The 57,217-nt window shown below is 60.0% G+C and carries 51 protein-coding genes (1 of these 51 running past the window's edge); 23 read left to right on the top strand and 28 right to left on the bottom strand.

The annotated features are described in order from the left end of the window. A protein-coding gene (locus tag DYL61_RS02640) for a di-heme oxidoreductase family protein (protein ID WP_135307087.1) crosses the window boundary here: on the bottom strand, positions 1-396 show its start. It extends 1,032 nt beyond the left edge of the window; only the first 396 of its 1,428 coding nucleotides appear in the window; its start codon is at positions 394-396; its stop codon lies beyond the left edge, outside the window. Positions 397-535: 139 nt separating this feature from the next. Between DYL61_RS02640 and DYL61_RS02645 the strand changes: the two genes are divergently transcribed. Beyond that, positions 536-1,099 (top strand): NAD(P)H nitroreductase, encoded by a 564-nt coding sequence (locus DYL61_RS02645; RefSeq protein WP_135307088.1) that lies wholly within the window; start codon positions 536-538, stop codon positions 1,097-1,099. 74 nt (positions 1,100-1,173) lie between these two features. Here DYL61_RS02645 and DYL61_RS32055 read toward each other — a convergent pair whose 3' ends face one another. From DYL61_RS32055 to gap, 7 genes are all read right to left on the bottom strand, one after another. After that, complete coding sequence (locus DYL61_RS32055; RefSeq protein WP_135307089.1) at positions 1,174-3,312, bottom strand: methyl-accepting chemotaxis protein; 2,139 nt, start codon at positions 3,310-3,312, stop codon at positions 1,174-1,176. A 136-nt stretch (positions 3,313-3,448) separates the two neighbouring features. Then, a complete protein-coding gene (locus DYL61_RS02655; RefSeq protein WP_135307090.1) occupies positions 3,449-3,850 on the bottom strand; it encodes a YbaN family protein in 402 nt (133 codons plus the stop codon). Between the two features lie 158 nt (positions 3,851-4,008). Beyond that, the gene (locus tag DYL61_RS02660; protein ID WP_135307091.1) at positions 4,009-4,617 is read right to left on the bottom strand and encodes a biliverdin-producing heme oxygenase; all 609 of its coding nucleotides are present in this window, start codon (positions 4,615-4,617) and stop codon (positions 4,009-4,011) included. A 135-nt stretch (positions 4,618-4,752) separates the two neighbouring features. Then, on the bottom strand, positions 4,753-7,323 hold the full coding sequence (locus DYL61_RS02665; protein ID WP_135307092.1) for a TonB-dependent receptor: 2,571 nt from the start codon (positions 7,321-7,323) through the stop codon (positions 4,753-4,755). Between the two features lie 115 nt (positions 7,324-7,438). After that, on the bottom strand, positions 7,439-8,407 hold the full coding sequence (locus DYL61_RS02670; protein ID WP_135307093.1) for a FecR family protein: 969 nt from the start codon (positions 8,405-8,407) through the stop codon (positions 7,439-7,441). A 57-nt stretch (positions 8,408-8,464) separates the two neighbouring features. Then, a complete protein-coding gene (locus DYL61_RS02675; RefSeq protein ID WP_135307094.1) occupies positions 8,465-8,983 on the bottom strand; it encodes an RNA polymerase sigma factor in 519 nt (172 codons plus the stop codon). A gap of 220 nt (positions 8,984-9,203) precedes the next feature. After that, positions 9,204-10,205 carry a type I glyceraldehyde-3-phosphate dehydrogenase gene (gene gap, locus DYL61_RS02680; RefSeq protein ID WP_105695362.1) on the bottom strand — a complete coding sequence of 334 codons (1,002 nt, stop codon included), beginning with the start codon at positions 10,203-10,205 and terminating at the stop codon, positions 9,204-9,206. 221 nt (positions 10,206-10,426) lie between these two features. Here gap and edd point away from each other — a divergent pair, with 221 nt between their 5' ends. From edd to DYL61_RS02700, 4 genes are all read left to right on the top strand, one after another. After that, entirely contained in the window at positions 10,427-12,253 is a 1,827-nt protein-coding gene (edd, locus tag DYL61_RS02685; RefSeq protein ID WP_135307095.1) for a phosphogluconate dehydratase, read from the top strand. Further along, positions 12,250-13,206 (top strand): glucokinase, encoded by a 957-nt coding sequence (locus tag DYL61_RS02690; RefSeq protein ID WP_135307096.1) that lies wholly within the window; start codon positions 12,250-12,252, stop codon positions 13,204-13,206. Before edd ends, DYL61_RS02690 begins: the two co-directional genes overlap by 4 nt. Positions 13,207-13,333: 127 nt before the next feature. Continuing rightward, positions 13,334-14,068, top strand: coding sequence for a response regulator (locus tag DYL61_RS02695; protein WP_105695365.1), 735 nt, complete (start codon positions 13,334-13,336; stop codon positions 14,066-14,068). A gap of 13 nt (positions 14,069-14,081) precedes the next feature. After that, positions 14,082-15,509, top strand: coding sequence for an ATP-binding protein (locus tag DYL61_RS02700; RefSeq protein ID WP_420825060.1), 1,428 nt, complete (start codon positions 14,082-14,084; stop codon positions 15,507-15,509). Between the two features lie 127 nt (positions 15,510-15,636). On the opposite strand, the gene DYL61_RS02705 is transcribed toward DYL61_RS02700, so the two are convergent. Next, positions 15,637-16,566 carry an AraC family transcriptional regulator gene (locus DYL61_RS02705; protein ID WP_135307098.1) on the bottom strand — a complete coding sequence of 310 codons (930 nt, stop codon included), beginning with the start codon at positions 16,564-16,566 and terminating at the stop codon, positions 15,637-15,639. Positions 16,567-16,894: 328 nt separating this feature from the next. Between DYL61_RS02705 and DYL61_RS02710 the strand changes: the two genes are divergently transcribed. Together DYL61_RS02710 and DYL61_RS02715 are read left to right on the top strand one after the other, a co-directional pair. After that, entirely contained in the window at positions 16,895-17,236 is a 342-nt protein-coding gene (locus tag DYL61_RS02710; protein WP_060754227.1) for an antibiotic biosynthesis monooxygenase family protein, read from the top strand. A gap of 34 nt (positions 17,237-17,270) precedes the next feature. After that, positions 17,271-17,516 (top strand): hypothetical protein, encoded by a 246-nt coding sequence (locus DYL61_RS02715; protein WP_135307099.1) that lies wholly within the window; start codon positions 17,271-17,273, stop codon positions 17,514-17,516. A 123-nt stretch (positions 17,517-17,639) separates the two neighbouring features. Here the strand turns inward: DYL61_RS02715 and DYL61_RS02720 are convergent, their stop codons facing one another. Next, positions 17,640-18,272 (bottom strand): flavin reductase family protein, encoded by a 633-nt coding sequence (locus tag DYL61_RS02720; protein ID WP_105695369.1) that lies wholly within the window; start codon positions 18,270-18,272, stop codon positions 17,640-17,642. 166 nt (positions 18,273-18,438) lie between these two features. Here DYL61_RS02720 and DYL61_RS02725 point away from each other — a divergent pair, with 166 nt between their 5' ends. After that, entirely contained in the window at positions 18,439-19,194 is a 756-nt protein-coding gene (locus DYL61_RS02725; protein ID WP_135307100.1) for a COG4705 family protein, read from the top strand. A gap of 58 nt (positions 19,195-19,252) precedes the next feature. On the opposite strand, the gene DYL61_RS02730 is transcribed toward DYL61_RS02725, so the two are convergent. The 4 genes from DYL61_RS02730 to DYL61_RS02745 all read right to left on the bottom strand — a co-directional run bounded on the left by DYL61_RS02730 (position 19,253) and on the right by DYL61_RS02745 (position 25,678). Then, the gene (locus tag DYL61_RS02730; RefSeq protein ID WP_105695371.1) at positions 19,253-20,572 is read right to left on the bottom strand and encodes an MFS transporter; all 1,320 of its coding nucleotides are present in this window, start codon (positions 20,570-20,572) and stop codon (positions 19,253-19,255) included. A gap of 295 nt (positions 20,573-20,867) precedes the next feature. Next, entirely contained in the window at positions 20,868-22,193 is a 1,326-nt protein-coding gene (locus tag DYL61_RS02735; RefSeq protein WP_135307101.1) for a sigma-54-dependent transcriptional regulator, read from the bottom strand. After that, on the bottom strand, positions 22,187-23,953 hold the full coding sequence (locus DYL61_RS02740) for a sensor histidine kinase (RefSeq protein ID WP_135307102.1): 1,767 nt from the start codon (positions 23,951-23,953) through the stop codon (positions 22,187-22,189). The genes DYL61_RS02735 and DYL61_RS02740 overlap by 7 nt, the downstream gene beginning before the upstream one ends. 201 nt (positions 23,954-24,154) lie before the next feature. Further along, positions 24,155-25,678, bottom strand: a complete 1,524-nt coding sequence (locus tag DYL61_RS02745) for a fumarate hydratase (RefSeq protein WP_016971118.1) — start codon at positions 25,676-25,678, stop codon at positions 24,155-24,157. Positions 25,679-25,897: 219 nt separating this feature from the next. On the opposite strand from DYL61_RS02745, the gene DYL61_RS02750 reads away from it, so the two are divergent. Together DYL61_RS02750 and DYL61_RS02755 are read left to right on the top strand one after the other, a co-directional pair. Continuing rightward, positions 25,898-26,830, top strand: a complete 933-nt coding sequence (locus tag DYL61_RS02750) for an iron-sulfur-binding ferredoxin reductase (protein WP_135307103.1) — start codon at positions 25,898-25,900, stop codon at positions 26,828-26,830. Positions 26,831-26,860: 30 nt separating this feature from the next. Continuing rightward, complete coding sequence (locus tag DYL61_RS02755; RefSeq protein ID WP_135307104.1) at positions 26,861-27,610, top strand: enoyl-CoA hydratase-related protein; 750 nt, start codon at positions 26,861-26,863, stop codon at positions 27,608-27,610. Positions 27,611-27,733: 123 nt separating this feature from the next. On the opposite strand, the gene pyk is transcribed toward DYL61_RS02755, so the two are convergent. Further along, a complete protein-coding gene (gene pyk, locus DYL61_RS02760; RefSeq protein WP_135307105.1) occupies positions 27,734-29,185 on the bottom strand; it encodes a pyruvate kinase in 1,452 nt (483 codons plus the stop codon). Positions 29,186-29,358: 173 nt separating this feature from the next. Between pyk and DYL61_RS02765 the strand changes: the two genes are divergently transcribed. Both DYL61_RS02765 and DYL61_RS02770 read left to right on the top strand, forming a co-directional pair. Next, entirely contained in the window at positions 29,359-29,733 is a 375-nt protein-coding gene (locus DYL61_RS02765; protein WP_135307106.1) for a tetratricopeptide repeat protein, read from the top strand. A 226-nt stretch (positions 29,734-29,959) separates the two neighbouring features. Beyond that, entirely contained in the window at positions 29,960-30,319 is a 360-nt protein-coding gene (locus DYL61_RS02770; RefSeq protein ID WP_135307107.1) for a PilZ domain-containing protein, read from the top strand. Positions 30,320-30,382: 63 nt separating this feature from the next. Here DYL61_RS02770 and DYL61_RS02775 read toward each other — a convergent pair whose 3' ends face one another. Genes DYL61_RS02775 through DYL61_RS02800 form a run of 6 tightly spaced genes read right to left on the bottom strand, consistent with a single transcriptional unit; the run spans position 30,383 to position 37,044 of the window. Further along, positions 30,383-31,714: a DUF58 domain-containing protein gene (locus DYL61_RS02775; RefSeq protein WP_135307108.1), complete on the bottom strand. Its 1,332-nt coding sequence runs from the start codon at positions 31,712-31,714 to the stop codon at positions 30,383-30,385. Positions 31,715-31,721: 7 nt separating this feature from the next. Next, entirely contained in the window at positions 31,722-32,717 is a 996-nt protein-coding gene (locus DYL61_RS02780; protein ID WP_135307109.1) for an AAA family ATPase, read from the bottom strand. Beyond that, positions 32,714-33,871, bottom strand: coding sequence for a DUF4350 domain-containing protein (locus DYL61_RS02785; protein ID WP_135307110.1), 1,158 nt, complete (start codon positions 33,869-33,871; stop codon positions 32,714-32,716). Before DYL61_RS02785 ends, DYL61_RS02780 begins: the two co-directional genes overlap by 4 nt. Then, positions 33,868-35,388: a DUF4129 domain-containing protein gene (locus tag DYL61_RS02790; RefSeq protein ID WP_135307111.1), complete on the bottom strand. Its 1,521-nt coding sequence runs from the start codon at positions 35,386-35,388 to the stop codon at positions 33,868-33,870. Before DYL61_RS02790 ends, DYL61_RS02785 begins: the two co-directional genes overlap by 4 nt. Continuing rightward, positions 35,375-36,355 (bottom strand): stage II sporulation protein M, encoded by a 981-nt coding sequence (locus DYL61_RS02795; protein WP_135307112.1) that lies wholly within the window; start codon positions 36,353-36,355, stop codon positions 35,375-35,377. Before DYL61_RS02795 ends, DYL61_RS02790 begins: the two co-directional genes overlap by 14 nt. Beyond that, complete coding sequence (locus tag DYL61_RS02800; RefSeq protein ID WP_135307113.1) at positions 36,352-37,044, bottom strand: RDD family protein; 693 nt, start codon at positions 37,042-37,044, stop codon at positions 36,352-36,354. The genes DYL61_RS02795 and DYL61_RS02800 overlap by 4 nt, the downstream gene beginning before the upstream one ends. A 167-nt stretch (positions 37,045-37,211) precedes the next feature. Between DYL61_RS02800 and sbcB the strand changes: the two genes are divergently transcribed. Beyond that, positions 37,212-38,639, top strand: coding sequence for an exodeoxyribonuclease I (gene sbcB / locus DYL61_RS02805; protein ID WP_135307114.1), 1,428 nt, complete (start codon positions 37,212-37,214; stop codon positions 38,637-38,639). Between the two features lie 81 nt (positions 38,640-38,720). On the opposite strand, the gene mvaT is transcribed toward sbcB, so the two are convergent. Continuing rightward, positions 38,721-39,095 (bottom strand): histone-like nucleoid-structuring protein MvaT, encoded by a 375-nt coding sequence (gene mvaT, locus DYL61_RS02810; RefSeq protein WP_003175830.1) that lies wholly within the window; start codon positions 39,093-39,095, stop codon positions 38,721-38,723. A 350-nt stretch (positions 39,096-39,445) separates the two neighbouring features. On the opposite strand from mvaT, the gene purU reads away from it, so the two are divergent. From purU to DYL61_RS02820, 3 genes are all read left to right on the top strand, one after another. Next, positions 39,446-40,294 (top strand): formyltetrahydrofolate deformylase, encoded by an 849-nt coding sequence (purU, locus tag DYL61_RS02815; RefSeq protein ID WP_015885632.1) that lies wholly within the window; start codon positions 39,446-39,448, stop codon positions 40,292-40,294. Between the two features lie 75 nt (positions 40,295-40,369). After that, positions 40,370-40,540 (top strand): hypothetical protein, encoded by a 171-nt coding sequence (locus DYL61_RS31225; protein ID WP_167497927.1) that lies wholly within the window; start codon positions 40,370-40,372, stop codon positions 40,538-40,540. 74 nt (positions 40,541-40,614) lie between these two features. Next, complete coding sequence (locus DYL61_RS02820) at positions 40,615-42,093, top strand: helicase HerA-like domain-containing protein (protein ID WP_135307115.1); 1,479 nt, start codon at positions 40,615-40,617, stop codon at positions 42,091-42,093. Positions 42,094-42,097: 4 nt separating this feature from the next. On the opposite strand, the gene DYL61_RS02825 is transcribed toward DYL61_RS02820, so the two are convergent. Next, on the bottom strand, positions 42,098-42,553 hold the full coding sequence (locus DYL61_RS02825) for a DUF721 domain-containing protein (protein ID WP_135307116.1): 456 nt from the start codon (positions 42,551-42,553) through the stop codon (positions 42,098-42,100). A gap of 305 nt (positions 42,554-42,858) precedes the next feature. Between DYL61_RS02825 and secA the strand changes: the two genes are divergently transcribed. From secA to DYL61_RS02840, 3 genes are all read left to right on the top strand, one after another. Further along, positions 42,859-45,594, top strand: a complete 2,736-nt coding sequence (secA, locus tag DYL61_RS02830; protein ID WP_135307117.1) for a preprotein translocase subunit SecA — start codon at positions 42,859-42,861, stop codon at positions 45,592-45,594. Between the two features lie 124 nt (positions 45,595-45,718). After that, positions 45,719-46,936 (top strand): bifunctional glutamate N-acetyltransferase/amino-acid acetyltransferase ArgJ, encoded by a 1,218-nt coding sequence (gene argJ / locus DYL61_RS02835; RefSeq protein WP_135307118.1) that lies wholly within the window; start codon positions 45,719-45,721, stop codon positions 46,934-46,936. A gap of 13 nt (positions 46,937-46,949) precedes the next feature. After that, entirely contained in the window at positions 46,950-47,894 is a 945-nt protein-coding gene (locus tag DYL61_RS02840) for a Nudix family hydrolase (protein ID WP_135307119.1), read from the top strand. Positions 47,895-48,422: 528 nt separating this feature from the next. Here the strand turns inward: DYL61_RS02840 and DYL61_RS02845 are convergent. The 3 genes from DYL61_RS02845 to DYL61_RS02855 are packed head-to-tail and all read right to left on the bottom strand — an operon-like array spanning position 48,423 to position 52,004. Further along, positions 48,423-49,001: a cob(I)yrinic acid a,c-diamide adenosyltransferase gene (locus tag DYL61_RS02845; protein WP_135307120.1), complete on the bottom strand. Its 579-nt coding sequence runs from the start codon at positions 48,999-49,001 to the stop codon at positions 48,423-48,425. 2 nt (positions 49,002-49,003) lie between these two features. Continuing rightward, positions 49,004-51,040, bottom strand: coding sequence for a sensor histidine kinase (locus tag DYL61_RS02850; RefSeq protein WP_135307121.1), 2,037 nt, complete (start codon positions 51,038-51,040; stop codon positions 49,004-49,006). A 46-nt stretch (positions 51,041-51,086) separates the two neighbouring features. Then, positions 51,087-52,004: a putative 2-dehydropantoate 2-reductase gene (locus DYL61_RS02855; RefSeq protein ID WP_135307122.1), complete on the bottom strand. Its 918-nt coding sequence runs from the start codon at positions 52,002-52,004 to the stop codon at positions 51,087-51,089. Between the two features lie 123 nt (positions 52,005-52,127). Here DYL61_RS02855 and DYL61_RS02860 point away from each other — a divergent pair, with 123 nt between their 5' ends. Then, positions 52,128-52,613 carry a YajQ family cyclic di-GMP-binding protein gene (locus DYL61_RS02860; protein ID WP_003175814.1) on the top strand — a complete coding sequence of 162 codons (486 nt, stop codon included), beginning with the start codon at positions 52,128-52,130 and terminating at the stop codon, positions 52,611-52,613. Positions 52,614-52,749: 136 nt separating this feature from the next. Continuing rightward, on the top strand, positions 52,750-53,592 hold the full coding sequence (locus DYL61_RS02865) for a mechanosensitive ion channel family protein (RefSeq protein ID WP_135307123.1): 843 nt from the start codon (positions 52,750-52,752) through the stop codon (positions 53,590-53,592). Positions 53,593-53,783: 191 nt separating this feature from the next. Here DYL61_RS02865 and DYL61_RS02870 read toward each other — a convergent pair whose 3' ends face one another. Next, positions 53,784-55,082 carry an OprD family porin gene (locus DYL61_RS02870; RefSeq protein WP_135307124.1) on the bottom strand — a complete coding sequence of 433 codons (1,299 nt, stop codon included), beginning with the start codon at positions 55,080-55,082 and terminating at the stop codon, positions 53,784-53,786. Between the two features lie 742 nt (positions 55,083-55,824). On the opposite strand from DYL61_RS02870, the gene DYL61_RS02875 reads away from it, so the two are divergent. Then, complete coding sequence (locus DYL61_RS02875; RefSeq protein ID WP_135307125.1) at positions 55,825-56,250, top strand: HIT domain-containing protein; 426 nt, start codon at positions 55,825-55,827, stop codon at positions 56,248-56,250. Between the two features lie 3 nt (positions 56,251-56,253). After that, the gene (locus DYL61_RS02880) at positions 56,254-56,460 is read left to right on the top strand and encodes a SlyX family protein (RefSeq protein ID WP_135307126.1); all 207 of its coding nucleotides are present in this window, start codon (positions 56,254-56,256) and stop codon (positions 56,458-56,460) included. Positions 56,461-56,534: 74 nt separating this feature from the next. On the opposite strand, the gene DYL61_RS31700 is transcribed toward DYL61_RS02880, so the two are convergent. Then, positions 56,535-57,137, bottom strand: coding sequence for a cold-shock protein (locus DYL61_RS31700; RefSeq protein WP_135307127.1), 603 nt, complete (start codon positions 57,135-57,137; stop codon positions 56,535-56,537). Between the last annotated feature and the right edge of the window lie 80 nt (positions 57,138-57,217).

Below are 57,217 nucleotides of genomic sequence, written 5' to 3' on the forward strand. Positions count from 1 at the left end.
GGCGGGGGAGTCGGGAATCGAGAGCCGCACCAGCATCGACACCGCATTCGCCGCGTCCGGCAGCGGCGGGTGGCCGCGACCGTCCTTGATATGGCAGTTCTGGCAGGCATTGGTGTTGAACAGCGGGCCCAGGCCATCCCGCGCCGTGGTGGTGGACGGAGCAATCACCCAAGGGCTGCGAAAGAAGCTGTTACCCACGCTGAAATCCAGGCGACGGGTGGGCGACAAGTTGGCCGAGGGCAGGGAAAACGCGTTCTGGTCACGCTTGTTCACCGTCGTCGCGCCGCCGGCCCGTGATTCACCGGGCTCGGCCTTGGTGAAGCGCGGGGCGTCATCGCAGGCCGTCAGGCTCAAGGCCAGCACGGCAGCAGACAGGCGAAAAAGCGAACGGAACATCGAGTTTCCCGGACGAAGGCGAAAAATAAGGTCGCAAAGTCTAACAGGGCAGGGCCGAATGAATAAGAGCAATTATCGTTTGGTGGGGGGCGATGCATTCCCGCTAGAATGGCCGCACATTTTTTTCTGGAGGTGGCCAATGCAGGCTCTCGACGCTTTGCTCAACCGTGTTTCCGTGCCGCGTCTGCTGGAACCGGCGCCCACCCAGGAGCAGCGCGACGTGCTGTTCGCCGCCGCCATGCGTGCGCCGGACCACGGCCAATTGCGGCCTTGGCGGTTCCTCACCGTGGAAGGCGCGGCCCGCGAGCAGATGGGCACGTTGCTGGCAGAAGCCGCCCGCCTGCAGGACGCTGATGCGCCGCAAGCGGTGATCGACAAAGCCCAGAACGGTCCTCTCCGTGCGCCGCTGGTGGTGGTGGTGATTGCGCGTTTGCAGGACCACTACAAGGTGCCGAAGTCCGAGCAACTGCTGGCGGCAGGCTGTGCGGCCCACGGTATTTTGCTGGCGGCGTACGCCCAGGGGATTGGGGCGGTGTGGCGTACGGGTGAGTTGTCGTACTCGGCCCATGTCGCCAAGGGGCTGGGATTGACGGCGGATGAGGAAGTGATTGGCTTCCTGTACCTGGGCACGCCGCAGAACCCGCCGCGGACAGCGGCGAAGGAAGACCTGGCAGCGTTCGTTCAAGCCTGGCCCGGTCTCTAAGTTCACTGTGATCCAAATGTGGGAGGGGCCCCCTCCCACAAAGGCCCCATTCCACATTTGATTTGTGGTGTTGATTAAACCCTGAACTGATCCATCAATTTCATCTGCTGGCTGGCCAATGCATTGAGCTGGCTGCTGATGGCTGCCGACTCGGTGGCCTGCCCCGTGAGGGTTTCCGTCACGGTACGGATCGCCGAGACGTTGCGGTTAACCTCTTCAGCCACGGCGCTCTGTTGTTCGGCGGCGCTGGCGATTTGCAGGTTCATGTCGCTGATCACCGTCACGGCATCGCTGATCTTGCCCAACGCTTGCACGGCCTGATGGATCTGCCCGGCATTGTTCTGGGCCTGGCTCTGGCTCGAATGCATGGTTGCCACCACGCCACGGGTGCCGCTTTGGATGCGTTCGATCACGTGACGGATTTCTTCCACCGAATCCTGGGTGCGCTTGGCCAGGTTGCGCACTTCATCGGCGACCACCGCAAACCCACGCCCGCTTTCCCCGGCGCGCGCGGCTTCAATCGCGGCGTTGAGGGCCAGCAGGTTGGTCTGTTCGGCGATGCTGCGGATCACTTCCAGCACTGAACCAATCTGTTCGCTATTGACCGCCAGGGCCTCGACTTCGCCCACCGCCTTGCTGACTTCTTCGGCCAGGGTGGTGATGTCGCGAGTGCTCTGCTCGATGATCGACATGCCCTCGCGCGCTGACTGATCGGCGCCGCGTGCTGCGCTGGCGGCATTGGAGGCGCTGTTGGCGACGTCATGGGCGGTAGCGCTCATTTCATTGGAGGCGGTGGCCACCTGGTCGATTTCGCGGAACTGCACCTGCATGCCTTCGCTGGTCTGGCGCGCGATGGCCGAGGACTGATCGGCGGTGCCACGGGCTTCGGTGATGCTTTGCTTGATCTGGGCGATGGTCGGTTGCAGCTTGTCGAGGAAGCGGTTGAACCAGTTCACCAACTCGCCCAGCTCGTCCTTTTTGGCGTATGCCAGGCGTTGGGTGAGGTCACCGTCGCCGCTGGCGATGTCCTTGAGCATGGCGGCCACGCTATTGATCGGACGGGTCACGCCGGTGGCGGTCAACCAGATCAGCAGCAGGCCAAGCAGGGCTGCCAGCGCACCGACCAGCAGGGCCTTGAGGGTGCCGGCGGCCTGGGCCTCGTCGAGTACTTCTTGAAGCTTGACGTTATCGGCGAGCATCACCTGCTTGGGCAGTTTGATCACCACGCCCCAGGGCTTTGCATCGGCGATTGGCTTGACCGGGTACACGGCACGGATAGTGTCGTCTTGCTCGCGAATCGTGGGCGCGCCATTGGCCAGCAGTTGCACGATCTCCTTGCCCTCGACGCCCAGGGTATCGATCAGGTTTTTGCCGACGCGGCCGGGTTCACCGCTGTAGGCCGCAATCAAGCCGCTGCTGGATAGGATCTCCAGGTGCGCGGCGCTGTTGAACAGTTCTTTTTGCGCGACGTCCATGGTGGCTTGCAAAGTGTCGAGAGCGATGTCGATACCGACCACGCCAATGACGTTGCCGTCCACGATCAGCGGCAGGGAGATGGTGGTCATCAGCATCGACTTGCCCGCCACGTCGTCGGCATACGGGTCGAGCAGGCATACGCTGCGGGTATCCCGTGGGCAGGTGTACCAGATGTTGTAAGGCGTACCGCTGAGGTTGAGGGTGGTCTTGGTCAAATCTTCTTCGACCATGATGGTGTTCAGGCCTTCGCCGCCCGCCCGGCTCCAATAGGTGGAGAAGCGGCCCTTTTCATTGGAGACGCGGGCTTTGTCGTCGATGAATTCGCTGTCCTTGCCATCCAGGCCGTTGGGTTCGAACGACAGCCAGATACCCAGCGCCTTGCGGTTGCGCTCAAAGGCGGTCTTGACGCTCTGGTTGAGTGCTTCGCGCAAGGCGCCGGGTTCCAGGCCACGTTGCGTGGCGAGGTTGCGCAGGTCTTTGACTTGATCGGCGAGGGCGGTGGCCACAAACAGGTTTTCGCCAAAGATTTTTTGCAGTTGCACCGCTTGCTCGGCGGCTTTGGATTGCAGCAGGTTCTGCACGCTGCTGGTGAGCATCCGCGAGCTTGAGTCGCTGATCAACTGGTCATTCTGGTTGGTCTGATAGAGGTTGACGCTGATGATCAGCCCAATCACCCCCAGCAGGCACAACCCGGACAGCAGCACGATTTTCAAGCGTATGGAGAGGGTGTCGAACATAGGTTCACTCGCGAATGGACGTGTGGGTTTGCTAGGCGCAGCCAAGTCCATTCGGCGCTATGTCTTGAGCATCGGCGCGGGCGGTTGTTTCATGAGGGGAAGGCGATGAGCGGTAGGACATGTCCTACACGTGGCGTTATACGGGCTGTGCGAGCCGTTCAGGGCGAGACCAGATCCACAGGTTACCCAGGCCCATGCCGGCAATCGCCAGGTAGATCGGCCAGCCGTGATCGAGCATCACCAGCATCAGAATGGCGCACACCAACATGCTTACCGTGGCGCTGACTTTGGCCCTGCGCGCGATGATCTTGCCGTTGCGCCAGTTGAACAGGATCGGCCCGAACAGGCGGTGGTTTTCCAGCCAGGCGCTGAGGCGGGGTGAGCTTTTGGTGGCGGCCCAGGCGGCCAGCAGGATGAATTCGGTGGTGGGCAAACCCGGTATGACAATCGCCACCAGCCCGATGCCCAGGCTGACGTAGGCCAGCAGGCCGAAGAGGATCTGGGCGATTTTGGAGGTGGATTGGGTTTTGCCGGTCATGGGTAGGCGGATCACAGAAAATCAGCTTGAAATGATATCTAAGTGTGGGAGGGGGCTTGCCCCCGATGGCGGTGGGTCAGCCATAGATTAGTTGACTGACATATAGCTATCGGGGGCAAGCCCCCTCCCACATTTTGATTGCATTTCAATTTTGGAAGTCAGGCCAGTTCAGGGGCGCTAGCGTACGCCTGTTCCAGCAGTACGGTGAAGCGCACGAACGCATCGATCGCACCTTTTTCCACCGCTGCTTCTTCTTCGGCACTGAATTCCAGGCCATCGAGGGTGCGGGTAAAGCTTTTCCAGCCTTCGGCACGACCACCGGCCGGTTCACCCAGGTGACGGGCACCGAAGGTTTCGCTCAGGCCCAGGCCTACGGCGCGCTTGATCAGGAACGCGGCGCCCAGCTTGGAACCTTCGGACACGAACAGCCAGCCCAGGGCTTCGGCCTTGCTCGGGTTGCTCACCGCGCCAGCCACCGGTGCAGGCACTTCGGTGTCGAGGTCGCCCAAGTCCAGTTTGGCGGCTTCGGCGCGGCAACGCGCGGCCAGGTCCGGGACGATCTTGATCAGTTCGGCATCGTTGTACAGGGCGACGAGTTCGGATTGGAACAGGTATTGCGCCACCACGAAACGCGCGAAGTTGGCCTGGGTTTCGAATGGGGCGTGGGCTTTTACCAGGGCGTCGAGCTTGGTGTGCGGCTCGTTGGTGATCTGGTTCAGGCGCTGGGAGCGCAGGCTTGGGCGTTCTGCGGTAGGAGATGCGGTCATGAAAAAAGTCCTTGAGAAGGGGAGCGCCTTATTGCCCTAAAGAGAGCTGTTATCAACTAGACGAACAAGAAGACGCGGCACAGTAAAAAATCCTCACCCCGTCGCTAACATTTCGACGAGGTGAGGCGGGCGCTGTCAGATATCCCAGATCACGTTGATCGCAAAGTTGCGGCCAGGCTGGGTCAGGCGGTCGATATTGGCGGGCGCGGTCACGCCGGCTTCACCGATGCTGTCGAAGCTGCGCACGTCGTCCCAGTTCCAGTATTTCTTGTCGGTCACGTTGTACAGGCCACCATTGATGGTCACGTCTTGGGTGACTTTGTAGAAGCCGGTCAGGTCAACGATGCCAAAACCCGGGGTCTTGAACGGGGCCTTGGTCTTGTCGCCATCGGGCGAGAAGAAGGTCGCGCTGTCGACCCGGTTTTGTTTTTTGACCAGGGTCCAGCTGACCAGGGCGCCGTAGGTTTCTTGCTCGTAGCCCAGGCCGAACACGCCCTTGAGCGGGTTGACGCTGTTGATCGGCTCGCCGGTGTCTTCGTTACGGCCGTAGGCATAGGCCACCGAGCCTTGGGTGTACAGGCCCTGCGGTGCACCAAAGGCATCCAGGTTCAGGCGGCCTTTGGCTTCCACGCCCTTGATGGTGGCGCGCTTGATATTGCCAGCCTTGAACGCAACGCCTGTCGGGGTCAGCAGCGCGGCATCTTCGTTGATGAAGTCGCGGTACTTGTTATAGAACACCGCCACGTCGAAATTGCCCGACTCAAAGTTGCCGCGCAGGCCGGTTTCAAAGCTCTTGCTGGTTTCCGGCTTGAGGTCTGAGTTGGGTTCTACGGTGTAGCCTTGCTGGATATTTTCAAAGCGACCGTACAAGGCTTTGGCCGACGGCGTGCGGAAGCCTTCGGCGTATTGGCCGAACCAGGTGTAGTTGTCGGTCAGGGCGTAAGTCAGGCCGAATTTGGGCGACACGCGGTGCCAGGTTTTATCGCTGTCGTCGTGGGAGTAGACGCGGTTCGGGTCGGTGGAGTTGAGGAAGTCCTCGGTCAGCTTGGGCTTGAGCTGGGTGTAGTCATAACGCACGCTGGGCAGGAAGGTCCATTTTCCCCAACTGATCTGGTCCTGGGCGAACAGGGCGTAGGTGTTGATGGTCGGGTCCGGGAAGTCGCTGGCTGGCTTGACGATATCCAGTGCATTGGTGCTGGGGGCGCCGACGGCCACGCAACTGGCGCTGACGGTCAGGCAGGTTGCGCTGCCGGTACGCGAGCCGGTGACCTTCGCCTGTTTGAGGGTGGTGCCGTAGGTGACGACGTGATCGGTGTCGCCGATGGCAAATGCCTTGTCCAATTGGGCATCGAACACCCACTGCTTTTCCTTGTAGAGCGTCTCGCGCTCGCGCAGCAAATTACGTGCGCCGGATACGTAGTGCTCGGCGGTGGTCTGGTCGGTCTTGCCGACCTGGTAGTTGAGGCTGGTCTTGATGTGATCGGCGAACGGCGAGTCAACGGCGAAGCTGTTTTCCAGGCCAAAACGTTCGCGGCTGATGGTGTCGTTACCCGAGCGGGCACGGTAGAGGTTGCTGTTGAAACCGGTGTTGTACGGGCCGCCCACGGCGCTTTTCTGGTTGGTGTCGCGGTCATCCTTGTATTTCTCGTACGTCAGGACCAGGCGGTTCTCATCGCCATAGTTCCAGCCCAGCTTGGCCAGCACGTTGGTGGTGCGCACATCTTCCGGGTTGGCGCCGGTGCGGTTCAGGCCGGTGGCGTTGTTGCCATCGTAGGTTTCAGTCTCGTGGCCATTACGCTGGCTCAGGTGCAGCAAACCGTCGAAGTCCTGCACGCGGCCGGCGACGGTGCCGGAGGTCAGCCAACTGTCGTCGGCGGAGCTGTAGCCGGTTTTCAGGCGGGCGCCCACGTCTTTGCCGGGCTTGATGATGTCGTCCGGATCGAGGGTGAAGTAGCTCACCGCGCCGCCGATGGCGCTGCTGCCGTAGAGGGCCGATGCAGGACCACGCAGGATCTCGACGCGCTTGACGATTTCCGGGTCGACATAGTTGCGGCGGGTCTGCGCGTACGGGCCGTTGGAGAAGTGATCGGGCACTTCGACGCCGTCGACCTGGGTGAGAATGCGGTCACCGTCAATGCCACGGATATTGAAACCGGCATTGCCGGAGCGTGTACCGGCGCCACCGACAGAGACACCGGGCTCGTACCGCACCAGCTCACGGCTGTTGCCGACGTTGAGACGGTCCAGCTCCTGGCGGTCGTGCACGCTGACGGTGCTCGGAACGCTGTTCACATCCTGCTCATGGCGGGTAGCGCTGATGGTCACCTGTTGCAGGTTAAGGGTGCTGCCGGCGGCGCGCTTTTCCAGGACGATAGTGTTGCTGCCCAGTTTGCGGTAGCTCAGGTTGGTCCCCACCAACAGCTGATCCAGGGCTTTCTCCGGCGACAACGGGCCGCGCACGCCAGGGGACGACACACCCTGGCCCAGCTCTGCCGACAGGCCGACTTGCCAGCCGGTCACGGCCGTGAAGGCATTCAGCGCGGAAACCAACGACTGTTGCTCGATGCTGAAATTGTAATTGCCGTGGCTGCGTGAAGCGGGCTCAGCGGCGCTGGCGCTCATCAGCGGCGCGCCGGCCAGCAGGATGGCGGCAGTCAACAAGGACAGGACGGGCGAAGAAGACCGGCGGTTGAAACAAGAGGACATCGAGAGTGCTCCGGGGTACGAATCTTTTTAGTTGCGAACTGAACAAATAGGAATCAGTTGCATTGGCTAAGACGAGACGTACCACCCGAGGCTATCGAGTAAAAATAATTCTCATTTAGTTCAGGATCACCAGCGCCGGGTATTCCGAGAGCTTGGCCGAGGTGATGTGGGCCAGGGAGCGCACCACATCCAGAGGTTGGTCGAGGCGGTAATTACCCGTGACGGCGACGCTGGCGAGCTTATCGTTGGTGTTGACGATCCACCCGGGGTAATAGCGGCGCAGTTCGGCGAGTACTTCGCTCATCGGGCGGTTTTCGAAGATCAGTCGGCCCTGCACCCACGCCAGGTCCTTGTTGGCGTCCAGTTTGGCCGGCGAGCCGAAGCCCTTGGGGCCGATGCGGATGCTTTCACCGGCACTCAGGCGCACGCGGGCGTCGTCGACGGTGTTGCTCAAATCCACATTGCCGCGTTGCACCTGCACTTGCGCCTCGCCATTGAGGTAGCGCACGGCGAAGTCGGTATCGCGCACGCTGGCGCGTACGGGGCCGGCGTCGATTTCCAGGGGCAGGCCGTGGTTGGGGACAATTTCGAAAAACGCTTCGCCCTGGTAGAGGCGGGCAATGCGCTGCTGGTCCTTGATGCTGCTGGAAAACGCCGAGTTGGTGTTGAGTAGCACCTTTGAGCCTGCATCCAGTTGCAGGCGCTGGCGTTCGCCCACCACGGTGAGGTGGTCGGCTTGCAGGCGCACTGGCAGGTTGCTGAAGCTGAACAGGCCGATCAGCAACACAGCAGCGGTGGCCAGGGGTTTCCAGTGGGGTTTGATCCGGCGCCAGGCGCTCGGCTTGCGCGGCGCAGCCAGGGCCACGGCGGCGCTGTGTACCGGCGCGCCACCCCAGGCCGCCTGGGCCTTGGCAAAGGCGTGGGCGTGGGCGGAGTCGCTGGCGAGCCAGGCTTCAAATTCAGCTTGTTGCCCCGGCAGCGGGCACTGCAAGGCGATCAGCCAGTCGAGGGCTTGGTCCACAGCCGTGTCTTGCAACACCTCATGAGCCAGCTCATGGGGCCGCAGTTTATTCGGGTCCGTCACGGTGTTCCTCGGGTCTTCGCCACGTTTGTTCGGTTTTCCTACAGCAAGGGCTGAAGCTTAAGGCCGATCCAGCCTTTCGGCCACACCTATGCAGATGGCCATGATCAACTTGAGTTCCTTTTGCACGGTGCTCAAGGACACGTCCAACTGATCGGCAATCTCCTGGTAGCTGCAACCGTGCAGGCGGCTGAGGATAAAGATCTGTTGTTGGCGGGCGCTCAACTGGCCGAGGCTGACGCTCAAGGCTTCGAGCATTTGCTCGGCCTGGGTGGCGTCTTCGGGCGTGCTGATCGGGGCGGCGACGCTTTGCAGGACATCCAGCGGGACATCTTCCTGCAACGTACGGGCCTGGATCCTGCGCGAACGCAGGTGGTCCAGCGCGAGGTTGCGCGCCGTCTGGTAGACGAAAGGTTCGAGGTGATCGATAGGGCGCTCACTCAAGGCCCGAGTGACGCGCAGGTAGGTTTCCTGCAACAGGTCCTCGGCGGTGCTGTGGTTATTCACCATCCGCTGCAAGGTGCGAAGCAGAATCACCCGTTGGGTGAGAAAGACGTGGTTGAAGCGAGATTGGCTCACAGTGATACCAGACCGATTTGCAGTGAATGATAATGCTTATCATCAACTCAAATGGCAAGTGGCACTTTCTGTGGGCCAACACCACATCAATGAGATTGCACAAAACCCATGTGGGAGCGGGCTTGCCCGCGAATGCGGTCTATCAGAGCCAAATGTGCTGTCTGATCCACCGCTTTCGCGGGCAAGCCCACTCCCACACAAGCCCGGTTCTCACACAGGATTATTCTGCGTTACACAACGCCAGGCAGTTATCCAGCATCCGGTTCGAGAAACCCCACTCGTTGTCATACCAGGCCAACACTTTCAGCAATTTGCCGCTGACCTTGGTGTGATTGGCATCGAAAATCGACGACAACGGGTTGTGGTTGAAGTCACTGGAAACCAGCGGCAGGGTGTTGTAACCGAGGATCTTCGAGTGCTGGCTGGCGGCCTTGAGCAGTGCGTTGACCTCTTCAGCGGTGGCTTCTTTCTTGAGCTGCACGGTGAGGTCCACCAGCGACACGTTGATCACCGGCACCCGCACGGCCATGCCGGTCAGCTTGCCTGCCAGCTCCGGCAATACCAGGCCGACCGCTTCGGCAGCACCGGTCTTGCTCGGGATCATGTTCTGGGTAGCCGAGCGCGCACGGTACGGGTCGGTGTGGTAGACGTCGGTCAGGTTCTGGTCGTTGGTGTAGGCGTGGATGGTGGTCATCAAGCCGCTTTCGATGCCCAGTTCGCGATGCAGTACCTGGGCAACCGGCGCCAGGCAGTTGGTGGTGCACGACGCGTTGGAGATGATCTGGTGGGATTGGCGCAGAATGTCGTGGTTCACGCCGTAGACCACGGTGGCGTCCGCGCCTTTGGCCGGTGCAGAAATGATCACCTTGCGTGCGCCGGCGGTAATATGGGCGGCAGCCTTGTCACGGTCGGTAAACAGGCCGGTGCATTCGAACACCACGTCGATCTTCAACGCGGCCCATGGCAGGTCGGCCGGGTTGCGAATGGCACTGACAGCGATCCGGTCACCATTGACGGTCAGGCTTTCCTGATCGTGGGCAACCTCTGCTTCGAAAGTGCCATGCACGGTGTCGTATTTGAGCAGGTGGGCATTGATCGAACTGTCGCCAAGATCGTTGATGGCGACGATCTGCAAATCCTGGCGGTAGCCTTGGGTATACAGTGCGCGCAGGACATTACGGCCAATACGGCCAAAACCATTGATTGCGATACGAAGAGTCATTGGAAAGTGCCTGTCGTCGATTTGTTGTAAGAATTACAAGATTATTCGCATAAAAATAGAAAACAAGCCTTTTTAGTGGCAATATTTTGTTCAATCTACAACGAGTGACCTGAATCAACTGGTCCGATTGGTCAAGTAACAGCCTGCCAACCTCTTCGCGGCGGGCGTTTGACCAGCATAGACACTCAGGTCGCCACATCCGTTAGCCTGGAGTTCTACACATGCATCCCCGCGTCCTTGAGGTCACCGAACGGCTTATCGCCCGCAGCCGCGCCACCCGCGAGGCTTACCTTGCGCTCATTCGCGGCGCAGCCAGCGACGGTCCGATGCGCGGCAAGCTGCAATGCGCCAACTTCGCCCATGGCGTGGCCGGTTGCGGCACTGAAGATAAAAATAGTCTGCGCATGATGAATGCCGCCAACGTGGCAATTGTTTCGTCATATAACGACATGCTCTCGGCGCACCAGCCGTACGAACATTTCCCTGAACAAATCAAGAAAGCCCTGCGCGAAGTCGGCTCGGTCGGCCAGTTCGCTGGCGGCACCCCGGCCATGTGCGACGGCGTGACCCAGGGCGAGCCCGGCATGGAGTTGAGCCTGCTCAGCCGCGAAGTAATCGCCATGTCCACGGCGGTAGCGCTGTCCCACAACATGTTCGACGCCGCGCTGATGCTGGGCATCTGCGACAAGATCGTCCCCGGCCTGATGATGGGCGCGCTGCGCTACGGTCACCTGCCGATGATCTTCGTGCCGGGCGGCCCGATGCCTTCGGGTATCTCCAACAAGCAGAAGGCCGATGTGCGCCAGCGCTACGCCGAAGGCAAGGCCACCCGCGAAGAGCTGCTGGAGTCGGAGATGAAGTCCTACCACAGCCCCGGCACCTGCACTTTCTACGGCACCGCCAACACCAACCAACTGCTGATGGAAGTGATGGGCCTGCACTTGCCGGGCGCCTCGTTCGTCAACCCGTACACGCCGCTGCGCGATGCGTTGACCCGCGAGGCCGCGCACCAGGTCACGCGGTTGACCAAGGCCAACGGCAACTTCACGCCCATCGGCGAAATCGTCGACGAGAAATCCATCGTCAATTCCATCGTCGCACTGAATGCCACGGGCGGGTCTACCAACCACACGCTGCACATGCCGGCCATCGCCATGTCGGCGGGCATCATCCTTACCTGGCAGGACATGGCTGATCTCTCCGAGGTGGTGCCCACCCTGTCCCACGTGTATCCAAACGGCAAGGCGGATATCAACCACTTCCAGGCGGCGGGCGGCATGTCGTTCCTGATCCGCGAACTGCTCGAAGCGGGTCTGCTGCACGAAGACGTCAACACCGTGGCTGGCAAGGGCCTGAGCCGCTACACCCAGGAACCGTTCCTGGTGGACGGCGAGCTGATCTGGCGCGACGGTCCTATCGAAAGCCTCGACGAAACCATCCTGCGTCCCGTGGCCCGTGCATTCTCGCCGGAAGGTGGTTTACGTGTGATGGAAGGCAACCTTGGCCGTGGCGTGATGAAAGTCTCCGCCGTCGCCCTTGAACACCAGATCGTCGAAGCCCCGGCGGTGGTGTTCCAGGATCAACAGGACTTGGCGGACGCCTTTAAGGCCGGCCAACTGGAAAAAGACTTTGTCGCGGTGATGCGCTTCCAGGGCCCACGCTCCAACGGCATGCCGGAATTACACAAGATGACCCCGTTCCTCGGGGTGTTGCAGGACCGTGGTTTCAAGGTCGCGCTGGTGACAGACGGGCGCATGTCCGGCGCCTCGGGTAAGATTCCCGCCGCGATCCACGTCAACCCCGAAGCCCAGAGCGGCGGGCCGCTGGCGCGGGTGCGCGATGGCGATATCATTCGCGTCGATGGCGTTACAGGCACCTTGGAGCTTAAGGTGGACGCCGACGTATTTGCAGCGCGCACGCCTGCCACGGGCCTGTTGGGCAATAACGTGGGGGCCGGTCGCGAGCTGTTTGCATTTATGCGCTTGGCCGCAAGCTCCGCAGAGCAAGGCGCCAGCGCCTTTACCTCTGCCTTGGAGACGCTTAAGTGAAGCTTGCGCTGGTCGGTGACATCGGTGGAACCAACGCCCGTTTTGCGTTGTGGCGGGACCAGGCGCTGCATTCGATCCGCGTGCACGCCACGGCGGATCATGCCAGCCCCGAGGAGGCCATCCAGGTCTACCTCAAGGAAGAAGGCCTGCAAATCGGCGACATTGGTGCGGTGTGCCTGTCGGTGGCCGGGCCGGTGAGTGGCGACGAATTCAAATTCACCAACAACCACTGGCGCCTGAGCAAGACTGAGTTTTGCAAAACCTTGCAGGTCGATGAGCTGCTGTTGGTCAATGACTTCTCGGCCATGGCGCTGGGCATGACCCGCCTCAAGCCCGACGAATTCCGTGTGGTCTGTGAAGGCACGCCGGAGCCGTTGCGCCCGGCAGTGGTGATCGGCCCAGGCACCGGCCTGGGTGTTGGCACCTTGCTGGATTTGGGTGGCGGCCGTTTTGCCGCGTTGCCGGGGGAGGGCGGCCATGTCGACCTGCCCCTGAACAGTCCACGGGAAACCCAGCTATGGCAGCATATCTACACCGAGATCGGCCATGTCAGCGCCGAAACCGCCTTGAGCGGTGGCGGCTTGCCGCGTTTGTATCGCGCGATTTGTGCGGTGGACGGGCATACGTCGGTGCTGGACACGCCTGAAGCCATCACGGCCGCAGGCCTTGCCGGCGACCCGGTGGCGATGGAAGTGTTGGATCAGTTCAGCATCTGGCTGGGCCGGGTGGCCGGCAACAATGTGCTGACCACCGGTGGACGCGGTGGCGTGTATATCGTGGGCGGAGTGATACCGAGGTTTGCCGACTTCTTTATCCACAGCGGTTTCGCCAAGAGCTTTGCGGACAAAGGCTGCATGAGTGATTACTTCAAAGGTATTCCGGTGTGGTTGGTGACGGCGCCGTATTCCGGGTTGACTGGGGCTGGAGTTGCGCTCGAGCAGGCTTTTGCGTAGGTGCTGATGGCCCTATCGGGGGCAAGCCCCCTCCCACACTTTGAATGTATTCACACATCAAAATGTGGGAGGGGGCTTGCCCCCGATGAGGCCCTAGAGAACACCCCATAACAACAAGGAGGACCCCGTGAGCGTAATCAGTAAATCCATTCTCCTCGTCGACGACGACCAGGAAATCCGCGAATTGCTGCAAACCTACCTCAGTCGCGCCGGTTTCCAGGTGCGTGGCGTGCCGGATGGCGCGGGGTTCCGCCAGGCGATGAACGAGGCGCCGTGCGATCTGGTCATCCTCGATGTGATGTTGCCGGACGAAGATGGCTTTAGCCTGTGCCGCTGGATCCGCCAGCACCCGCGCCAGGCGCAGGTGCCGATCATCATGCTCACCGCCAGCTCCGACGAAACCGACCGGGTGATCGGCCTGGAACTGGGCGCCGACGACTACATCGGCAAACCCTTCAGCCCCCGTGAGCTGCAAGCGCGGATCAAGGCGTTGCTGCGTCGCGCGCAGTTTGGCCAGGAGCGCAGCGGCAGCAGTGATGTGCTGGTGTTCGACGAGTGGCGCCTGGATATGATCAGCCACCGGCTGTTCCATGTGGACGGTGAAGAGGTGATTCTTTCCGGCGCCGACTTTGCCCTGCTCAAGTTATTTCTCGACCACCCGCAACAGATCCTCGACCGCGACACCATCGGCAACGCCACCCGTGGCCGCGACCTGATGCCGTTGGACCGTATCGTCGACATGGCCGTCAGCCGGCTGCGCCAACGGCTGCGCGACACCGAAAAACCGCCGAGGCTGATCCGCACCGTGCGCGGCAGCGGTTACCAACTGGCAGCCAGCGTGGTTGCCGGCAATGCCCACTGAGCGCCGCCTGCCGGTGCCGCGCTCGTTGTTGGGGCGCATGTTGCTGCTGACGCTGCTCGCGGTGCTGTTTGCCCAGGCGTTGTCCAGCGTGATCTGGGTCTCGCAACTACGCGCCACCCAGCTCGAAGGCCTGGTGACCAGCGCCCGCAGCCTGGCGCATTCGATGACGGCCAGCGTCAGCTATTTCCGTTCGTTGCCGGTGGCCTATCGCCCTTTGGTGCTGGACCAGTTGCGCAGCATGGGCGGCACGCGGTTTGTCGTGACCCTCAACGACCGCCCATTGGACATGCAAGTCTTGCCGCAAACCCCGCGCAAGCAGGCCGTGCTGGTGGCGGTGGATGAAGTGTTGCGCCAGACCCTGGGCGCCGACGTGCATATCTCGGTGGAGTTCGTCAGCGCCGAAGACCTGCGTATTTTCAATGCCGGCTTGAAGCTCGATGAACTGCCGCGTTCCTGGGCGCATTACGCGCTGACTCTGGAGCCGGTGAACCCGCCCGTGCTGGTCACCCAGATTCAGCTCGCCCCCGGCGAATGGCTGTACATTGCCTCGCTGTTGCCTGAGCCCTACACCAGCCTCGAAGAACAAGGCCTGCCGTCCCAGCAAGTGTGGTTTATCGTGCTGACCAGCGGCTTCCTGCTGCTGTTTATCGGCCTGTTGGTGCACTGGCAAAGCCGGCCACTCAAGCGCTTGGCGCGGGCCGCGCGGGACATGTCCCTGGGCGCCGATGTACAACCGGTGGCCGAAGGCGGCGGCAGTGAAGTGGTGGAGGTGGGCCGCGCCTTCAACGCTATGCGCGAACGCATCAGCCGCTATCTCACTGAACGTAGCCAATTATTCAGCGCGATCTCCCACGACTTGCGCACACCGATCACCCGCCTGCGCCTGCGTGTGGAGTTGCTGGAAGACGAGAACCTGCAAACCAAATTTGGTCGCGACCTGGATGAGCTGGAGTTGCTGGTGAAGGGCGCATTGCAATGCGTGAAAGACACCGATATCCACGAAAACATCGAGCCGGTAGACCTTAACCACGTACTCGATTGCCTGGTGGAGCCGTACGTGGCGCCCAACGGTAATGGCCGCGTTACCCAGCATGGGCGCGCGCTGACGCCTTATCCCGGCAAGCCGCTGGCGCTGAAACGGTGTATCGGCAACCTGATCGACAATGCCTTGAAGTACGGGCAGAACGCCCATTTGCATATTGAAGATGATGGCGCCGAGTTCATCCTGCATGTGGATGACGAAGGGCCAGGCGTACCGGAGCAGCGGTTGGAGCAGGTGTTTGAGCCGCACTTTCGGCTGGCCGGGCAGCAGCAGGGCTATGGCTTGGGGTTGGGGATTGCGCGAAACATTGCCCACAGCCATGGGGGCGAGGTGAGTTTGCAGAATTTGCGGGAAGGGGGGTTGCGGGTCACCTTGCAGCTACCCCGCGGATTAGACTGAATGCATACAGAACCAATGTGGGAGGGGGCTTGCCCCCGATAGCGGTGTATCAGCCTCAATATTTTTGACTGACAGACTGCCATCGGGGGCAAGCCCCCTCCCACATTTGGCCCTCATTGAGTCTGGGTCAGATGCTTTGGCGCAGTCTGGCCAAATCCCTCAGTGGCGGCGCACCAAACAACCGGCTGTATTCTCGACTAAACTGCGACGGGCTTTCATACCCCACCCGATACCCCGCCGCCGACGCTTCCAGCCCTTCGGCAATCATCAACCGCCGCGCCTCCTGCAAGCGCAACTGCTTCTGGTACTGCAACGGGCTCATGGCGGTGATCGCCTTGAATCGGTGGTGCAAGGTCGACACGCTCAGGTTCACTTCCTTGGCCAGGTCATCAATGCGCAGCGGTTGTTCGTAGTTGCCGTTCAACCAGGTGATCGCCTGGCTCACCCGATGGCTTTGGCTGTTGGCCACGGCAATTTCATACAACCGATAACCCTGCGGCCCACGCAACAGGCGGTAGAGAATTTCGCGGTTGATCAACGGCGCCAGCATGGCGATGTCTTTGGGGGTGTCCAACAGGCGTGCCAGGCGCAATACGGCGTCCAGCAGCTGATGGTCGATGCGGTCGACGTACATCCCGCGAGAAGTAGGCCGGGACGGTACACCCATCGGGCCGGCCTCGGCGATCAGCGCCGTGAGCTGAGCCGGGTCGATATTGATGCGCACCGACAGATTCGGGTCTTCCGGCGTGGCCTCGATGATGCGCCCAGCCACCGGCATTGCTACCGAGAACACCAAGTAGTTGAGCGGGTCGTAGGCAAAGATTTCGTCGGCCAGGCGTACTTCCTTGCTGCCGCTGGCCAGGATGCACAGCGCAGGCTCCACCAACACCGGCATAAAGTCGCGCGGTGCGTTGTGGCGGTTGAGGTAGAGCGAGGTAACGGCCGTACCGTAGGAACCATCCTCCCAGGTATGCCGGTGCACAATACTGGCGAGTTCGGCGCGCTGTTTTTCCATCTCGGCGTCAAGGGGAAGGGACGGGTGTTCAGGCGACGACATGGGATGTCCTCTACAGGCTTTTTTGATGGGGTCAGCTTAGCGGCGGCTTTTGAAAAAGTGTTACGTCGATTCTGCACAATCCTTGCCTGATCCTGCGATAAGTCGTGAATCAGGCAAGTGGGTGGCCTGTCATCTGCCTGAAACACTGGGCCAATACATGGGATAAACCAGGGGACTCAAATGCCCTCTTTGGACTTCTCGCAGGATTGTGCAATAAGCCGGCAGGAATCGACTAACGGCACTAACACCTCAATCGTTATCTTTGATCCTGTGGCAACACGCCCCCACTGTGCTTGCCGAGCATCACTTCTCAACGGGAGAGTCGAACATGTCCACCCCCATTCCCGCGAGCCATATGGCCTTTATCCGTGCCCGTACCGGGTGCAGCACCGAACTCGGTGCACGCTTGAGCAGTTTGATCGAACCGGGTCGCCAGGCTCAGGGTTGCCTGCAATTCTCGTTGCAGCATTCCCAGGTTGACCCGGATGTGTGGCTGATCTCGGGCTTCTGGAGCAGCGAGCAGGCGATGAGCGCCTACTTCAACTCGCCGGCCCTGATGATCTTCACCGAGTTGTTGAATGACATGGTGGTTCGTAGCATGGACTTCCAGACCTTCACCGACGCATCCGCTGTGCATGCCTATGGCGAGTACCTGCAACTGGCGGGTTAGAATGGCCGACTTTCCATTGGCCAGGACCTGCAACATGGCACGTAAACAATTTGCCCACCACGAAGCCGTATCCGCCGTAGTGCCGGGAGAGGGCGGCTATAGCGCCGCCGTCGCCGTCAAGGCACTGGATGGCATGGGCGCCCCGCGCTTTCACAAGATCCTGGATGGGCAGACGTTCAAGACGGCGTCCGATGCCGATGATGCGGCGGCGTTGCAATTGGAGCGGTTGGTGGATGTGGATGAAGAGGGCCAGCTGGCCTGGGCAACTGCCACCCTCTAAACAACACCGCTGTTCAAAGGTGGGAGGGGGCTTGCCCCCGATAGCGGGGTGTCAGTCACAGATGTATCACTGGCACCCTGCTATCGGGGGCAAGCCCCCTCCCACATTTTTTCTGCATTTCAGTCAGGGTTTTGTGGCACCTGGGCGATACATCTTGAACAGCGCCTCCGGCCCCAGCTGGAAGTAATCCGCCGGCCCACCTCCACGCAAGATCGGCTCAGCGGCAGCAGTGTCATAGATGCCATCCTTGAGCAGCCACTTGGCAATATGCACGGCCACCACCTCACCCAGCACCAGCCAGCTTGGCACCAACTCCTTGTCAGCCCGTTGCAGCTGAATAATCTGCGTCACCTTGCACTCGAACGACACCGGGCTCTCGCCCACCCGTGGCACCTTGATAACTTTCGAGGCCACCGGCGTCAGGCCGGATAACTCGAACTCATTCACTTCCGGCGAGACCGCCGCGCAACTCTGGTTCATCTGCTCGGCCAACGGGCGGGTTGCCAGGTTCCACACAAACTCGCCGGTCTGTTCGATATTGTTCAGGCTGTCTTTGCGCCCGACACTGGAAAACCCAATGATCGGCGGAATGTAGTTGAACGCATTGAAGAAACTGTAGGGCGCCAGGTTCAGGCGGCCGTCGCTGTCGTGGGACGAGATCCAGCCAATCGGACGGGGGCCGACAATCGCGTTGAACGGGTCATGGGGCAGGCCGTGGCCGTTGGCGGGTTCGTAGAAGTGGATATCGTCAGACATGGCCGGGGTTCCTGCGCTCGGGTTCGATGAAGCGGCCATACTGCAAGGCATGGCGGCGAATTTCCATCGGCGATATGGAATTTTCATACAGTGCCCACCTATTTTTCACAGCTCCACGTTCAGTCTGCGCCCAAATAAATGACTGAGCTTCGGAGCCGTCCACCCCATGAATAAACTTCCTCAGATCACCCTGGCGTTCTGGGTCATGAAAATCTGCGCGACGACCTTGGGCGAAACCGCCGGGGATTTACTGTCGATGACCTTGAACGTGGGTTATGCCCTCAGCTCGATGATTCTGATCAGCGTGTTCCTGGTCACGTTGGTGACGCAGCTCTGGTCGAAAACCTACAACCCGGTGCTGTACTGGATCGTGATCCTGTCCACCAGCACGGCGGGCACCACCATGTCGGACTTCATGGACCGCACCCTGGGCCTGGGGTATGCGACGGGCTCGATGATTTTGATCGTGATCCTGATGATCATCTTCGCCATGTGGCACCTCAGCGGCGACTCGCTGAATGTGAACAAGGTGCAGAGCTTTCGCGGCGAGTTGTTCTACTGGATGGCGATCCTGTTCTCCAACACCTTGGGGACGGCGTTGGGCGACTTCCTGGCGGACGATTCGGGGCTTGGGTTTGCAGGCGGCGCTTTGTTGATCGGCTCGACCATTGCGGTCGTGGTGGCGCTCAAGTACTTCACACAAATCTCGTCGGTGCTGTTGTTCTGGGTGGCGTTCGTGTTGACCCGACCGTTTGGTGCGACCTTGGGCGACTTCCTCACCAAACCCCATGAAAAAGGCGGATTGGATTTCGGCACCATTGGCTCGTCGGCGGTGTTGGCGGCGGTGTTGGTGGTGATGATCGTCGGCGCATCGTATGCGCAGCGGCGGTATGGCTCGGTGAGCCAGACAATACAAAACTAAATGTGGGAGGGGGCTTGCCCCCTCCCACACAGCCCTGCATTTTTCCTGAATTTAGCTGTTAGTCAGTGGTAATCCGCGAATGCTTGCGGGTGTCCTTCATGGTCACATAGACCACCAGCGACACCGCAATGCACGCCGTCACATACCAGTAGTACCCGGTTTCCATACCGATGCTCTTGAACCACAGTGCAATGTATTCAGCCGTGCCGCCGAAGATCGACACGGTCAGCGCATACGGCAGGCCTACACCCAGTGCGCGGATTTCGGTCGGGAACAGTTCGGCCTTCACCACCGCGTTGATCGAGGTGTAGCCGCTGACGATGATCAGTGCCGCCATGATCAGGAAGAACGCGCCCCACCAGGTCTGGATGGTGTGCAGGGTGGTGAGGATCGGCACGGTGCACAGGGTGCCGAGGATACCGAAGGCGATCAGGATCGGCCGACGACCAACTTTATCCGACAGCCCGCCAATGATGGGTTGCAGGCACATGAACAGGAACAGCGTCGCCGCCGAAATGGTGGTGGAGTCGGAGATGCTCATGCCGACCGTGTTCACCAGGTATTTCTGCATGTAGGTGGTGTAGGTGTAGAACGCCAGGGTGCCGCCCATGGTCAGGCCGACCACGGTCAACAGTTCCTTGGGGTGGCGCATCAAGGTGCGCATGGCGCTTTCCTTGGCTTTTTCCTTCTTGGTGAACGACTCGGTTTCTTCCATGCCGCGACGCAGGTACAGCGCAACTACGGCGCACAGTGCGCCGATGGCGAACGGAATACGCCAGCCCCATGCGTACAGCTGCTCGGTGGTCAGCAATTGTTGCAGCACGATCAACACCGCCAGCGCGATGAGCTGGCCGGAGATCAGGGTCACGTACTGGAAGCTGGAGTAGAAACCCCGACGTTCCTTGGTCGCCATCTCACTGAGGTAGGTGGCGGAAGTGCCGTATTCGCCACCGACCGACAGGCCTTGCAGCAAGCGGGCAAACACCAACAGGATCGGCGCACCGATACCGATGATTTCATAACCGGGGCTCAGGGCAATCAGCAGCGAGCCGAAGCACATCAGGTACACCGAGGCCATCAAGGCTTTTTTACGCCCGACTTTGTCGGCGTAGAGGCCCATCAGCCAGCCACCGATCGGGCGCATCAGGAAGCCCACGGCGAAGATCGCGGCGGTGTTCAGCAGTTGGGCGGTGGTGTCGCCTTTAGGGAAAAAGGTCTTGGCGAAGTACAGCGAGAAGGCGGCGTAGACGTACCAGTCGTACCACTCGACCATGTTGCCGACGGAACCACTGAAAATCGACTTGATGCGGCTGGAGGTGGTGCGTTCTTTTGCCGGCGCGGCCGCCGACCCCAGAGGCAAAGTGTTGGAGTTATCCATTAAAGGATCCTTCGTCTAGTTGTTTTTATGGAGCCGCGTAGACGCAGCCTGGCTCGGGCTATAGCAGGAGCTGTGCCAGGTGGGTGAGGGCCCGGACTAGAAGGGTTGGCGGATTTTTTTGAGCGGAAAGTTGCTGATGGTTTTGGGTGGGTGAGCGGAAATCCGCTTATGGCAACCGGCCTCATCGGGGGCAAGCCCCCTCCCACATTCGACCGAGTTCCAATGTTGGAATACGGTCAAGTGTGGGAGGGGGCTTGCCCCCGATGGCGGCCTGACAGGCACCACAAAAGCGGGCCTAGAGAAACATCTCCCGCACCAAGCCATGCCGCTGCATCTTCTCATTCAAGGTCCGCCGTGGCAGTTGCAACTCCGCCAACACCGCCTTGATATCGCCTTTATGCCGGGTCAACGCCGCTTTCAAGCAGTTCGCTTCGAAGGCCTCCTGCTGCGCCGCCAACGATTGCCCGGCCTCGATCCCTTCCGGTTCTGGCTCACCCAGCCCCAGCACCTGGCGTTCCGCATAGTTGGCCAACTCACGCACATTCCCCGGCCAATCATGGCCGAGCAGTTGCCCCAGCTGTGCGCCGCTGAGGGGCTCAACGCTGCGCCCCAAGCGTTCGCCAGCGGTGTGGGCGAAGTGGTCGAACAACAGCGGAATATCCTCGCGTCGCTCACGCAGCGGCGGCAAACGCAGTTGTGCAACGTTCAGCCGATAAGCCAGGTCTTCACGAAAACGCCCGGCGCGGGCTTCTTCCAGCAAATCCGGTTTGGTCGCGGCGATGATGCGCAGATCCACGTGAATACTTTGGTTGGAGCCCAGCCGCTCCAGTTTCTGTTCCTGCAATACCCGTAGCAATTTGACCTGTTGGGCCAGCGGCATGCTTTCGATTTCATCCAGGAACAACGTACCGCCGTGGGCATATTCCAGCTTGCCGATGCGCTTGCCCTGGGCGCCTGTAAATGCGCCGCTCTCATGGCCGAACAACTCGGCTTCAAACAACGGCTCGGGGATCGCGGCACAGTTGAGTGCCACGAAGGGTTTTTTCGCCCGTGGACCGAAGTCATGCAGGCAGCGGGCGACCAACTCTTTACCGCTGCCGGTCTCTCCACGGATCAACACATTGACCGGCAAACTCGCGAGGTCGAGCACCTGGCGGCGCAGGGTCTGCAAGCCTCGGGACACGCCCAGCAAGGTGGATTCCAACTGCACACGATGATCGGCCTGTTGATGCAGGCGGCGGTTTTCCAGGATCAGCCCGCGTTTGTCGAGGGCGCGACGCAGGCTGTTGAGCAGGGCGTCGGGGCTGAAGGGTTTTTCCAGGAAGTCGTAGGCACCGTCGCGCATGGCTTCGACCGCCATCGGCACATCACCGTGGCCGGTGAGCAGAATCACCGGCAGGTCGGCATCGCGACGCCGTACTTCGGCCAACAGTTCCAAGCCGCTGAGGCCCGGCATGCGCACATCGCTGAGGATCACGCCGGGGAAGTCCCTGGGCAACTGCGCCAGGCATTCCTCGGCGCGGCTGAACAGTTGCACCTCAAAGCCGGACAAGCTCAACCATTGCTCGACAGCCGTGCGAATGCTGGCTTCGTCATCGACCACAATCACTGCGTTCAACATAGGTCGGGCGTCTCCAGCGCAATAGGCAAGGTCAGGGTGAAGATCGCCCCATCGCCACGATTGCCGGCAATCAGGCGACCGCCGAGTTCATGCACGATGGCGTAGGACACCGCCAGTCCCAGGCCGAGGCCATCACCCACCGGTTTGGTGGTGAAGAACGGGTCGAACACGCTGTTGAGGTGTTCTTCGGCAATGCCGCCGCCGCTGTCGCTGACGCTCAAACACCAAAGCTGCTGGTCGGCCTGCAGGCGAATCTCCAAGCGCTTGCGCGGCTTGTCGGCCATCGCATCGAGGGCGTTGCGCAGCAGGTTGATCAGCACTTGTTCAAGGCGAATCGCATCGCCGCGTACCCAGGCCGGCCGGGTTAGGTCGAGTACCACGCCGATGCCTTCATCGCGCAGGCGCGCGTCAAGCAGATGCAGGGATTGGTCGACCACCAGCGCCAGGTCCAGGCGTTCGCGCAGGCCGCTGGGGCTTTTGCGCGCGAAGGTCTTGAGGTGGCCAGTGAGCGCGGCCATGCGCGTGAGCATTTCGTCCAGGGGCGTGAGGGCCTTGTAGGCATCATCGACGCGGCCGTGGTCCAGCAACAGGCGCAAGGTGGCCAGTTGCATGCGCTGTGCGGTCAGCGGTTGATTGATTTCATGGGCGAGGGCGGCGGACATCTGCCCCAGTGCCGCCAACTTGGCCGATTGCACCAGGCCATCCTGTGCGGTGCGCAGGGCCTGGGTGCGCTCTTCCACCAATTGCTCAAGCTCTTCGCGGCTGCGCTGGCGCAAACGGGCCAGGCGCCAGCGTTGGGTCAGGAACAACACCAGGAACACCAGAGCCAGCCAGGAACCGGCGGCGGCGAGGCCGGCGTTGCGTTGGTCCTCGAAGGCGAACTGCGGCTTGCGCAGCAAGTGCAGGGTCCAGCCTTCGGCTTTGAGCGGCAGGGATTCCCAGATGTAGTTGGCGTTGCCGTCCGGGCCGTTGACGCGCATCAAATGGCTGTTTTCGTCGAAGCGCTGCAACGCCTGGGTCTCCAGCGGCTCCAGTTGTTTTTTGTCGTACTGGCGGGTGGCCTTGAGTTCGGTCAGGTCAGTGTCCGACAGCGGCCGCAGGTTGCGGTAACGCCAGCCGGGTTGGTTGGCGATAAACACGATGCCCCGTGCGTCACTGACCAATAAAAGGTCGTTGCCCTGGGCCCACTCGCGTTCAAGCTCGGGGAACTCCAGTTTCACCACCATGGCGCCGAGGAACTGCTCGTGTTCATCAAGCACGGCGCTGGAAAGGAAATAACCGGGGATTCCCGTGGTCACCCCCACTGCATAAAAACGTCCGGTGCCCTGGCTGAGGGTCTGGCTGAAATAGGGGCGGAACGCGTAGTTATGCCCGACATAACTGCTGGGCAGGTTCCAATTGCTCGCTGCTACGGCCAGGCCTGTGCGGTCCATCAGTTCCAGGGTCGAAGATTGTGCGGCGCCGTTGATGCGCTCCAGCTTGCGATTGAGCAGATCCTGGGTGGTGGCATCCAGCGGGCCCTTCAACGCGCTGATCATTTCCGAGTCCAGCGCCAGCACGGCGGGCAGGGCGCGGTAGCGTTCGATCAGGGTGTGCAGGGAGTTGGCGTACAGCGCGAGCTGCTGATTGGCGCGGGCGGCATCGTCCACCAACGCTTGGCGTTCGGCGTGGCGGGTGGCCAGGGCTGCGGCCAGCAGTGCGCCGGCGATGATCAGCAAGGAATAGAAGGTCAGGCGCAGGGGGCGAGGGATCACGATCATACGGTGATGAGCAGGCGCAGTAAGGGGAGTGCACCATACCATGAGCTATCGGGTCTTGTAGTGAGCGGGCTGGCCCCGCGCTGGGCTGCGTAGCGGCCCCAATAAAAAACACCGCGCTCTGCCAGGCAGAACGCGGTGTTTGGTTTTAGGGCTGCTGCGCAGCCCAGCGAGGGGCAAGCCCGCTCACTACATAAAAAGTGCTTACTGCACTTCTACCGCCAGGCTTTCACTGATCTTTTTCTGCCAGATGGCAGGACCGGTGATGTGGACGGATTCGCCCTTGCTGTCCACCGCAACGGTGACCGGCATGTCTTTCACGTCGAACTCGTAGATTGCTTCCATGCCCAGTTCGGCGAACGCGACAACGCGGGACTTCTTGATGGCTTGCGCCACCAGGTAAGCCGCGCCGCCGACGGCCATCAGGTACACGGCCTTGTGGTCCTTGATCGCTTCGATGGCGGTCGGGCCGCGCTCGGATTTGCCGATCATGCCCAGCAGGCCGGTTTGCTCGAGGATCTGACGGGTGAACTTGTCCATCCGCGTTGCGGTGGTCGGGCCAGCAGGGCCAACCACTTCTTCGCGCACCGGATCAACCGGGCCGACGTAGTAGATGAAACGGCCCTTGAGGTCTACCGGCAGGGTTTCGCCCTTGTTCAGCATCTCGACCATGCGCTTGTGCGCGGCGTCGCGACCGGTGAGCATCTTGCCGTTGAGCAACACGGTTTCGCCCGGCTGCCAGCTCTGTACTTCTTCCGGGGTCAGGGTGTCGAGGTTGACGCGGCGAGCCGATGGGCCGGCTTCCCAGACGATTTCCGGGTAGGCGTCCAGCGGTGGCGCTTCCAGCGAGGCCGGGCCCGAACCGTCGAGCACGAAGTGCGCGTGACGGGTGGCGGCGCAGTTGGGGATCATGCACACCGGCAGGGAGGCGGCGTGGGTCGGGTAGTCCATGATCTTCACGTCGAGCACGGTGGTCAGGCCACCCAGGCCCTGGGCGCCGATGCCCAGTTGGTTGACCTTCTCGAACAGCTCCAGGCGCATCTCTTCGATACGGTTCTGCGGGCCGCGCTTTTTCAGCTCGTGGATGTCGATGGATTCCATCAACACTTCCTTGGCCATTACCGCAGCTTTCTCGGCAGTACCGCCGATACCGATGCCGAGCATGCCCGGCGGGCACCAGCCAGCGCCCATGGTCGGAACGGTCTTGAGTACCCAGTCGACGATGGAGTCGGACGGGTTGAGCATGGCCATTTTCGACTTGTTCTCGGAACCGCCGCCCTTGGCTGCCACGTCCACTTCCACGGTGTTACCCGGGACGATGGAGTAGTGGATGACCGCCGGGGTGTTGTCCTTGGTGTTTTTACGCGCGCCTGCCGGGTCGGCGAGGATCGATGCGCGCAGGACGTTTTCCGGCAGGTTATAGGCGCGACGCACGCCTTCGTTGATCATGTCGTCCAGGCCCATGGTGGCGCCATCCCAACGCACGTCCATGCCCACGCGCACGAACACGGTGACGATACCGGTGTCCTGGCAGATCGGGCGATGGCCGGTGGCGCACATGCGCGAGTTGATCAGGATCTGGGCGATGGAGTCACGGGCCGCTGGCGATTCTTCGCGCAGGTAGGCTTCGTGCATGGCCTGGATGAAATCAACGGGGTGGTAGTAGGAGATGAATTGCAGGGCGTCGGCAACGCTCTGAATCAGGTCGTCTTGCTTGATCACGGTCATGAGTCGCGCTCCTCTATAAGGGAACATTCAATAAAGGTGGGCTCAGTGGGGTGTATCGGTCGGCTGAGCTCACCTTTCCAAGGCACGCCAAAATGGTGCAGGCGCGACGCTAAAAAGGCGCGGCAGTATAACCCGGTACGGTGGCCGATACACCCGACTATGGTCAAACTGTCGCAGGCATGATTCCCTGTGCGCATCCCCTGTGATTGAGACCTTTATATGCCTGAACTGCACGTCGGCGAACGCCACTGGTCGGTCGCTTCCGGCAGCAACCTGCTGGATGCGCTGAGCCAGGCCGGTGTGGCGGTGCCCTACAGCTGTCGCGCCGGGAGTTGTCATGCCTGCCTGGTACGCTGCCAGGGTGAAGTCGAGGACAAGCAGCCGGACGCCTTGAGCCCGGCGCAACGCCAGCAGGGCTGGCGGCTGGCGTGCCAATGCGCGGTCAGCGGGGATGTGCGGGTTGAAGCGTTTGACCCGACCCGTGACGGTATGGCGGCCCACGTGGTGGGTGTCGATTGGTTGAGCCCGACGGTGCTGCGCCTGCGCCTGCAATCGGAGCGTGGCTTGCGCTATCGGGCGGGTCAGCATCTGGTGTTGTGGGCGGGGCAGGTGGCGCGGCCGTATTCCCTGGCGAGCTTGCCCCAGGAAGATCCGTTCCTGGAGTTTCACCTCGATTGTCGGTTGCCTGGCGAGTTCAGCGACCTGGCCCGGCAGTTGGGGGTCGGGGATTCCTTGCGCTTGGGCGAACTGCGCGGCGGCGCGTTGCAATACGACCCGGACTGGCAAAGCCGGCCTCTGTGGCTGCTGGCGTCCGGCACCGGGCTTGGGCCTTTATGGGGGGTATTGCGTGAGGCGCTGCGCCAGGATCATCAAGGTGCCATCCGTGTGATTCACCTGGCCCATGATGCCGACGGGCATTACCTGGCCGAACCCTTGGCACAGTTGGCCGCACAGCATGCAAGTTTGACGGTAGAGCTGTGGACGGCGGCGCAGTCGGCCCAGGCAATGGCACAACTGCGGCTTGTTTCGCGGCAAACTCTGGCCTTACTCTGCGGGCACCCTGCCAGCGTCGAGGCGTTCTCCAAGCGTTTGTTCCTGGCGGGACTGCCGCGCAATCAACTGCTGGCCGATGTGTTCCTGCCCCGTGGTTGAGCGCTGAATTCCCTAGTCGCGAGATTCGCCATGACCGACGCCATTTTGCAGCACCGCGAACGCGGGCTGCTGACCTTGCAGTTCAATCGTCCGGACAAGAAAAACGCCCTGACCCGCGCCATGTATACCGAATTGGCCGAGGCGCTTGAGCGTGCGGATGCAGACTCAGCTGTTTATGCGGTGCTGATCCAGGGCAGCAGCGACTGTTTTACTGCTGGCAATGACATCGGCGACTTTCTCGAGCAGCCGCCCAGCGATATCGACAGCCCACCGTTTCACTTTATGAAGAGCCTGCTCAATTGCCGCAAGCCGGTGATTGCCGCCGTAGCGGGTGCGGCGGTGGGCATCGGCACGACGTTGTTGCTGCATTGCGATCTGGTCTATATCAGTCGCGATGCGCGCTTGCGCATGCCGTTCGTCAACCTGGGATTGTGTCCCGAGTTTGGTTCGAGCCTGATCCTGCCGCGTCTGCTGGGGCATGCGAAGGCGGCTGAATTGTTGCTGTTGGGCGAAGGCTTTACCGGTGAGCAGGCGGCGGCCTGGGGGATTGCGACCGAAGCGTTGGGCAGTGGAGAAGCCGCGTTGGCCAAGGCACGGGAAATCGCCGAGCGTTTTGAAACCCTGGCACCGGGGGCGGTGCAGGTGACCAAGCAGTTGATGAAGAGCGTGGATCGGGAGCAGTTGCGCCTAGTGATTGAAGAGGAGGGCGGGTTGTTTACCCAGCGGTTGAAGTCGCCGGAGGCAATTGCGGCGTTGTCGGCGTTTGTCGCTCGGCGGTAGAGGTGTGGTGGCTGGTCGGGCCTCATCGGGGGCTTGCCCCCGATGAGGCCCGATCCAGCACCCTAAAACCTTCAGGCATAAAAAAGCCCCGAACCAGTCGGGGCTTTCTCATTCAGCTGTCACTCAGACCTGCGGGTCGCCCACATGCAGGATCTTCATGCCATTGGTGCCACCGGTGGTGTGGTAGCTGTCGCCCTTGGTCAGGATGACCCAGTCGCCTTTTTCCACAACGCCGCGCTTGACCAGTTCGTCAATCGCCTTCTGGCTGACTTCGTTCGGTGCCAGCGAAGCCGGGTCGAACGGGACGGTGTACACGCCACGGAACATCGCCACGCGGGCCTGGGCTTCGCGGTGCGGGGTGAACGCGTAGATGGGCACCGAGGAGCGGATGCGCGACATGATCAACGGCGTGTAGCCACTTTCGGTCAAGGCGATGATCGCTTTCACGCCCGGGAAGTGGTTGGCGGTGTACATGGCCGCCAGGGCGATACTTTGGTCGCAGCTTTCGAACTCTTTGCCGATACGGTGGCTGGAGGTCTTGCTGGTTGGGTGCTTTTCGGCGCCCAGGCAGATACGCGCCATGGCCTGTACGGCTTCCAGCGGGTACGGACCGGCAGCACTTTCCGCCGAGAGCATCACGGCGTCGGTGTAGTCGAGCACGGCGTTGGCCACGTCGGACACTTCGGCGCGGGTCGGCATCGGGTTCTGGATCATCGACTCCATCATCTGGGTCGCCACGATCACCGCTTTGTTGTGGCGGCGGGCGTGCAGGATGATCTTCTTCTGGATGCCGATCAGCTCGGCGTCACCGATTTCCACACCCAGGTCGCCACGGGCAACCATTACGGCATCGGATGCGTTGATCAGGCCGTCGAGGGTTTCGTCATCGGCCACGGCTTCGGCGCGTTCGATCTTCGCCACCAGCCAGGCGGTGCCGCCGGCCTCGTCGCGCAGTTTACGGGCGTATTCCATATCGGCGGCGTCGCGTGGGAAGGACACGGCGAGGTAGTCGACTTCCATTTCAGCGGCGAGTTTGATGTCGGCCTTGTCTTTTTCAGTCAGGGCTGGCGCCGTCAGGCCACCACCACGACGGTTGATGCCTTTGTGATCCGACAGCGGGCCGCCGATGATCACGGTGCAGTTCAGTTCAGTCGGGGTCGCGGTGTCGACGCGCATGACCACGCGGCCATCGTCCAGCAGCAGTTCGTCACCGACGCCGCAGTCCTTGACCAGGTCCGGGTAGTCGATACCCACGACTTGCTGGTTGCCTTCGGTCAGCGGGTGGCTGGTGGAGAAGGTGAATTTGTCACCGATCTTCAGCTCGATACGCTTGTTGGCGAATTTGGCGATACGGATTTTCGGGCCTTGCAGGTCACCCAGCAGTGCGACGAAGCGGCCGTGCTTGGCGGCCAGGTCACGCACCAGCTTGGCACGAGCCTTGTGCTCGTCCGGGGTGCCGTGGGAGAAGTTCAGACGGGCAACGTCCAAACCAGCCAGAATCAGCTGTTCGAGGACTTCCGGCGAGTTACTGGCCGGGCCAAGGGTGGCGACGATTTTGGTGCGACGGACGGACATGCACGGACTCCTGAGTTCAAGCGCTGAGGAAGGCTACTATGCTCTTTCGTTGTAGTCATTGTTCCTTTGCACTACTTATCGACGATTGACTTGTTTTCGCTGCGGCTGAATACGAACAACCTTGAAGATTTTCGACGAGGGGTCGATACACTGCACAAGACAGGAGAACCCTCATGCGAATTTTGCTCGTTGCTGCCCTGGCCGTCAGTGTTGTCGGCTGCACCCGCTGGTCGATGGACCACCATTTGAACAACGCCTATCGCGCCTACAAGGTCGGTGATTGCGAGCGCGTCACCCTGGAATTGTCCCAGGTTGACCGTGAAAGTCGTAGTCGACGTTACGTGCAGCCCGAGGTCTCGATGTTGCGTGGACAATGCCTGGAACGGCAAAAACTGTTCGTCGATGCCGTGCAAACCTATCAATTCATCATTAATCAGTACCCTTCGAGTGAGTACGCCTACCGTGCCCGTGCACGGCTAGACACCCTGCAACAACTGGGGCATTACCGCGGTGCGAGTGTCGCTCAGCCGCGCCCGGCGTCTTTGTGATGATATTCGTCATTTCATAACTGGCCCGCTGCCAGTCTTGGGCTATCCTTTGAATGTTCGTTTGTACAAGTTTCTATCCGAACGAATGCGGGGCCCGGATTCGGCAGTTGTCTAGTGATACAGCGTTGTCTGTTGTCACACCGAGATCCAGGGAGAGCGGGCGTGTTTTGCTCGTTCCGAATCACTGGCACGGCCAGCGTCTTGGCCACAGGATGGCGATCTCACCATGTTTACCGACCGACGGATCGAGCGGCATCAGCTTCCCTACTTCCTGCAAGTATTTAACCGTCTTACGGACAAGCCCATCGGGTTTTTGGGCAATGTATCGGAAGACGGGCTTATGTTAATCAGTCAGTTACCCATGATGGTCGACGTCGACTTCGAGCTGCGCTTGAAGGTTCCAGGGGCTGACGGCACCCTCCATGCCATCGACCTCACGGCGACGTGTCTGTGGAGCCATGAAGATATCAACCCGCAGCATTACGATTCCGGGTTCAGCGTGCCTCAAGCGCCCGAGGAATACAGGCGGCTGATTAACGTCTTGCTGCAATACTTCAGTTTTGACCCCCAGCAGGCCTCTGTCTAAATCCAGCGAGTTGTCGGCCCGGCCCGGGTGTTACAGCCCTTGCCGTGGCCGTGTGCCGTTTTTTCAGAATACCCCGGCTTTCTTCCAGCCCAGGTAGCGTGTGACCAAGGCTGCGCCGAGTTCAGAGGGTGAGGCGTCCAATACCGACAGGCCGTGCGCGCCCAAGCGTTCATGCAGTTCATCTCGGGTGTTGAGGTAATCGACTGTGCCGCTGTAGGCCAGGGCTTCGGGCAGGGTTTGTACAGGGAACTGGCGCAGATGGTCGAGTACCTCCTCCCGTAAGCTGGCGACCAGTACCCGATGTTGACGGCTGATGCGGTTCGCTGCTGCCAGCAATGCCTCATCGTCCTCATCCCTGAGGTTGGTGACCATAATCACCAATGCCCGACGTTTCTGGCGGGCCAACAATTGGCTGGCCGCTGCCTGGTAATCGGCTGTTCGACGGGTGGTGTCCAGGTCATAGACCGCATTGAGCAACAGGTTCAATTGGCTGCCACCCTTGACCGGTGCCAGGTAGCGCGATTGTTCGCCGGCGAAGGTGCATAGGCCCACCGCATCGCCCTGGCGCAGGGCGACATAACTCAGCAGCAGGCATGCGTTGAGGGCGTGGTCAAAGTGCGAAAGCTCGTCATCCTGACTGCGCATGCGTCGACCGCAATCAAGCATGAATACGATCTGTTGGTCGCGCTCGTCCTGGTACTCCCGGGCGATGGGGGTGCGCTGGCGTGCGGTGGCCTTCCAGTCGATCTGGCGAAGGCTGTCGCCCTCGCGAAACTCGCGCAATTGATGAAATTCCAGCCCCAGTCCACGCCTCTGGTGTTGACGCACTCCTAGCTGGCTGAGCCAGTTATCCACACCCAATAGCTGTGCACCGTACAAGCGGGCAAAGTCCGGGTAAACACGGGTCGAATCGCTCACATCGATCAAGCGTCGTGCTGACCATAACCCCAGGGGGCTGGGCAAGTGGACTTCGCAGCGGCTGAAACGGAAATGTCCGCGTCGCACAGGGCGCAGGCGATAGCCAAGTTCGCTGCGTTCACCGGGACGTAGCTCGATGGACTGGGGCATGTTTTCCACGTTCAAGCCATCGGGCGTGTGGTCGAATACCTGCACCGTCAGCGGCTGAGGGTAATCATGCTCCAGCGTCAGGCGCACTTCGCCCCAACGTCCCAGGGCCAGGCTACCGGGCATTTGTCGTTGGACCCGTACGGATGAACGGCGCCGCAGGCGTATGGCGTCCAGCGTAACCAACAGTAAGAGTGCCAGCAGCAAGCCCCACGCGACCGAATGCAAGGTATCGGGCACGTTGAATTGCAATGCTGTCGCTGCGCCCAGCAGAGTGTTCAAACCCAGCAGCACGCCTAGCCAGCTCAGCAACAAACGGGTTGGTTTCATGGGCGGCTCATTGCCGAGGGGCCGGAATCTGGTCAAGTAACTGCTGGAGCACCTGGTCGACCTCCAGCCCGTCAATGTCCAGTTCGGGTGCGATACGCACCCGATGACGCAATACGGCGAGCGCGCAACCCTTGATGTCATCGGGTGTGACGAATTCACAGCCCCTCAACAGCGCACGGGCGCGGGCGCCACGAACCAAAGCGATGGACGCCCGGGGGCCAGCACCCATGGCCAGTCCTGGCCAACTACGAGTAGCACGTGCCAGGCGCACGGCATAGTCGAGCACTTGCTCGTCCAGGCCCAGTTCGCTGGTTATGTGTTGCAATTGCATTACATCTTGAGCCTGCAGCACCGTGCGCAGCGGTTGCACATCCAGCATGTCGGCCCGGGGCGAGCGCGTTACTTCACGCACCATGTCCAGCTCTTGCCGCGCGTCCGGATAGTCCATGCGAACCTTGAGCATAAAGCGGTCCAGTTCTGCTTCCGGCAGCGGGTAGGTGCCTTCCTGTTCTATCGGGTTCTGGGTCGCCAGCACCATGAACGGCTGGCCGATGGGCAGCGCTTCGCCTTCGAGGGTTACTTGCCGTTCCTGCATGGCTTCGAGCAGGGCGGCCTGGGTCTTGGCCGGGGCGCGGTTGATTTCGTCGGCCAGCAACAGGTGGGTGAACACTGGCCCCTTGCGCAGCTTGAACTGTTCGGTGTGCAGGTCGTACACCGCGTGGCCGGTGACATCGCTGGGCATCAGGTCCGGGGTGAACTGTATGCGCGCGAAGTCACCGTCGAAACACCGCGCCAAGGCGCGAACCAGCAGGGTTTTGCCCAGTCCGGGCACACCCTCGAGCAGCACATGGCCACCGGCGAATAGCGCGGTGAGGACGTCATCGATGACCTGATCCTGGCCAATCACAGCCTTGCTTAACTCGGCGCGCAGGGCTTGAGCCAGCAGGCTGGCGCGTTGCAGGGTTTCACTGTTCAGGGCAGTAGCCGGTGGAAATTCGCTCATAGGGCATTCCTGAGGGTTTGCAGGCACGCCACCCGCCGGCTGAAATCGGCGCTGGAAAGCCGTTTTTCCGGCAGAGGGCCGAGGGCCTGGCTGATGACGTGGGAGGGTTGACGTGTCAGGTGCTCAAGCACTCGCCACTGTTCAGCGTTATCGAGGTGTTCAAAGCCGGGGTGACGGCGTCGCGCTGCGCGCAAGATGTCACGCTGCAGGCCATGTAACAGGGTGCCCTGGCCGCTGCGGCGAAGTAGAAAATCGGCGCTGGCTTTGATGTGTTCTTGCAACTGCCGGCGAGCCTTGGGGGCGGGCGCTTGTATTGGGCCTTTGCGCATGCCTGCATGCCAGAGTGCGAGTCCGATCAACACAATCAGCGCCACCAGGGCTTCTGGAAAGTAGCGGATCAGCAGGGTGAGCAGATCATCGGCGTCATTGTTGAACAGTAAGGTGACTGCTGTGCCCTGGCCCAGATACCACAGCAGCCAGGCATTGTCGTGTTTACCAATGCTGGGGTTTTTCCACAGGTCGCTGTCGGTGACAACTGTCACGCGACCTTTCCCGACGTTGAGTTGCATCAGGTGGCTTGAGCGAGCGCTGTTGGCAGAAAACTGTGCCAGGTGCTTGGGGTCGCTCAGGTTGTAGTCGGTGTCGAAGCTGAAATAGGCCGGCGCGGTCTCATTGTCGATATAGAGTTTGGTGAGGTCCGGCGCCTTGCTTTTATCGGCCGGTGCAGGCTCGTCGGGCTCATCACTTATTCCTTGATGGAGATGCAGGCGATCAAGGAGAAGATCGCCACTTTTACCGGTTTCTTCATCCCACAGTGCTTCGGCCACCAACAGCAGGTGGCCGCCAGCCTTGGCCCATTCGAGCAGTTGTTCAACTTGGCGGGGTGACATATTGCTGCGTTCCCCCAGCAATAAAAGGCTGTTGCCCTTGGAGGGCAGGGTGCTCAGCCGTTCAAGGCTTTTGGCGTGTTCCACGGACAGCCCTTGTTGGCGCAAGAAGTGTTCGGCCGCCAGGTAGGGGTTGGCGAGGGCTTCCGGTGATGGGCCTCGGTCTACGACCTCTTCATAAGGGATCGCCTTGTGCCAGGCGTAAAAGGCACCCGCACCGAGCAGGCATACGAGAAGCAGCCCTGCCCACATGAGAACCCGATTCATTGCGCTGTCCCCGAGCTGAATAGAGCACGCCAGTCGCTGCACAGCTTTAGTTGGACTGAGGTGGGGGGCAGTCGATGACCATAGGCAAGGTTTTGCCAGTGTCGGGTCAGTTCATGGCTGAACGCTTGCAGTTGCGGTTGTTGCAACTGGTGAATACGGTCCAGTACCTGGCCCTCCGTATCGGCGCTTTTCAGCGGCAGGTTGAAGTCATGCAATAGCCTGCTGAGCAGGCCGCGATACAGCAGGCCGAGAGCTTCCCGTGGCTGGGTGTGCCACAGGTGCTCGGCGGTGCTGGCGATGTCGTCGGGTAAGGTTTCGACGCCCAACTCCAGCCCGAACAGTTGTGTAGGCAGGGGCTTGTCGACGTTGGGCACGCGCGGCCCGCGTCGGCTGACAAAGGCATGCAGCCAATCGCGGTAGCGCCAGGCCAGTAGCGCCGAGCCTGCAATCAACAGGCTCCACAGCAGCACTTCCAGGACAAGGGCAATCTGCTTGAAAGCGTCGCTGTCGAGGTTGTCCAGCAGCGCCTGCAGCCACGTTGGAAGTTCACCGTCGGCATGCGCTTTGTTTTTAGCGTCAGGTTTTTCTTCGGCGAAGCGATAGCGAGTAACGGTTTCCGGGTTCTTGAAGGGAGGCTTTTCCAACAGTGACTTGATCGATTGGCTTGCACCCTGCGGGCTCAGCGGCTTGGCGTCATCGGCCATGACCGGTGGGCTCAAAGGCAGCAGCATCAAGCCGACCACAAGCAGTAACAGCGGCGCCGCACTGCTCAGGCGCTGGCGCAGGCGCCGGAACACCAGTTCAATATCCCAGGCTTCCAATACCGTACGGCGATTGAGATAGAGACTGAACCCGCAAGCCACATAGATAGGCTCCCAAAACACCAGGACCAAGGCATAGAAGGCATTGCCCAAGTGCTCCAGCCATAGCGCCTCCGAGCTGGAGGCTAATGCCAGGCGCTGCCAGTCCCAGCCCAGTTCAACCTGTTGTGGAATGAACAGATAGAACAGCGCCATACAGCCAAACCACAGGCCGATTTCCAGATGCACGCCAATGGTCGTCAGCCAGCGCGCGGCACCAGCGTTTCGTTGCAACAGGACGCCGATACGTTTTTGCCGGGCCTCGCCATCCAGGCCTTCGAGTTGGCTTACCGGCATGACAAAGCTGCGACTCAGGCTGAGCCGTCGCCAGGTCAGGCTCGCCAACAGTTGGCCTTTCAGCAAACGTGGCCACTGACGCACGGCCTGCTTGAGGCTGGGTGCTTCGCCAAACAAGGCTTTGGACAGGATATACAGCGGCAAGCGGTCGAACGCCGGCTTGAGCCACCAGAATACAAACATCGCCATGGACGGATATTTCCATAGCAACGCGGTGAGCAGGGCAAATACCGGCAACGTCACTAATGCCCAACTGCCCATCAATAGCAGGCGGTATTCCCGGGCCATTAATATGCCAAGGTCCATCGCTTCCCAGGAGGTGCGCGGGCGAATCACTACGCTGGCATCAGTCAGGCGCATGGCGAGTCCGTCCGGCAAGGGTCAGATAAGCGGCCACCAGCAGCCAAAGTACCGCGCCCACCAGGTATTTGACCCAAGGCGCGATCTGGGTCGTGGATGACCAATAGGCCTCGATGAATGCCGCAATCAGCAGGAACACCATGACGCCACAGAGCATCTGCACGCTTTTGAGTGCCGCCAGACGCAAGGCTTCGCTGCGTGCCAGCCGCCCGGGGGCGATCAGCGCCCAGCCCAATTGCAGGCCTGCTGCACCGGCCAGGGCGATGGCCGTCAACTCGAAGGCGCCGTGCCCTGCAACGAACGACCAGAAGGTCTGGCCATAGCCAATTTCAGTCAGGTGCCCTGAGATTGCACCGATGATCAAACCGTTGAATATCAGGAAAAATACGCTGCCAAGACCGAATAGCAAGCCCGCGGCAAACGTCTGGAAGGCGATGCCGATGTTGTGCATCACGTAGTAGCCGAACATCATCCAGTTTTCGCTCGATGCACGTTCGGCGGCACGGCCCAGGCGGCTGGCATCGGGATCGTACATGTCTTGCATCTCGGCCACTTGCTGGGGGCTGACAATGCTGTAGATCAGGTCGGGGAACAGGTAGACCAGTAGCGCAACACCCAGCAGGCTGCCAAAAAACAACACGCTCGCAGTGAGCACGAAGCGCCACTGTTCGCGCACCAGGCGCGGGAAATCGGCCAGCACGAAGCTCAGCACGCTTGCCGTCAGCTGGCTGCGATGGCGATACAGCTGTTGATGGCCGCGCAGGGCCAGCTGTTGCAGCGGGTCAACCAGGTAACTGCTATAGCCGCGCTCTTGCGCCAGGGCCAGATGTTGGCACAGTCGCCGGTATTGATGCGGGAAGTCGGCCACGTCGCCAGCCTTGGCCTTGCCTTGTTCCAACTGCTTGAGTTGTTCCGCAAAGGCTTGCCATTGGGGCTGGTGGCGGCTTTCGAAAAGGCTCTGTTTCATGTTGGCCCCAACAGGCCGCGGGCCACGCCATTGAGTTGTTCAACTGCACGAGCAGGGGATACCTGCAACGGCGTCGCCAGGATCGAGGCCAGTTCGTGGACCCGCTCGGCGGATAATTCACCCTGGCGTTCCGCAAAACCAAGGATCGCCCGCTGTTCGCTCAACTCCAGGGCAAAAGGCAGGCGCAGCGCGGTAGCGTTGGGCACCTGAGGGCGGGCCAACGGCTGTTCTCGATAGATAACCAATGTGCCGGCAGCCAGGTCACCCAGGCGTTTGAAGTGAGGATGCTGCAGGCAACTGATGGCGCCGAGGAAGTAACCGAAAGGCAGCATATCGACAAAACGCAGCAGGTTGCGGATCAGCGACGCGGACCAGCCAATCGGCGTGCCGTCATCCTGAACCACGCGCAGCCCCATGACTTGTTTGCCCGGCGAACAACCCTGATTGAGCACTTCGAACAGCACCATGTACCACCAACTGACCAGGAACAGCAGCAGTGAGCCCAGGCCGATGCCAATGTTACCCAGTAGGGCGAGTGGCACCAGGAGCACACCCATGATCACTCCTCGTACACACAGGTCGAAAGCAAAAGCGAGCGCACGTGGAACCAGGCCGGCGGGACGCAGGGGCAGGTCGATGCCTTCCGGGGTCTCGATTTGGTAGCGGGTATCCAATGGGGCTGATGGCATCGCAATCCTTGGCAGTGCAAAGCGGCTGGGAGACACGGATGCTAGCAGTGTCGACGATGGAAGCAACCATTCAAGGTTTTGCTGGATGTTTGTACAGTGCATTTGTCGCTGGCCCCGAGGGCCATCCAGCGCCTAGACTTTGTCGATCTTCAGCACAGGAATAGCCCGTGACCTCGATTTTCTGGTACGACTATGAAACCACTGGCATCAATCCGCGCAGTGATCGCCCTCTTCAGGTAGCTGGTATCCGCACGGACCTTGAGCTCAATGAGATCGGCCAGCCGGTCAATCTTTACTGTCAGCCGAGCGACGATATCCTGCCCCATCCGGCTGCCTGTGCAATTACCGGCATAACCCCGCAAATACTCGCAGAAAAAGGCCTGGCCGAGGCTGACTTCATGACCCGGGTGCACGCCGAGCTGGCCGCCCCGGGCACCTGTGGGGCGGGTTACAACACCTTGCGCTTTGACGATGAAATGACGCGCTACAGCCTGTATCGCAATTTCTTCGATCCTTATGCCCGGGAGTGGCAGGGCGGTAACAGTCGCTGGGATTTGATCGATGTGGTTCGCACTGCCTACGCCTTGCGCCCGGAAGGTATCGAGTGGCCGCAACAGGACGGGCGTGTAACGCTCAAGCTGGAGCGCCTGACCGAAGCCAACGGGATTGATCATGGCCAGGCCCACGATGCGCTCTCCGATGTTCGCGCCACCATTGCCCTGGCTCGATTGGTGCGTGAGAAACAGCCCAAGCTGTACGATTGGCTGTTTCAATTGCGCAGCAAACAACGCGTCATGGACCAAGTGCGTTTACTGCAACCGATGGTGCATATCTCCGGGCGTTTTTCTGCCGAGCGTCATTATTTGGGAGTGGTACTGCCCTTTGCCTGGCATCCGCGCAATCGTAATGCGTTGATCGTCTGCGACCTTGGGCTCGATCCCCAGGGGTTGCTGGACCTGGATGCGGAGACCTTGCGCCAACGCCTCTATACCCGCCGGGATGAGCTGGCGGCCAACGAATTGCCGGTGCCACTCAAGTTGGTGCATATCAATCGCTGCCCGGTGGTCGCCCCATTGAATGTTCTTCGGGCCGAAGACCGTGAGCGCCTGCAATTGGACATGAGCACTTATCAGGCGCGGGCGCTGCGGCTAACTGACGCACAAGAACTTTGGCGCGATAAATTACCCGCGATTTATGCCGAGGAGGAATTTGCGCCGACTGCCGACCCGGAACAACAGCTTTACGATGGCTTTATTGGTGATCGTGATCGCCGTTTATGCGAACAAGTCCGAACCGCCGAGCCTGAGCAACTAGCGCGTCAGCAATGGCCTTTTGATGATCATCGGTTGCCTGAATTACTGTTCCGCTACCGCGCACGTAACTTCCCCGATACCTTGAACAGTGAGGAGCAACAACGCTGGAAACTTTTCTGTCAGCAGCGACTGTCAAACCCGGAGTGGGGAGCACCGAATACCCTTGAAGCATTTAACAACGCGCGGCAGGAGTTGGCGATTAGTGCCACGCCATTTCAGCAACGAGTGCTGGAGCAGTGGCAGGAATATGCCGACGATTTAGCGTCTCGTGTGACGCTGTAGCCGGGATTTACACAATATCAAGGTAATAAAAAACGCCAGCAAGCTGGCGTTTTTCAATGCGTCGGGTTTCAGCTGCGAGCCTTAGCCCAGCAGGGTAGCCCAGCCTTCAACCACGTCGCCGCCCCACTTGGCTTTCCACTCTTTCAGTGTTTTGTGGTTGCCACCTTTGGTTTCAATCACTTCACCGTTGTGCGGGTTTTTGTATTGTTTAACCTTGCGAGCACGCTTGGTGCCGGTAGTTTTCACGGCGCCGCGAGGTGCTTTAACTTTCGACTCTGGATCCAGCAGCGCGATGATGTCACGCAGGGACTTGGAGTATTCACCCATCAGGGTGCGCAGTTTGCCTTCGAATTCCAGCTCGGTTTTCAGTTTGTCGTCTTGGGACAGGTTCTTCAAACGGGCTTGCAGCTCTTTGATAGCTTCTTCGGTGGCACGGTATTCGTTGATCAGAGACATGTGGACTACCTTATGTAGAGCGCTGATTGACAGGGAGAGTGGCCCAATAATAGTCAGGCGGTTTCTCCAAGTAAACATTTAAGGGGCATTTATGTGAATTACTTTGGATGTTTGTAGCCACACCCTGCAATCGAGTTAATTACCAGGTCGTATGCCTAAAGATTATTTCCCTGAACACCAGGGTGTGAGCGAAGGGTGAAGCAGAAGGTTCATATAAGGGTGGTAAATCCTTAGGCTCTAAAGGGGGAATGCGGGGGGCAGGCGATCAGAATAAGCGCTAACGAATAATGCAGTTTCGCTGCGCAATCGCTAGAATGGCGGCCTTTGCGAAGTTCTGGAGTCTCCCCCTAATGCGCACTTTTCGGCTGGTGATTGCTTGCCCGGACCGGGTAGGTATCGTTGCCAAAGTCAGTAACTTTCTGGCGTCCCACAACGGCTGGATCACTGAGGCGAGTCATCACTCGGACAATCTCAGCGGTTGGTTCTTCATGCGTCACGAGATTCGTGCCGATACGCTGCCGTTTGGCCTCGAGGCTTTTCGCGAGGCCTTTGCGCCCATCGCTGAAGAGTTCTCGATGACGTGGCACATCACCGACACCGAGCAGAAAAAACGCGTGGTGCTGATGGCCAGCCGCGAGTCCCATTGCCTGGCTGACTTGCTGCACCGCTGGCACAGCGACGAACTGGATTGCGAAATCGCCTGTGTGATCTCCAACCATGACGACCTGCGCAGCATGGTCGAGTGGCATGGCATCCCGTACTACCACGTGCCGGTCAACCCCCAGGACAAGGAGCCGGCGTTCGCCGAGGTGTCCCGCCTGGTCAAGCAGCACGAAGCTGATGTCGTGGTACTGGCGCGCTACATGCAAATCCTGCCGCCGGAACTGTGCCGTGAATACGCTGGCAAGGTGATCAACATTCACCACAGCTTCCTACCGTCGTTTGTCGGTGCCAAGCCTTATCACCAGGCCTCCCTGCGTGGCGTGAAGTTGATCGGTGCAACGTGCCACTACGTGACCGAAGAGCTGGATGCTGGTCCGATCATCGAGCAGGACGTCGTGCGTGTCAGCCACAGCGACAGCATTGAAGACATGGTGCGCTTCGGCCGTGACGTCGAGAAGATGGTCCTGGCCCGTGGCCTGCGTTACCACTTGGAAGACCGCGTGCTGGTGCACGGCAACAAGACGGTCGTGTTCTGATCGACGCGTTGTGATTGAAGAATGAAGGGCCTGGGCGTTAAATCGTCCCAGGCCCTTTTTCTTTGAGGTTGGACAATGAACGATCCACTGGATAAAGCCACTTCCAGGGCGCCTGCGACACTGGGGGAGGGATGCTTGAGTCGCTATGACCCGGATGACTTGAGCAGTGAGGATGGCACTGAGTTTCCAGGTGCCGCCGAGTTGTGGGAGCGTGAACACGCTGATCCAGCGCCCAAGAAAGAATGACGCCACGCCGTTATCTGGCCTACTTTTAGAGTCAGCGACCTGGCAAGACATGATGATTAACCACGGGTGACGAAATGCCTGACTCCACGCAGCTTCTTATCGGCGCAGACCTTGAGGGCCAGCCTATTGGGCAGGCCATGCGCCTGGCCAACCGTCATGGGTTGATTGCCGGCGCCACCGGCACGGGCAAAACGGTAACCTTGCAACGCCTGGCAGAGGCGTTCAGCGACGCAGGCGTCGCCGTGTTCGCCGCTGATATCAAGGGCGATCTCTGTGGCCTGGGGGCGGCTGGCAACCCTCAGGGCAAGGTCGCCGAGCGTATTGCCGGCATGCCCTTCCTTAATTACACGGCCAAGGCCTATCCGGTCACGTTGTGGGATATCCACGGGCAGTCGGGTCATCCTTTACGCACCACCATCAGCGAAATGGGTCCGCTGCTATTGGGTGCGCTATTGGAGCTTACCGACAGCCAGCAGTCTGCGCTCTATGCCACTTTCAAGGTTGCGGACCGCGAAGGCCTGCTACTGCTGGACCTCAAGGACCTCAAGGCGCTGCTCAACCATTTGCGTTATCACCCGGAGTTACTGGGCGACGATGCCGCGTTGATGACCACCGGTTCCAGTCAAGCCCTGTTGCGGCGCCTGGCGGTGTTGGAGCAACAGGGCGCAGAAGCCTTGTTCGGTGAACCGGCGTTGCAACTTGAAGACATCTTGCAACCCACTGGTGATGGACGTGGGCGTATCCATTTGCTGGACGCCAGCCGTCTGGTGCATGAAGCACCGAAGGTGTATGCGACCTTCCTGTTGTGGCTGTTGGCAGAACTTTTTGAACAACTGCCGGAGCGTGGCGATTCCGATAAACCGCTGTTGGCACTGTTTTTCGACGAGGCCCACTTGTTGTTCGCCGATACCCCCAAGGCCTTGCAGGAACGCCTGGAGCAGGTGGTGCGGTTGATTCGATCCAAAGGCGTTGGCGTGTATTTCGTCACGCAGTCTCCCGGCGATCTGCCGGACACGGTGCTGGCTCAACTGGGTTTGCGCATCCAGCATGGCTTGAGGGCGTTCACGACTAAAGAGCAGAAGTCCTTGAAAGCCGTAGCAGACGGATTTCGGCCGAACCCGGCGTTTGATGCCTTGGCGGTGTTGACCGAGCTGGGCACCGGTGAGGCATTGGTCGGCACTTTGCAGGAAAAGGGCACGCCGGAAGTCGTCCAGCGCGTGCTGGTCGCACCGCCGCAGTCGCGGATCGGACCTCTCAGCGAGGCTGAACGCGCCGCCTTGATTGCCAGTTCGCCCTTGCTGGGGCGGTATGACAAGCCCATCGACCGGGAATCGGCCTATGAAGTGCTGATGGCGCGCAAGGAGCTGGGCGCAGCAGAAGAGGCCAAGCCTGCGACCGAAGAGCCGAGTTTCACTGATAGGGCAGGCGAGTTTCTCGGGACCACGGCCGGTAAGGCGCTCAAATCGGCCATGCAGCAAGCGGCCAATCAGATGGGGCGCCAGTTGGTACGTGGCTTGTTAGGGTCGTTGCTGGGGGGGAGCAAGCGTAAGTAGCGGTTCAGGCCTTGGGCTTTGCGTGTGCCGCCAGCCGTTCCAGTGCCGCGCGCAAGCCCGGGTCGCTGATGCCGTCGGCGGTGGCCTGGATGGTTTGCGCGGCATTTTCTGACAGATCGATGGTATGGCCCACTGCACCCTGATGGACAGTGGGCGGCTGCACCTTGAACTGGATTCGCATCAGGTTGGCAAACTCATCAAATGCCATCAATTGTCGCTGCAGGCGTTTTTGCTGGTAGCGCAAACGGGTCGCCCAGTGACCATCGGTGACAATTAACAGCAAATTGCCTTCGCGCCAGGACGCTACGTGACAATGCTCACGTGCCGCCGGTTGCAGCTGGCTTTCAAGCAGGCGTTGCAGATGGCCCAAGCGTTGCGCATGGCCAAAGATGGCTCTGAGCGGCTTGGCTTCGCGAAGCAACACGCCGGGTGCGCGGGCTGTAAGAGGGCGAAATGCCATGGTTAGACACCTTAAGTAACAGAGCGACCATCTTAGCAGAAAGCGCCCACACGCCCCCAGGCAAAGCGTCGACGGCGTTTTACCCGTGAAATCAATCGTTAACTTCTGCGCTCCATGGGTTGAAGTTCCAGCAAAAGCCCTTATTTTAAACAAGCCCTCTCACAGCACCATGCCAGCATCGGGGAACAACGCCACTTTCCTCACCCACGAATCCGGGTAGAATGCGCGTTCGCATGCGGCCGTGAGGGCTGCTCGGGCCACTCACGGTGCGCCCTCCATCCCTATGTGTGGAAGAACCTGCCGATATGTTTGCGCCTTTGTTAAAGAAACTTTTTGGAAGCAAGAATGAGCGCGAAGTCAAACGCATGCTCAAGACGGTGCAGCTGGTCAATGCCTTCGAAGAGCAGATGGTTGCCCTGTCGGACGAGCAATTGCGCGCCAAGACCCAAGAGTTCAAGGCCCGCATAGCCAAAGGTGAAACCCTCGACAAGCTGCTTCCCGAAGCCTTTGCGGTTGCCCGTGAAGCCGGTAAGCGTGTCATGGGCATGCGCCACTTCGACGTCCAGTTGATCGGCGGCATGACCTTGCATGAAGGCATGATTGCCGAAATGCGTACCGGTGAAGGCAAGACCCTGGTAGCGACCCTGGGTGTTTACCTCAACGCACTGTCCGGCAAGGGCGTGCACGTTGTGACGGTGAACGACTACCTGGCCCGCCGGGACGCCAACTGGATGCGTCCGCTCTATGAGTACCTCGGCCTGACGGTCGGCGTGGTCACGCCGTTCCAGCCGCCGGAAGAGAAGCGCGCCGCCTACGCTGCCGACATCACCTACGGCACCAACAACGAATTCGGCTTCGACTACCTGCGCGACAACATGGCGTTCAGCATGGAAGAAAAATTCCAGCGCGAACTCAACTTTGCCGTGATCGACGAAGTCGACTCCATCCTTATCGACGAAGCCCGTACCCCGCTGATCATCTCCGGCCAGGCCGAAGACAGCTCGCGCCTGTACACCGAAATCAACAAGCTGATTCCGCGTCTGACCCAGCACATCGAAGAAGTGGAAGGCGTGGTGACCAAAGAAGGTCACTTCACCATCGACGAGAAGACCCGCCAGGTCGAGCTCAACGAAGCCGGTCACCAGTTCGTCGAAGACATGCTGACCCAGATCGGTTTGCTGGCCGAGGGCGAGAGCCTCTACTCGGCGCATAACCTGGGCCTGTTGACCCACGTTTATGCCGGCCTGCGTGCCCACAAGCTGTTCCACCGCAACGTCGAGTACATCGTGCAAGACGGCCAGGTGGTCCTGGTTGACGAACATACCGGCCGTACCATGCCGGGCCGTCGTTTGTCCGAAGGCCTGCACCAGGCCATCGAAGCCAAGGAAAACCTCAACATCCAGGCTGAAAGCCAGACGTTGGCGTCTACTACCTTCCAGAACTACTTCCGTCTGTACAACAAACTGTCCGGCATGACCGGTACGGCCGACACCGAAGCGTTCGAATTCCACCAGATCTACAGCCTGGCCGTGATGGTGATCCCACCAAACAAGCCACTGGCGCGTAAAGACTTCAACGACCTGGTGTTCCTGACGGCCGAAGAGAAGTACGCGGCAATCATCAACGACATCAAGGACGGCATGGCCCAGGGGCGTCCGATCCTGGTGGGTACCGCGACCATCGAGACTTCCGAGCACGTTTCCAACCTGCTCAATAAAGAAGGCATCGAGCACAAAGTCCTCAACGCCAAGTTCCACGAAAAAGAAGCCGAGATCATCGCCCAGGCCGGTCGCCCTGGCGCACTGACCATCGCCACCAACATGGCCGGTCGTGGTACCGACATCCTGTTGGGCGGCAACTGGGAAGTGGAAGTTGCGGCACTGGAAAACCCGAGCCCCGAGCAGATCGCCCAGATCAAGGCTGATTGGCAGAAACGCCACCAGGCGGTGCTGGAATCCGGCGGCCTGCAGGTGATCGCGTCCGAGCGTCACGAATCGCGTCGTATCGACAACCAGCTGCGTGGTCGTGCCGGTCGTCAGGGTGACGCCGGTTCCAGCCGCTTCTACCTGTCGCTGGAAGACAGCCTGATGCGTATCTTCGCCTCGGACCGCGTGAAGAACTTCATGAAAGCCCTGGGCATGCAGTCCGGTGAAGCGATTGAACACCGCATGGTGACCAACGCCATCGAGAAGGCACAGCGCAAGGTTGAAGGCCGCAACTTCGACATTCGTAAGCAACTGCTGGAGTTCGATGACGTCAACAACGAACAGCGTAAAGTGATCTATCACATGCGTAACACGTTGCTGGCCGCCGACAACATTGGCGAGACCATTGCCGACTTCCGTCAGGACGTGCTCAACGCCACCGTCAGCGCCCATATCCCGCCACAATCGCTGCCTGAGCAGTGGGATGTTGCCGGTCTGGAAGCTGCGCTGAAGAGCGACTTCGGTGTGGACTTGCCGGTTCAGCAGTGGCTGGACGAAGACGACCACCTGTACGAAGAAACCCTGCGCGAGAAGCTGATGACCGAGCTGCTGGCCGCGTACAACGAGAAAGAAGAGCAGGCGAGTGCCGAAGCACTGCGCACCTTCGAGAAACAAATCGTACTGCGCGTGCTGGACGACCTGTGGAAAGACCACCTGTCGACCATGGACCACCTGCGTCACGGCATCCACCTGCGTGGCTACGCCCAGAAGAACCCGAAGCAGGAGTACAAGCGCGAGTCGTTCACGCTGTTCTCCGAGTTGCTGGATTCGATCAAGCGCGACTCGATTCGCGTGCTGTCCCACGTCCAGGTGCGTCGCGAAGACCCGGTCGAGGAAGAAGCTCGCCTGCGTCAGGAAGCCGAAGCACTGGCTGCGCGCATGCAGTTCCAGCACGACGAAGCACCGGGGCTTGAGCAGCCTGAAGTTTTGGGCGAAGAGGTCGATGTGGCCTTGGCCCAGACCCCGGTTCGCAACGACCAGAAGCTGGGCCGCAACGAACTGTGCTGGTGCGGTTCGGGCAAGAAGTTCAAACACTGCCACGGCGAAATCAACTAAGATTTTTGCCTGACGCTGCAACACCCCGCGCCGCGACCGGCCTGTGCCGTCGCGGCGTTTTGCCATTAATTTCACCGTCGATCACGACGGCACAGACATCACCTAATTTTTGAGGAGCGCATTCATGGCTGTTGGTCTTGGTCCTTTGCCCACATTGCACCCGGTTGCCGGTTTTGAACTCGGTATCGCTTCGGCCGGCATCAAGCGCCCTGGGCGCAAGGATGTGGTGGTGATGCGCTGTGCCGAAGGTTCGACCGTCGCCGGTGTGTTCACCCTCAACGCGTTTTGCGCTGCTCCCGTCATCCTGGCCAAGCAACGTGTTGCCGGTAACATCCGTTACCTGCTGACCAACACCGGCAATGCCAACGCCGGCACCGGCGAGCCAGGCCTGGTGGCGGCTGCGCGCACTTGCGCCAAGCTGGCCCAACTGACCGGCGTCGATGCCAGCCAAGTGCTGCCGTACTCCACCGGTGTGATCGGTGAGCCACTGCCGGTCGAGAAGATCGAAGGCGCATTGCAGGCCGCGCTGGATGACCTGTCTGTGGATAACTGGGCGGCGGCCGCCACCGGCATCATGACCACCGACACCCTGCCAAAGGGCGCTAGCCGTCAGTTCGTGCACGACGGTGTGACTGTCACCGTGACCGGCATCAGCAAGGGCGCGGGCATGATCCGTCCGAACATGGCCACCATGCTCGGCTATATCGCCACCGACGCCAAAGTCTCCCGTGACGTGCTGCACAGCCTGATCCTGGACGGTGCCAACAAGTCATTCAACCGCATCACCATCGATGGCGACACCTCGACCAACGACTGCTGCATGCTGGTCGCCACCGGCCAGGCCAACCTGCCGGAAATCACCTCGGCCAGTGGCCCGCTGTTTTCTGCATTGAAGCAGGCGGTGTTCGACGTGTGCATGGAGGTCGCCCAGGCCATCGTGCGTGACGGCGAAGGCGCCACCAAGTTTGTCACCGTTGAAGTCAACGGCGGCGGCAATCACCAGGAATGCCTGGACGTGGGCTACACCGTGGCCCACTCGCCATTGATCAAGACTGCGCTGTTCGCCTCCGACCCGAACTGGGGTCGCATTCTGGCCGCTGTAGGCCGTGCCGGTGTGCCGGACCTGGACGTGAGCAAGATCGACGTGTTCCTTGGCGACGTGTGCATCGCCAGCCGTGGCGCCCGCGCCGAGAGCTACACCGAAGCGCAAGGTTCGGCGGTGATGCAGCAGGAAGAAATCACCATTCGTATCGAACTGGGCCGCGGTGAGTGCAGCGAAACCATCTGGACCACTGACCTGTCCCACGAGTACGTGAAGATCAACGCGGAATACCGGACCTAAGAGGATCAGCGCGGTGAAACGAGTGCATGTAGCAGCAGCGGTGATCCGCGGTGTCGACGGCAGGATCCTGCTGGCGCGCCGCGCCGATACCCAGCATCAGGGCGGCCTTTGGGAGTTTCCCGGTGGCAAGGTGGAGGCCGATGAGTCGGTCGCCGACGCGCTGTCCCGCGAATTGCAGGAAGAGCTGGGCATTCAGGTCACCACAGCGCGACCGTTGATCAAGGTGCAACATGACTACCCGGACAAACAGGTATTGCTGGATGTCTGGGAAGTCTCGGCGTTTACCGGCGAGCCCCATGGTGTTGAAGGGCAGCCCTTGGAGTGGGTTGCCCCGCGGGATCTGATCAACTACGAGTTCCCCGCGGCCAATGCGCCAATCGTTGCCGCTGCGCGCTTGCCTGCCGAGTACCTGATCACCCCGGGCGAGCTGGAAACGCCGACGCTGCTGCGGGGTATCCAGAAAGCCATTGCCGGCGGTATCAAGCTGGTTCAACTGCGCGCGCCCAATGGCTACGACCCCAAATACCGCGACCTCGCGGTGGATGCGGTCGGCCTGTGTGCTGGCAAGGCCCAATTGATGCTCAAGGGGCCGTTCGAATGGTTGGGGGATTTTCCTTCGGCCGGCTGGCACATGACCTCGGCGCAATTGCGCAAATACGCGAGCAAAGGTCGACCGCTGCCCAAGGATCGTTGGTTGGCGGCTTCGTGCCATAACGCCGAGGAGCTGGCCCTGGCGGAATTGATGGATGTGGATTTCGTCACATTGTCGCCGGTGCAGCCGACCCAGACTCATCCGGATGCGCAGCCTTTGGGCTGGGAGCAGGCCGCTGAGTTGATCCGTGGTTTCAGCAAACCGGTATTTCTGCTGGGTGGGGTTGGGCCTGCCGAGCGGGAGAAGGCTTGGGAGGCTGGGGCTCAGGGTGTGGCGGGGATTCGGGCGTTTTGGCCTGAGGTTTGATGGTGTTCTGACTGGCTTCATTGGGGCATAGGTATCTACACAACTACCGGACCTGACAAAACCCGAAGCCCTGGCTCTGGATTTTGATCTTGATCTTAGGCGCCCCGTTAAACCACGCTGGCCGGAGAGAGGGCACACCGAGCCTAGGCGAGGTGCCGAGTGGTGGGGCGAGGACCTTTTGCTTACTTTTGGCTGGGCCGGCATTCCGGTCCTTCCAAAAGTGAGCCGCTGTAAGAGCGGAACCATAAGCCGCCGTTACGCAAATAACGGATATGTACACCGACAGGCCGCTATCGGGGGCAAGCCCCCTCCCACATCAGGGCGGTGTACATCCGGTAAGACTCGGTCGCATGATAGGCCGTCACGGGAGCAAGCTCCCTCGCCACAGGTCCAGCAGCAATGCTCAAAATTGTGTAGATACCTATGCTCATCGGGGGCAAGCCCCCTCCCACCTTTGATTTGTGAATGCATTCAAAATGTGGGAGGGGGCTTGCCCCCGATGAGGCCCTATCAGTCACTAAATAAGCATCAGTGTGGCTTGGCTGCGGCCTGCCACAACACCTCAGCCACCCCCTGCCTTTTGGCAATCACCCGCGCCGCCACAAACAGCAAATCCGACAATCGATTGATATACGCCAACCCAACCCCCTCCAGCGGCTCCACCGCATTCAACTGCTGACACCGCCGCTCCGCACTGCGCGCCAGGCTGCGGCACACGTGGGCTTGGGCAATCAGCGCCGAGCCACCGGGCAGGATGAAGTTCTCCAGCGGCCCGACTTCTTCATTCCATCGATCAATTGCCGCTTCCAGGCGGTCCACTTCCGCGGCGTTCAGTGCTTTGTACACCGGCATCGCCAGCTCACCGCCCAGATCAAACAGGCGATGCTGGCAGGGTGCGAGCACCTCGATGACATCGTTCAGTTCAGGGTATTTGCCGCTCTGTTCCTCCAGATTGGCCAGTAACAGCCCCAACTGGCTGTTCAGCGTATCGACTTCGCCAATCGCCTCCACCCGTGGATGGTCCTTGGGCACGCGGCGGCCGTCGCCAAGGCCGGTTTCACCCTTGTCGCCAGTGCGGGTGTAGATCTTCGACAGGCGAAAGCCCATGGTCAGTGCTCCAGTTGGGTGAGTTCGTAGGGTGGCAGTTGGCTGCCAGCCAAGGGCAGGCGCAGTGTGAAGCACGTACCTTGACCGAGGGTGGAATGCACTTCCATCTGGCCCTTGTGGTTGTTGGTGATGATGAAGTACGACACCGACAGCCCAAGGCCTGTGCCCTGGCCGATTTCCTTGGTGGTGAAGAATGGCTCGAAGGTACGTTTGCGCACGCTTTCGCTCATGCCGATGCCGTTGTCTTCCACCTGAATTTCCGCCCACGGCGGGTTGAGGCGCGTACGCAAGATGATGCGCCCCGGCTCGCTGTCGTCTTCACGCAGGTGAATGGCCTGGGCGGCGTTTTTCAGCAGGTTGAGCAGCACCTGTTCCAGTTCGTTGGCGGTACCTGGTACTGGACCGAGCTGGGGATCGAACTGGCGGACAATGGCCTGGCCCTTGAAGTCGAAACCGATGGCCAGGTCAAAGTCATTACTGGCGATTTCCACTGCCTGATCAATCAAGGCCGGCAAGTCGCAAGGCGCCATCTGCCGATTGCTGCGCCGGCTGAAGCTGAGCATATGGGTAACGATCTTCGCCGCCCGCGCTCCGGCCTGTTGGATACCGTCGAGCAATTGAGGCACTTCGCGGCTTTGCAGGTAATGGTTGACGGTTTCCAGTTCGATGCCCACCTGTTCGGCGTGTTCAAGGTTCTTCGGCAAATCAGGAGACAGGCGGCGGCGGATGTTTTGCACGTTGTGCAGGATCGCCCCCAGTGGGTTGTTGATCTCGTGGGCCATGCCAGCGGCAAGCCCGCCAACCGACAGCATCTTCTCCGACTGCACCATCATTTCTTCGAGGGACAGGCGCTCGGTGATGTCATCGATACGGATCACCACGCCGCGCCCGGCTCCGCCCATCAGCGGGTAGAACGTGAGGGCGTAATGCTTGGGTTCGTCGTCCTTGAACCAGGTCACGCGCTCGATACGCTCCACGGTGTGTTGCTCGACGGTGGCGCGGATCTGCGGCAGGTACGGCTTGAGCGGCTGGAACGCCAGGTAGATGGGCTGGTTCAACGCTTCGTCCAGGCGCGTGCCGGAAAGGGCGCTGGCTTCCTGGTTCCATTGGGTGACGTAAAGCTGCTCATCCAGGGCGATCAGCGCCGAGGGCATCGAGTCGATGATGCTGTTCAAGTAGTTCTGAAAACCGGTAAGTTTTTTCTCGATCTTGCTGCGCACCTGGACTTCCAGCTCCAGCTTGCGGTTGGTATGCCGCGTTTCCTCGGCCAGCCCCTGGGCCTGATCGTAGGCCGCCTGGGAATCGTCCCGCGCGCGCTTGAGTTGCTGCTCGCGGGCTTCAATGCGCGACAGCATGGTGTTGAAGGCTTCGGCGAGGCTGCCGATTTCATCGTGGTTGCCACGACCGGCACGCAGCGCGTAGTTCTCTTCGCGGGTGACCTGGCGTGACAGTTCTTCCAATTCGTGGATCGGCCGGGTGATCAGGCGTTTGATCTGCCGGGCGATGACCAGCCACAGCAGCACGCTGAAAATCAGGATGCCCAGGCTGGCGGTCAAGGTGCCGGTATAGAACGCCACTGGCAGTTCGCTGCTGGCCACCAGCAGCAGATGCCCGGATGGTTGGCCGGCGCGGGGCAGGGTGATGACCTGGTTGCTGCGAAACTCGGTGACGCGCCAGGCCTCGATATGCCGGTAGTTGTCCGGCAGGTGCAGGCGGTCGCCATGTTGCATCTGTGCCAGGCGATTGCCCTCACCGTCGTACAGGGCGGCGGCGCGCAAGGGCGAATAGCTGGTCAATTCGTTGAGCAATGCGTCGGCCTTGGCCGGCGATTCGAGGGCCTCGGCGGCGAGGGCCGGGTTGGACACCAGGCGACCGATGGCCTGCAAGGCCTGGGGAGCCATGCTTTCCTGGGAGATCCAGTAGGCGGCGCTGATAAAGGTGAGGTTGGCCACCAGTAGCACGGTGGTCAACAGCACCAGCAGGGCGGCCAGCAGTTTCTGCCCTACCGGTAGATTTTCTAGACGCTGGCGCAGCGGCATCAGGGTTTTCCCAGGTGATAGACAGGCGGGCAGGGTAGCGCGAGGCTCAGTCGCGGGGCAATCCACGTGCAAGCAAGTGGTCGACCAGGCGCACTTGCAACTGTTGCAAATGCGGCAGGTTCAGTTGATGACGCGCCGCCGCTTGGCAAGCATAGCCCAATAGATAGCTGATTTCGGTGCGCCGGGCGTTGGCCACATCCTGGTACATGGAGGAGTAATTGGCGGCGGTGGCGTGGATCACGCGTTCCACCTCATGCTGCAAGTCCACGGCGGCGGCGGGTTGACCACAGCACTCCAGTAGCTCGCTGAGTTCGGCGCATAGGGTTGCGACTTCGCATTGATGAGCCTGCAAATCACCATTACGGCATTGGTACAGCACTGTCAGTGGGTTGATCGCGCAATTGAGCGCCAGTTTGCGCCACAGTCGCGTGAGGATATCGGTGCTCCATTCGTGGGGGATGCCGGCAGCGTCCAGATCTTCCAACCATAGCGGCGGCGTCGGGTGGCTCGCGTCTCCCAGCCAGGTGTAGCCATGGCCGGCAAACACCACGCGCCAGTCCCCGTCGCGAAACGCGCCCTCGGTGCTGGAGGCAAAAATACAGCGGGCCTGGGGCAGGTGCGCGGCGACGGCGTCCTGGCTGCCGAGGCCGTTTTGCAGCAGGATCAGTTCGGCGTCCGGGGCCAGTCGGTGTTGCAGCTGTGCGACGGCGCCTTGGGCATCGTAGGCTTTGCATGCCACCATCAGGCGATGAATTGGCTGGGGGCTGTCAGGCGTTTCGCCGATTACCGGGTAGGTGTGCGCTATCCCATGCTCCACCAACGTCAAGCCTTGCACAGCCTGGTAACTGGCCAGGCGCGTCTTGTCGCGCAGGATCAGCCGCACAGGCACGCCAGCACGGGCCAGGCGTGCGGCCCAGAGAGTGCCCAGGCTGCCAGCGCCGAGAATATGCCAGGTGGTCGACATCAGTTTGTGCTCCGTAAGGCTGCCCGCAGTGAACGCGGCGAAAGAACCGCTATAATGCCCCGGCATTTTAGCTCGGGCGCGCTCCATCTCTACTGAGCCCGCCCCTTATATTGGAGAAATGACATGCCTTCGTTCGACGTGGTATCCGAACTGGACAAACACGAAGTCACCAACGCCGTCGAGAACGCCGTCAAGGAACTGGACCGTCGCTATGACTTGAAAGGCAAGGGCAGCTTCGAATTCAAGGAAAAGGAGCTGACCGTCAACCTGACCGCTGAAGCCGATTTCCAGCTGGAAGCGATGATCGAGATCCTCAAGCTGTCGCTGGTCAAGCGCAAGATCGATGCGCAGTGCCTTGAAATCAAGGATGCCTACGCTTCCGGCAAACTGATGAAGCAAGAAGCCGTGCTCAAGGAAGGCATCGACAAGGAGCTGGCGAAAAAAATCGTCGCTCACATCAAGGATGCCAAGCTGAAAGTCCAGGCCGCCATCCAGGGTGAGCAGGTGCGTGTCACCGGCAAGAAACGTGACGATCTGCAAGAGGCCATTGCTGCCCTGCGCGCCAAGACCTTCGACATGCCGCTGCAATTCAATAACTTCCGCGACTGATGGCCATTTGGGGAACCTGAGGGCGTTTTTGGCGTCCCACGCCCCAGAACCAGCGCCTACTATTGGGCCCTTCGGGGCTCAATTGCATTTTTGGCCATTTGAAAATACCGAACATCCGCTCGACAGGAGAATGTAGATGGATTTGAACGCTGAAGTGGATCACTTGATCACGACCTCCCAGTCGTGGATCCCGATGATCATGGAATATGGCAGCCGCTTTTTGTTGGCCATCATCACTCTGGCCATCGGTTGGTGGCTGATCAACGTGTTGACCCATCGCGTGGGGCGTTTGCTGGCGCTGCGTAACGCAGACCTGGCGTTGCAACACTTCGTCACCAGTCTTGCGAACATTGCGCTGAAAGTCATGCTGGTGGTCAACGTGGCTTCGATGATCGGCGTGGCAACCACCTCGTTCGTTGCCGCGATTGGTGCCGCGACACTGGCTATTGGCCTGGCGTTGCAAGGCAGCCTGGCAAACTTTGCCGGTGGCGTGCTGATTCTGTTGTTCCGCCCGTTCCGCATCGGTGACTGGATCGAAGCCCAGGGGACTTCCGGCACCGTGGACAGCATCCAGATCTTCCACACGGTGCTGCGCACCGGTGACAACAAGACAGTGATCATTCCTAACGGCAGCCTGTCCAACGGTCTTATCACCAACACCAACCGTCAGCCGACTCGCAAGGTGGTGTTTGACGTGGGCGTGGACTACGAGGCCGACCTGCAAAAAGCCCGTGCGGTATTGCTGGAACTGGCGAAAGACCCCCGCGTGTTGGCCGACCCGGCTCCGGCGGCAGTGGTTTCGACCTTGGGTGACAGCTCTATCACGGTTTCCCTGCGTTGCTGGACCAAGACGCCGGATTACTGGGACGTTGTGTTTATGTTGAACGAACTTGCACGTGACCGTTTGAAAGAGGCGGGAATTGATATTCCGTTTCCGCAACGGGTTATTCGTGTGATGCAGGAAACGGCGCCGAAGTAATAGAAGGCGACTCTGTTGAACTTGGCTGTCAGGTCAGGTTCAAGCCTACGGGAATAATCTCGTTAGTTAGCTTGCTAGTTATTTTTCAGCTGAAACAATACTGCAATAAAAAAGCCACCGCCTTGCATGCAAGGCGGTGGCTTTTTGTTTAAGGCCGAAGCCTTAAGTCATCGTTGTAATTGAACCGGCAATTACAAGATGTTCAGCGGGTATTGTGCGATCAGACGCAACTCGTCCAGCGACGGAGAGTTGTAATACACCGCATCGCTGGAGCGGTAAGTGGCTTGACGCAGGCGCAGGCTGAGATCCTTGGCTGGACCCGACTGAATGACATATTTAGCTTCGATGTCGCGTTCCCACTCTTTGCCGTTGCTGGTGGTGCCGGTGTTGGCACCGCTACCGCTGATGTAACGCGTCATGAAGCTCAGGCCAGGAATGCCGAAGGTGGCCATGTTCAGGTCGTAGCGAGCCTGCCAGGATTTTTCGTCTTCAGCGTTGAAGTCGGAACGCGCCACGGAGTTGGCCAGGAATACGGTGCCGCCGCCGTCGACGCCGTAGCCATAGTCGCCGTCGCCGGTAACTTTCTGGGCTGCCAGGGTGAAGGTATGAGCACCAATGGTGTACGCACCCTGCAGGCTGAACGCACGGTTGTCGAGCTTGGTGGTGCCGTCTTTTTCTGCGCGTTGCAGGCCTGCACCATCGCTTTTGGTGTCGTAGATGTTGAAGTCGAACGCCAGGGACTGGTCATCGCTCAACGCGTGGGTCCAGTTCAGGTTGGCGTAGTATTTGCGCCAGTAGTCTTCGGTTTTCGCGTAGTAAAGACTGCCGGTGAATTCAGGCGTGAACGAGTAGACACCACCGACGAAGTCGGTTTTCTTCAGGCCAAGGCTGTCGTGGTAGGTCTGGGCTTGCGAGATGCTGGAAGTAAAGTGACCGCCTTCGAGCTTGAGGCCTTTGATCTCATTGCTGGTGATCGAAATACCTTGTGGCAGCTCGGGCAGCAGACGGCTGTCATCGGAGGCAAACACAGGCGCGGTGGTGTATTGGTCACCGACCTTCAACACCGTATCGGAGATACGGAATTTGATGGCAGCGCCGCCTTTGGAGTAGTCATCCTGGGAACGACCATCAGCGCCTTTCGGGAACAGGCCTGTGCCGACGCGACCTTTGCCGCTGTCCAACTTGACGCCCAGCAAACCGATGACATCGACACCGACACCGATGGTGCCTTGTGTGAAGCCCGATTGATACAGAGCGTTGAAGCCCAGGCCGGACTCTTCGGAGCGGCTTTGACGCTTGCCGTTGATGATGGTGTAACCATCGCCTGGTTCATTGCGATAGTCACGGCTGAAGTACAGCGCACGAGTGTTGATGCTGAAGGTGCTGTCTTCAACAAAGCCCTTGGAATCGTCCTGGGCGGACGCCATTGCGAACTGCGAGGTGCCTGCTGAAACAGCCAGGGCGATCATGCTCCACTTCATCACGCGCATCGTGATTTGCTCCTTTGGTTTTAGGAAGAGTACTGCCGTCCCACCTGTATTTTTGTCTGGGCGGCTCTTTCTTTTTGTGTCGGCGCAAAGGTATCTCACGCTGACGATCATTGGCGATACTTGCCCATCTTTCCTTTCAGCTTCTTTACGAGGCTGTCGTAAATTGCTAGGTCCATGTCGCAAATTCACAGTCCTTACTGTAACGGGACTGACAACTTCAATACTGTTTCAAACTTTTTTAAAGTTTGAATCCTTCCCTGCATTGCATTGAAACGCTGCTGTTTTAATCGCGTAACACCGGCTTCCAAATGGGTGTTGTTGCCGACGATAGTGGGGTCAATGCAACAAGCGTGCACAAAGCACAAATTGAATGTCATTTTTTCGTGAAAAACGTTACGGCTGTGTCAAAACCTCATAAGCACGGGCTTTTTACGCCGTTTGGTATTCACCGGGTTCCCCGTCCAGAGTCTTGCCTGGCCGTACGTAGCCACTGCTCCAAGAGAAAACGTTACCGCTCCACCCTTGCGAGTGGGTAATTGGCGGATCCCTTTGAAGCACAAGTGGGTCATTTTGGTGCGTCTCGCTGAGGCCCGAATTAGCGTAGTTGAATTAATCGTCTGCATTGAAAAGGTGCATGTCTTTTCGTCGGCCTGCATCCAGCCTGCCGCATTCGCCGTGAAGCCGTGCCCATTCGAAGGTATGCTGGGCGCCTGAAACTGACTTGCCGAATGGAGTGCCCGCGGTGTTCGCCCTAGACCAACGCCTGCAACAAGACACGCTGACCCTCGGGGACTTCCCCCTGTGCCGCCTGCTGCTGTCCAATGATTCCAACTACCCCTGGTTCATCCTGGTGCCGCGTATCAACGCTATCAGCGAAGTGTTTCAACTGGGTGTCGCCGATCAGCAGACGCTTTGGCAGGAAACGACAGCCCTGGCCCAGTGTCTGAACGAAGGTTTCAATGCCGACAAGATGAACATTGGTGCATTGGGCAATGTGGTCAGCCAACTCCATGTGCATGTGATCGTGCGCAAGCGTGACGACGCCGCCTGGCCGGCGCCGGTCTGGGGCAAGCACCCGGCCAAGCCTTACGGCGAAGCACAAGTAGCAGCCATCCGTGCACGTCTACGCGAGTTGTTACCTGCCGACTTCGTTTTTACCCAGGGCTGAATCATGGATTTGCAAGATCGCGTAAATGACCTGGAAAGCCGCCTGGCCTTTCAGGACGACACCATCGAGACCCTCAATGACATCCTGGTTGCCCAGCAGCGGGCCGTCGAGCGTCTGCAATTGCAGATGACCGCGTTGCTCAAACGCCAGGAGGAGATGGGCGGCCAGTTCGAAACCTCCGAAGAGGAAGCGCCGCCGCCGCACTATTGATCAATAGGCGAGCAATAAAAAACCGCGATCCAGCCAACGCTGGGTCGCGGTTTTTTTTGCAGCAGACGCTGGGATCAGCGACGCGGCAGTGCAGCGATCACGTCTTCGGCCTGCAGGCCTTTGTCGCGATTCATCACGGAGAACTCCACGCGCTGGCCTTCCACCAGGACGCGATGGCCTTCGCCGCGAATGGCCCGGAAGTGGACGAAGATATCGTCGCCCGAATCACGGGAAATAAAGCCGAAGCCTTTGGATGTGTTGAACCACTTGACGGTACCGGTATCCCGATTGGTCATGTCGTAGTTTTGCGACGCGGCCGCAGGGGACGAACGGTAGAAGCTGATGGCCAGGTGAAGAACAATGGCGACTACAGCAATCACCAGGCTGAGCAGAATGGCCGGGTGGCCACCGACTTCAGGCATAGGTGCCAGGAGGGTGAGGGTTTGTACGACAACAGTCAGCACCAACAACGCACTGACCAGGTTTTGCAGTTGATGACGTGTGCCTTTGTTCCAGTAAGGAATGACCGGTGCCAGCGTCAGGTTAAGAAGGCCGAACATGGCCAGGTACAGAGCGTCGTTTTGTTCCAGGTAGGGAGGGCTTCCCTGTTGCAAGCTCGGTATAAAGGACAGCAGCAAAGCTGCAACGCCCGTTAGCAGGTGGACGATTTTCAACATTTTGATTAACTCACGTTAAGACGGATCACAAGGAGGAGCTGACTGGCACGGTTCGCTTCTGAACAATGGGAGGCGGTGGA

Origin of the sequence: Pseudomonas nabeulensis, from assembly GCF_004682045.1 — a bacterium.
GTDB lineage: Bacteria > Pseudomonadota > Gammaproteobacteria > Pseudomonadales > Pseudomonadaceae > Aquipseudomonas > Aquipseudomonas nabeulensis.

Bases quoted from the DNA above. Each gene is read 5' to 3' on its own strand.
- DYL61_RS02645 (WP_135307088.1), top strand. From the start codon at position 536: ATGCAGGCTCTCGACGCTTTGCTCAACCGTGTTTCCGTGCCGCGTCTG.
- DYL61_RS32055 (WP_135307089.1), bottom strand. From the start codon at position 3,312: ATGTTCGACACCCTCTCCATACGCTTGAAAATCGTGCTGCTGTCCGGG.
- DYL61_RS02655 (WP_135307090.1), bottom strand. From the start codon at position 3,850: ATGACCGGCAAAACCCAATCCACCTCCAAAATCGCCCAGATCCTCTTC.
- DYL61_RS02660 (WP_135307091.1), bottom strand. From the start codon at position 4,617: ATGACCGCATCTCCTACCGCAGAACGCCCAAGCCTGCGCTCCCAGCGC.
- DYL61_RS02665 (WP_135307092.1), bottom strand. From the start codon at position 7,323: ATGTCCTCTTGTTTCAACCGCCGGTCTTCTTCGCCCGTCCTGTCCTTG.
- gap (WP_105695362.1), bottom strand. From the start codon at position 10,205: ATGACTCTTCGTATCGCAATCAATGGTTTTGGCCGTATTGGCCGTAAT.
- edd (WP_135307095.1), top strand. From the start codon at position 10,427: ATGCATCCCCGCGTCCTTGAGGTCACCGAACGGCTTATCGCCCGCAGC.
- DYL61_RS02705 (WP_135307098.1), bottom strand. From the start codon at position 16,566: ATGTCGTCGCCTGAACACCCGTCCCTTCCCCTTGACGCCGAGATGGAA.
- DYL61_RS02710 (WP_060754227.1), top strand. From the start codon at position 16,895: ATGTCCACCCCCATTCCCGCGAGCCATATGGCCTTTATCCGTGCCCGT.
- DYL61_RS02715 (WP_135307099.1), top strand. From the start codon at position 17,271: ATGGCACGTAAACAATTTGCCCACCACGAAGCCGTATCCGCCGTAGTG.
- DYL61_RS02720 (WP_105695369.1), bottom strand. From the start codon at position 18,272: ATGTCTGACGATATCCACTTCTACGAACCCGCCAACGGCCACGGCCTG.
- DYL61_RS02725 (WP_135307100.1), top strand. From the start codon at position 18,439: ATGAATAAACTTCCTCAGATCACCCTGGCGTTCTGGGTCATGAAAATC.
- DYL61_RS02730 (WP_105695371.1), bottom strand. From the start codon at position 20,572: ATGGATAACTCCAACACTTTGCCTCTGGGGTCGGCGGCCGCGCCGGCA.
- DYL61_RS02735 (WP_135307101.1), bottom strand. From the start codon at position 22,193: ATGTTGAACGCAGTGATTGTGGTCGATGACGAAGCCAGCATTCGCACG.
- DYL61_RS02740 (WP_135307102.1), bottom strand. From the start codon at position 23,953: ATGATCGTGATCCCTCGCCCCCTGCGCCTGACCTTCTATTCCTTGCTG.
- DYL61_RS02745 (WP_016971118.1), bottom strand. From the start codon at position 25,678: ATGACCGTGATCAAGCAAGACGACCTGATTCAGAGCGTTGCCGACGCC.
- DYL61_RS02750 (WP_135307103.1), top strand. From the start codon at position 25,898: ATGCCTGAACTGCACGTCGGCGAACGCCACTGGTCGGTCGCTTCCGGC.
- DYL61_RS02755 (WP_135307104.1), top strand. From the start codon at position 26,861: ATGACCGACGCCATTTTGCAGCACCGCGAACGCGGGCTGCTGACCTTG.
- pyk (WP_135307105.1), bottom strand. From the start codon at position 29,185: ATGTCCGTCCGTCGCACCAAAATCGTCGCCACCCTTGGCCCGGCCAGT.
- DYL61_RS02765 (WP_135307106.1), top strand. From the start codon at position 29,359: ATGCGAATTTTGCTCGTTGCTGCCCTGGCCGTCAGTGTTGTCGGCTGC.
- DYL61_RS02770 (WP_135307107.1), top strand. From the start codon at position 29,960: ATGTTTACCGACCGACGGATCGAGCGGCATCAGCTTCCCTACTTCCTG.
- DYL61_RS02775 (WP_135307108.1), bottom strand. From the start codon at position 31,714: ATGAAACCAACCCGTTTGTTGCTGAGCTGGCTAGGCGTGCTGCTGGGT.
- DYL61_RS02780 (WP_135307109.1), bottom strand. From the start codon at position 32,717: ATGAGCGAATTTCCACCGGCTACTGCCCTGAACAGTGAAACCCTGCAA.
- DYL61_RS02785 (WP_135307110.1), bottom strand. From the start codon at position 33,871: ATGAATCGGGTTCTCATGTGGGCAGGGCTGCTTCTCGTATGCCTGCTC.
- DYL61_RS02790 (WP_135307111.1), bottom strand. From the start codon at position 35,388: ATGCGCCTGACTGATGCCAGCGTAGTGATTCGCCCGCGCACCTCCTGG.
- DYL61_RS02795 (WP_135307112.1), bottom strand. From the start codon at position 36,355: ATGAAACAGAGCCTTTTCGAAAGCCGCCACCAGCCCCAATGGCAAGCC.
- DYL61_RS02800 (WP_135307113.1), bottom strand. From the start codon at position 37,044: ATGCCATCAGCCCCATTGGATACCCGCTACCAAATCGAGACCCCGGAA.
- mvaT (WP_003175830.1), bottom strand. From the start codon at position 39,095: ATGTCTCTGATCAACGAATACCGTGCCACCGAAGAAGCTATCAAAGAG.
- purU (WP_015885632.1), top strand. From the start codon at position 39,446: ATGCGCACTTTTCGGCTGGTGATTGCTTGCCCGGACCGGGTAGGTATC.
- DYL61_RS31225 (WP_167497927.1), top strand. From the start codon at position 40,370: ATGAACGATCCACTGGATAAAGCCACTTCCAGGGCGCCTGCGACACTG.
- DYL61_RS02820 (WP_135307115.1), top strand. From the start codon at position 40,615: ATGCCTGACTCCACGCAGCTTCTTATCGGCGCAGACCTTGAGGGCCAG.
- DYL61_RS02825 (WP_135307116.1), bottom strand. From the start codon at position 42,553: ATGGCATTTCGCCCTCTTACAGCCCGCGCACCCGGCGTGTTGCTTCGC.
- secA (WP_135307117.1), top strand. From the start codon at position 42,859: ATGTTTGCGCCTTTGTTAAAGAAACTTTTTGGAAGCAAGAATGAGCGC.
- argJ (WP_135307118.1), top strand. From the start codon at position 45,719: ATGGCTGTTGGTCTTGGTCCTTTGCCCACATTGCACCCGGTTGCCGGT.
- DYL61_RS02845 (WP_135307120.1), bottom strand. From the start codon at position 49,001: ATGGGCTTTCGCCTGTCGAAGATCTACACCCGCACTGGCGACAAGGGT.
- DYL61_RS02850 (WP_135307121.1), bottom strand. From the start codon at position 51,040: ATGCCGCTGCGCCAGCGTCTAGAAAATCTACCGGTAGGGCAGAAACTG.
- DYL61_RS02855 (WP_135307122.1), bottom strand. From the start codon at position 52,004: ATGTCGACCACCTGGCATATTCTCGGCGCTGGCAGCCTGGGCACTCTC.
- DYL61_RS02860 (WP_003175814.1), top strand. From the start codon at position 52,128: ATGCCTTCGTTCGACGTGGTATCCGAACTGGACAAACACGAAGTCACC.
- DYL61_RS02865 (WP_135307123.1), top strand. From the start codon at position 52,750: ATGGATTTGAACGCTGAAGTGGATCACTTGATCACGACCTCCCAGTCG.
- DYL61_RS02870 (WP_135307124.1), bottom strand. From the start codon at position 55,082: ATGCGCGTGATGAAGTGGAGCATGATCGCCCTGGCTGTTTCAGCAGGC.
- DYL61_RS02880 (WP_135307126.1), top strand. From the start codon at position 56,254: ATGGATTTGCAAGATCGCGTAAATGACCTGGAAAGCCGCCTGGCCTTT.
- DYL61_RS31700 (WP_135307127.1), bottom strand. From the start codon at position 57,137: ATGTTGAAAATCGTCCACCTGCTAACGGGCGTTGCAGCTTTGCTGCTG.